Below are 51991 nucleotides of genomic sequence, written 5' to 3' on the forward strand. Positions count from 1 at the left end.
ATACGTGCTACCGTGTGATTACTATGACAGTGCACTTCGGTCTAAGTATCGTCTTCCTGCGTTCATCCGGACGGAATAGAACTCAATAATAGGGGTCAGTCATCACCAGTATCGGTAGTAATTCACATCAAGCTATTTGACCGAAACTCTTTCAATATTATTGATCTCCCATAGGTAGGACCGGTAGACTTCCCAGCAATCATTCGTATCGATACTATTATTCAGTTCTATGTATTTTCTCTTCGCAATGACAATACCTCCTGATTCGATTACTATTGAATTTGTGGGGAATCCGGCGTCGGGCAAATCAACAATTGCCTGTGAACTTGAGTCAAAACTCGCCTCACAATCCCTCTCAGTTAGAAACCGAACTTACGCTGTAACTCATCGGACTGGGTCAGATATCAAACGGTATCTAATCATGGTTGTGTTCGCAGCGATGGCGCTCGTTCGTCACCCAATTCAGTCGGTACGAATCGTACGACTGCTCCTTCAAACCGGTCAGCAATCGTGGTTCGACTTTTGCAAGCTAACCCTTTACTGCCTGTATATCCACACAATATCCGAGAAATCTGCGTCGGCGTCCGGTATTGACATTCTTGACCAAGGACAGTTTCAAGCACTGTGGTCAGTACTACTCACTGGAACCAGTGATCAAGATCGTAACCATATCAGACAGATTCTGGCGCAATTTCCAACGTTTTCACACCGAATCATCGTGTTTGTTGACGCAAGCGGCGAGGAGTCGCTTTCACGCCTTCAACAGAGAGACTCAAACCGAAGCCGTATCGAGCGGATTGCGGAGAAACAAAACCAAGACGCCGCAGAGCTGTGTGACAGACTTTACAGTCAAGTGGTTGACCTTGCGAACGAACACTCCCAAAAACACCGCTCGGTGACCCAAGTAACCGTCAACAGCCACGAACTTGATGTTGATGCGTCTGTTGAGGCCATCCTCAAGGAGCTACCACCCATAAATATCAAAAATAATTAACGATACATTTTTGGATGTATGTTTGAAACTAACCAATATGAAATGATTGCTGCAACCGCATTGTTAATTGCAATCCCTGTGGAGATTGTTGCCCTATCCAGATTTAAGAAAAATTGTTAAAATGATGATCGAAACTCGTGACAAAGCTGTTGTTATAATCCTGTCATTACTTTTTTCAGGGATGGTCCTTGGTACACACTTTGTTGAAAGACTTTTTCCTGTACTCCCCATCTCACTCATCGCCTCGATGGGTGTCATTGTTCTATTCTATTTGAAAGGCGGGAAATTAATTGTACCAATTCTACTTGTTGGGTTTGTTACAGCACTTCACCTTTCTTGGACAACGCAGTTTGGAGCTTCTGTAATGCGCACCGATCCTGACCGAATTGCTCTGTGGACGCAGTCAGTTATAGAAAGTGGAAGCTCAGATACAATTAATAATTACTCGTCTTTCTATGGTTCAGCTCCTATTATGTTTCTTTTAGGAGCTATAGTGGCTATCGTGCTCGATATCTCTGCTCCTGTAGCGAACATACTCTGGCCAATAGCTACGGCCTTTGCACTTCCGACTACTACTTCAGCAATTGTTTGGCGGCTATGGGATGATACTGATGCCTCTCTCGTAGCTGGTGTCTTTGCTGCGACTTTTACACATACTCATATGTATTCGTTTGGCGCGTTGCCACAGACGATCTCGGTCTATTTTTGGGCCGGGTTCCTATTGGTTGGTCTCTTACTCACCACGATGGCAATCGGTCGTCATACGGGTCTTCTTCTCCTCGGCCTGTTTTTCATCAGTAGTGTTTTTTCACACAAGATATCGGTGTTTATAATGATGTCTGCATTCGCTGCTGTGGTTCTTGCTATTACTATCCTACGACTAATCGGCAAGAGAAATAGAGATGCTTTGCCACTAACCCGGAGTTTTACCATGATCTCGGCTATATCGGCTCTATTACTCGCAGTTCAGTGGGAACATATCACTGGCTATACCGAGCGAGCTATCGCCAGAATTCTGGCAATAGGAGGGTCTCCATCGGGACTAGACACGGCGGAACCAACGGCTGCTGTCGCTCTCAATGGTGATCCGTACTCACTAATAGCATATTCAATGCAGATTGTCGTCGGATTGGCTATTGCAGGGATTTGTTGGCTGTATCTCTCCCTTACCGAATATGATAGGAACGGGGTCGTATACATCCTTGTGATCTGTGCAGTAGTTGTAGCTATGGCTATCGGTGCGATATTCGCGCCGGTTGCAAACGGACGGATTCACTTTTTCGCTGAACCACTTCTTGCGGTTATAATTGCTGGCACACTCATTGTTAAAATTGGTCCTCGGAAGTCGTTCGTCGCTATCGCTATTCTTGCTTTTATTTCGGTTCAACTGTTTGCTGCTCCAGCAACTCCAGATTACCCTAATACGTCACAGAGCTACCTTGAGCAAACGGATGTTGAGGCAAAGAGCTGGGGAGAAACCCACGCAGACACAGTTCATACCGATCACCGGTACAAACAGAAGATCTTGATAGAAAATATCGAAGCTCTCGACAATCCAGATGTGTATCAATCATATAATGAGAGTATATTCGACGGTGAGATTCACGATGATCATAGCTGCGCAGCGTACCGTGATAACGCAGACGATATCCATGCCGGACCGGCCGGAACATACCAGCTGACGTGGGATCTTGAGACCGAACTGCAATCCGAGTTCAGCCAGATTTATTCAAACACTGATGTTCGGCAGTACTGTCGCTAGTAGTCAACTGAGCTGACTAAAGTGAGTGCCCACCTGTCAGGATTTGACAACTGTTCGCCGGTTATTGCCTGCCCATCACGTAGCTATTCGACGACTATACGTCGTCTCGAATAACACGAGACTGAACCCCTTTCGCGAAGAGATAATCAGGTCGGGCTGCGACACGCTCCCATTGTGGAGCGATTTTGACTTGCCATTATTGATTTGAGTGTTGAGAGAACGACAGTGACGAGTTGAGACAGTTCGAGACGTGAGCGGATTATGGTATCTGTTGGACCACCTGCTCACAGCCCTAGTCAGCGGGAGCTACGACGGGGGCTCAGAAGCATTGTGGAAGAACGAACGGACGGCGAACGCCTATCGGGGCGTTACTCTCCGTCTCCGCTAGACCGGTTGTTCATTCATTTGGAAAACCATAGCAAAGCGTGAAATCAACAGAACTATTTTCGTCTTTGCTGATACCGTAGCCAATGGCACTCGTAGAGGATATCAAGTCCGGGTTCAAAGCAGACCTAGTATCACAGGTCGCTAAGAGCCTCTCTGGCGGGATATTGGTTATTGTGCTTGCCCGACTTTTATCTCCTGAAGAGTATGGCTTGGTATATCTCTCCCTCTCTATATTCACATTTGTTACATTATTGGGTAAACTTGGACTAGGAAAATCTGCTGCGCGATATATTACAGAGTATGAAGAGAACGGTCCAGGTCAGATTCCACATATCATTGAAACTGCGGCGGTTTCTCTTTTTATTACACTTAGTATAGCTACAGTTGGACTGGTACTACTTAGTGGGCAAATAGCGGCGATTATGGGGGATCCAGAACTCCAAGCTTTGTTATTGGTCGGTGCGGTATTCGTCGCTACCAGTGGGTTTCTCGATTCTAGCCGGAAGATATGTCAAGGGTTTAAAAAGATTGAGTGGGCAGCCTACATCAAACTCGTTGATTCCATACTTCGTCCGATTCTCGCGATCGGACTCGTTCTTGCGGGGTTCGGTGCAGTTGGTGCCATAACTGGCTACGTAGTCGGTTCACTCAGTGCAGCGTTGTTCGGAATGGGCTTTAGTTATTATCTGTATTCGGGCAGCATCAGAGAAGAGATAGAACCCGACCTTCGGCGTCGCGTCGCTGAGTATGCCGCCCCGATCGCTCTGACCCACAACAGTGATACATTGTTGAAGCGTGTAGACATTATTCTTGTAGGGGCCTTTCTGACACCACTTGCGGTAAGCCATTACGTTGTCGCCAAGCAGCTCATGACCTTCTTGAAAACTCCTGCAAACTCACTCGGATTCGCTGTCACTCCTCGATATAGCGAGCAGATCCATCGCGGAAATCTCGATGTTGCATCACGTCTCTACAATAAGGCACTGACGAGTATACTCACGTTTTATTTGCCTGCTGCGGTTGGACTAATTCTTGTCGCCGAGCCGACGCTTGAACTGGTGTTTGGCCCTGAATATGCAGGTGGCGCAATCGTGTTACAAATTCTAACCCTCTACTTAGTTGTACAGACAATCTCATACGTTACAGGTGGTGGTCTTGATTACCTCGGCAAGGCGAAGTACCGTGCATATGCGAAAGGTAGCGCAGCAATTATAAATTTGATATTGAATATCATTCTAATTCCCTCGATCGGGATTGTTGGTGCGGCGGTCTCTACAGCGGGTAGCTATACAATATATGTAGCGCTGAACGTGTACCTTCTTCATCTCGAACTTGATTTAGATTGGTTAGAAATTGGATTTAATTTTGCCAAGATTAGTATTGTCACAGCCGTCATGGCAATCTCAATCTTTCCCTTCGTGGCTTCAATCAATAGCCTTGTTTCACTTTTGACAGTAGTTGGGTTCGGAGGGCTAGTTTGGTTAGTAGCCACGGTTTCTGTTGGGCTAATTGAAAGGCAGCAGTTGCGAGCAGCAATCCCCGTATAGTCGTCTGTACCTCAAAGCGAGAAGACTATCTCTCATCTCTCGAATTAAATCCTAGCTGGCCCAACAGATAGTTCACAGACTGCTAGTAGTACTTGCCGTGAGTGAATCAAAAACAGATCGCGACGTCACCAGATATCGATACAAAATAGACTTTCGCGGGTTGTAAATTTAGTTGACCTCGTCGGCCCACTTCGAATGCCGGACCAAAATCACGACAGGAATCTCCTCGAGATCGAGAATCTTTGCGAGCGAGAGGCGGTGCTTGCCGTCGACAAATAATGGTTCTCCACTGCGACCGATATCGATACAGATTTCATCCCTTACTCGCGATTTGAACTTAGCATACGGCCGACCTTCGGCGGTTTTTTGGAGGTGCTTTTGTGTCTGATACCCGTTTAGTATGATTGATTGATGAACCTCGTCAACGCTCTCGAAAAATTGGTCGACCTCTGCAACCGTCGTACATGAGTGATACGGGTCATCTTCGCTAACGTTCTGTTTGATCGTTTGCACTAGCTCGGTTTCAGACCACGGCGATCCGTTCTGATAATGCTCCTCAAAAGATTGGTGAAAGACAGAATCTTCGAACCGGTCGGCAAAGAGCAGATCATTAAGCCACTCACTCCGGTCAGATGGCGTCTTTTGATCCCAGTCGCCGGATCTAACAGATCCAACGGACTCCCACCGTGTGTTGTGCATGCCCTTGCGTCCACTCCAGTGTACGATGTTGTCAGGATCGATCCAATGTACTTGATACGGATCCGCCACAGCTCTAGAAGTGTACCTATCATACAAGACTGGTGCAATCGACCAGTAAAGTTTTGAGAGCATCAAGCCGGTTGGGTGCCATCGTCTTAGTGGATATGTTGATATCTGATATCCTCGTGAAACGATATTACTCCTCCAGAACGGTCCGATCATAATCGATATTAGTCATTCTAAAGGTAATTGTTTCGGAGTGTTGATTAAGGGAACCGACTGAGAATCGCCTTTGCCGCTCGCTTTGGGAGTGTACGCAGCGGTTTTCGGGACAACTGAAACGTCCATTCGATGTCTTTGGATGGAAAGCCAAACGCCTGTGTTGTTGTTTCTCCTCCAGTGCCAGATTTTGCGACTGCGCGTGCGTAGTTGTAGATCTCCATCTTTCCGTAAGGTAGCGATCTTCCATGGTGAATAACGTCACCATTGCTGATCCACTCGATCGTCTCGTAGTCGTCGGCGTTGACAGTGATGACCTGCTCATCGCGATCAACGTCCACGAAGTTGATTGTCGGCGCTATTGCGCCAACTGGATCGTGACGGGCCGCGTGGAACCAGCCGTTTTGGAGTGACCTATGGACCGCTTCGGCACTACAATCACTTAGCAAGAGTTGGACATGCGCCATGTCAAAGTCGTTGCCCTCTTCCCAGCAGTGTCCGTCATCAACGCCGAGAGCATAGATCGGACGATCGGGCATCAAATTTGATAGGAGAACGTCCCAGAGTTTCTCATCATTTCGATCGTATCTCGAGAGCCCTTGGTTCCAAATTTCGAGTCCGATAACGTGTGACCCAGCGTTGAAGTGATCGAGGTATGACTCCCACTCATTTGCGTTGTGGTAGCGCCCTGGATGGGCTAGCCACGCAATCGGATCGTACTCCTTCCACGTATCCACGAATCTGCCGTCCTCCCATTCCTGTAACTCCTCGAAAACCTCGAGTTCGGATGTTGCATTGCTTGCGTCGAGCGACGAGCCATAATCTGTGAATAGTGTGATTACGTGATGGATCCCGTTTCCTTCTGAGTCGTTCTGATTTTCGCGGCCGAGTACAGGAATGAGTCCCACTTCTTCAGGACTGACGTTTTCGTAGCTCTCCGAGTTCGGTCCATCCATCGACTCAAAATCGCCCCAGGGGTAGGTCGGTTCTGGGGGATCCTGGATGTCGGAGAAGGCACGATCAGTGATCGCGAGAACGGTAGTATCTGTCTGGCGCTTGTATTCCTCGATATGCTCTTGAGGAGGGATTGCACTCTCGAAACGCTCTCCGTGCTGGCGGTCAGAGTGTCCATGCAAGTTCGCCCGGTGAACACTGATGGAACTCCAATCAACCCCTTCGTAGGGGTTAGACAACAACTCGACCATTGTGGAATATCTTCAGAGTGAAGATCTATATACGTTAGGCTACTAGACGACAATTCAGCGTCCGAGAGATCGCGCTTCTCACGAACCCATGCAGAACCACAGCCACCGGATCAGTGCCGTGCCGACCGCACAACGCGACGGCGACGCCCGTCAGAGCGCTCACCGTCCGCTCGTTCCCTTGTCGCTCTCGCCGGGCAGGTCTCCGAGCGGTTGAGCCATCTTGTTCAACGCCCCATCACTTCTCAAACAGGTACAGAGAGACAGTTCGTAATAGACACTATTTTCTAATTAGGACAGTTACAAACATTATGAACCAGATCGAAATCATTGGTCCTCCGGGGTCTGGCAAATCTACTATCAAAAGGGGACTTGGTAACAAACCTGTTATCCACTCATCTGATCAAGTAATTAGAGAGAATATCGAGCGAGATCTGCTGGGAAATTATAAATTAGCCATAGATCATATTTCCACTCCACTATACGATTATGTACTCGACAAAATATGGAAATACAAATACAGAGACCATTATGTTAGGGAATTCAAAAGAGAGTACAGTGATCTATACAGACTGATAATAAAGGAAGGGAACGAGGACAAACGGGAGAATTATCCACGGATGTACCTCAACTCGGCATCTAAATATATGTTTGTGGGAGAAAAGTCGGGAGGGGACGACATTCACATATTTGATGAGGGATTGTATCAAATGGCTTCTGAAATGCTAAGACAGAGTGAGGAGAATGGTTACAGGTATCTCCAAGAGCTGCCCGTTCCCAATTATCTACTATTCGTTGATGCGACACCTGAGACGTGTTTACAAAGGCAAAAAGATAGAGAAAAAAAGGTCGCATCTAGTTTGAGAAACTGTGACTATGAGACTGCAATAAATAGGTTGGAACGGTACAGATCATACTATAGAACTATTTGTGAAAAGTCAAAACTGAATAGTGAAAATATAATCAAAATTGACTCTGAGTCCCTGACGCCGGAGCAATGCATCAGAGAATCCGTGGAAAACATTTCATTTCCCACATAGGAAAAATCAGTTATATCTCTTTACGTAGTAGGCGAAAATTCTCTTTCGATCGATCGATTATTTCTCCTCGCCCGCTAGGCTGTTTGAAATCCAATGTCCCCGAATCTTGCGATGGGTAGCAGTACTCGATCTCTGCTCTTTCAGCCAGTTCTTCGACCTTCGGTGCGTACGCGATAGCTACTGAGGGAATGTTGCAGATGATAGAAAACACCAAGGAGTGATAGCGTGTGCAAATCATCTTTTTTACCTCTGCCACGTCTTTCAGTGCTTTCGATGCAGAATACTCATATCTTTTCACATCAATGTCCAGGTGTTCTCTTGCAAATCTCTCGTCTTCTATAGTAAAAGGTATGAAAACCGGATCTGCAACTTGATCAATTGTCTCTTGACAAATTTTTATATATTCTTCATCTAATTCGCCTAGTGTTATACTCGAACTCTCATTTAGATTCAGTCTATCTTTATGATACTCAGCATACTTTTCTCTAAAAAATCCCGGCCTGAAATTGATGCCGGTTTTGTATTTGATTTCCGCATCTGGGCGTTGGAGAGTGAGTGCAGGACAGGCAGTTGTTATGACCTCTGAGTCCGTATACCGCTGAAGTACATCTGTAGACCGTTGGTCTCTTGTCGTTATTAAATTTGCTTTATCTAATGCTTCAGAGAGCAGCTGCTGAGATTTCTCATTCGAGATTGGATTCGCACCGACACCAAGAAAAACACTATTCTCATTTAAAAAGGACAGTCTCCTTTCAAGATCGGAGGGGGGACTGTCATGGATAACTCCGCCTCCGCCCAGAATGGTAGTCGACGCACTAGTTGAACACATCCTCTTCGTATACAGTCTACTTGTTATATCTTCATCATTTAACCAGGCCCTTATTGCCGTTCCGATCGCAAGATCGCCGATATTTCCGGTACTGTATGAACCTTGTACGCCTACTTCATGCGGAAGTTTGGCTGCCAGATAATACTTGGATTGCTTCGCAAACCTATTTGATAGATGAAGTGCTCGTCTCAGATTTTGACTTTTCATTCTAGGATATCGTAACAGAACGAGTTTATAATATTTTCGTTTGTATTTTCTACTAATATCTATATATTTATTCTACACTGATAACGTTCGTAACTCTTCTGGTCTATTCAGCTACACTATTACAGCTGCCCTCTAGCATCCAATTCTTCATATATTACTTGACTCAATCCGGTAGACGGAAACTTGGTTTATTTTAATAATCTCTGAAATAGCTTGTCGTATTGGTTAGCCGAATTATCTACGCTGAAGTCACTAGCTCTTTTACTGAGTGTATCTGATTTAGAGGGGGATTTCAGTACCTGCTCAATTGCTTTGGCCATTTTTTGTTCATCATCTACGGGTACCAACTGTCCATATTTTCCATCAGCTAGGATCTCTGACGGACCGCTCTCACAATTTGTTGAAACAATAGGGCAGCCACATGCCAAAGCTTCAACTAATACAATGCCAAATCCTTCATGTCTTGAAGAAAGAACAAACACGTCTGATTCATTTATATATGCATACGGGTTATCAACATATCCCAAAAAATCCACTGAATCAGACACATCTAGCTCGGAGACTAGCTTTTTCAAGTTATCAGTCTCTGGTCCCTCTCCAAACAGGAGTAGTTTGTTTTTCTTTAGATTCGTCTGACTAAACGATCTAATCAGGGTATCAAAGCCTTTTTGCGTCTCATGTCGACCACCTGATATTATTATTCTGGTACTCGGATTATCTATCCACGGATGACCACTTCGCTCCTCACTGAGCCTCCTAATCCCATCCACATCAATAGGATTATATATTTTTGATATACTTTCTTGTCTAGCTAATGTGTTATTTCTAACACTCTCTGAGACCCCATCTGAGACTGTAACAATATGATCTGCTAATGGATACAATATTTTTGATAACTGAAAACATGCATTGGTTTTGTAATTTGTGACTTTGCTTTTCATCATATTATGCTCACTCACTACATTTTTAGTATCGCCCACTGAAAGAATGTTTGTCATGATAGCTATGATATTTAGCGGTGTGAGCATTGAGTACAGAAGATCAGGTTCCTTAGAGACTAGATACTCTCTCAATTCTATGGGTATTTTATAATCAGAGTCCACATTCAAATTCACTATATTAACACCTCTTTTGATGTCTTCTAATAATTCACCAGATTTATTAATTAAGACTATATCGACTTTATACCCATATTCTAATAGCTTGTTAGATAGATTTACCGCCACCTGTTCTATTCCACCAACCCCTAGCCTCGGCAAAAATATCCCCACATGCACTTGAGAGCCCATATTCAGGCTATATCAATTGCTTATTAATTATCTCTTCGGTGCAACTTTCTGAGAGTGTTTATTAGAGTTGCTTATTTACCTGTGGAAGCAGTCCCGTCTGATACAATCTCAGGGTATTTTGGCAACTCGATAGCATTGGCTTTTGATAAAATCACTTCTACCTCTCTACGAAAACACATACGCTACTGAAACGCTCTTGCAGATTCACGTGAACAATCAACCCACTGCATATCTCTGTCATCGCCAGCGGATCCGTTGGAAGAACGATGCTGAGAGGAACACCGCCGAGGACGGAACAGTCCTCGGGGTTGACCCCGGCATCGAAAACCTTGCTGTCACCAGTACCGCCTACTTCTTCAGCGGCCGGGAGTTAACCCACAACCTCCGCGAGTTCGAAAAAGTACGCACCGGACTCCAGCAGACCGGGACGCAAAGCGGCCACCGAACGCTCGAACAGTCGAGTGGGCGCGAACTCTGTTGTGTTCGCGACGTACTGCATAGAGTCTCGAACGCGATTGTAGATGTAGCACTCCGACATGAGTGCGACATAATCGCGTTCGAGGACCTGACCGATATCCGCGATCGCACAGGCGCGTCGTGGGGTCACAAGTGGGCGTTCCGAACGCTGTACGAACAAGTGGAGTACGAGGCCGAAGCGGAGAGCATTTTGGTGAAGCAAGTCGGTTTAGCGTACACGTCGAAACGGTGCTCCGAATGTGGATTCACGGCAGACGAGAATCGCCCGGCACGTAACGACTTCCACTGTGTGAACTGCGAGTCGGAGGCGAACGCGGATTACAACACGGCGAAAAACATCGGGATTCGGTATGTCCGTCGGGGCCAACAGTCGTCTCGTCTGACGGGCAACAGTCAGCTTGCCCTACAGTCTGGAACAGTGACGCCAAGTGGCGGATTTACCGCCTACCCGGAAGGATTTGAAGCCGAGTTCATGGACAAGCCCCACTCTCCACGAGCGAACCCGTCAGGGTGAGCGAAGTAGGGTGGGATAGTTGACACGCAGACGACAACATTGGTCTCACCGCACTCGCGGCCGCTGTCGAAGCAATAGGGAAGCGCTCGCTGAGAAATCCGAACGGTAGCTCGTCGTCATCAAGAGTACGGCGATGGCAATGAATATCGCGGACGTCCTCGAGTCAGCCGTCCACCACGGCGCGAACGACAACGAGAACGTCGGGGTCGGGATGAACTCCGAGTTCCTCCGCGAGGGGAGTACCGTCTCTGGCTTCATGCACCCCGACACGGTTATCTACGGACCGCACTCGGAGTGAGCGGCTTGAGCAGTGTGTAGTCCTCGGGCGTCGGTCACGGGACCTCACCGTAGACCATCGACGTGTAGCGAGTTCGTGAACACCGACTTCCTCCACCGTCTCGAGGAAGGTGTAGGTCGTCTGCCTGTTCGCCTCGGATTGCTCGCGCGGTCGCTTGCTGTTGATCGCCTTCGAGACTGCCAGCCGGCAGACGAGGTCGAACTCGTCAGTGAGCCAGTGCTCGGTTCTGACCAAGAAATCATCAACGACGGTGACGTCAGCACCCGCTGCAGTCAGATAGTCCGTAAGGTGTGTTCCAATAAATTTCGTTCCACAAGTCACCAGTATGTGGGGTTTGAATGGGTGAAAACGAGTATCTGCTATGTCGAAATATTCGACTTTTGTAGGAACTTGAAAACGGGGAGTAACGGTATCGGCGGTACGATCGATGCTCTCTCTGGATTGGGTATTCAAATATCAAACGAATACGTGTGATCAATAGCTATTTGTGATTGGTTTAGAGAGTACTGCCTGTTGTGAGTGAGGTCGTGTCGCATTGAACGCGACTCCAGAGACACGGGAAGATCCCAGCGCCAGCAGGCGCACAAATGATTACAGAGATGGAAACTAGCATTGACAGTTCAATCGGTGATCGGAACGAATGAAGGCCGTCGTACTTGCGGGTGGGTACGCCACTCGACTGTGGCCGATCACCAAGCATCGGCCGAAGATGTTTCTCCCGATCGGCGAGTCGACCGTAATCGATCGGATCTTCGAGGAACTCGAAGCCGACGAACGGGTCGACGAGGTGTACGTCAGTACGAACGAGCGGTTCGCGTCCGACTTCGAGACACACCTCGAGAACGCCTCGTTCGAAAAACCACGGGTCTCGGTCGAAGAGACAACGGCCGAGGACGAAAAGTTCGGCGTCGTCGGCGCACTTGCGCAACTGATCGAGCGCGAGGGAATCGACGACGACCTCCTCGTCATCGCGGGCGACAACCTGATCAGCTTCGATCTCTCGGATTTCATAGATGCGTTTGAAACGAACGAGGCACCGACGCTCGCCGCGTACGACGTCGGTTCCCATGAGCGGGCAACGTCGTACGGCATCGTCGAACTCGAGGACGATCGCGTCGTCGACTTCCAGGAGAAACCCGACGAGCCCAAGAGCACGCTCGTCTCGATCGCCTGCTATGCGCTTCCGAGAGAGTCCGTCTCGCTGTTTCCGACGTACCTGGAGGACGGGAACAACCCGGACGAGCCGGGCTGGTTCATCCAGTGGCTCCAGAATCGGACCCCGACGCACGCCTACACGTTCGACGAAGCCTGGTTCGATATCGGCACGCCCGAGAGCTATCTTGATGCCGTTGCCTGGCATCTTGACGGTGATTCACGTATCGCTGACGACGCCACAGTCGAAGAGACGTCTATTGGCGAAAACGTTCACGTCATGCCTGGAGCGACACTTGTGGAATCCAATCTCGAGCGATCGGTCGTCTTTCCTGGGGTGACGCTCGAGCAAACCTCCCTTCGACGGTCCGTAGTCGACCGCGATGTTGACATTTCTCAACTTGATCTAACTGGTGCTTTGATTGGAGCATACACCACAATCTAAGAGTTGCACTCTTGTTTCCTGCCATGTTCTACAGAGCTATCTCGTACCGGAGAAAGAAGCGCTGTTGGTAGTCTTCATCTTTCGATCAATTCATATCCCGAATGATCTATCAATCAATAATATGTAATTGTGGTCCGCGTTTTTAGGCCAATAGCTGTTTGTGACTTCCGTGAAAAGTACCTTTCATAGAACTGTCAGCAATGGTGGTTATAGGGCTTCGGACCACGTCTACCGACTGGCGCTCGCCACCGAGACGGACGCCGTCCTTGTGATCGACGTTGACGTCCCTCGGGTCCGTGACGAGGGTATCTAAAATACGTTTGGGGTCGACACCGACTGCTGTATTGCGTCCCGGACACCGGATTCGGGCGGCGACGCTGCCATCCGTAGCATTCGTCCGAGGAACTCAGGGCGGGATTCAATCTGTTGGAGTCGGTATCGGATGTGTTCGACGCGCAGTCGTCGCGGCATCCACAGTGGTCATGGGACTCAGTTGTCTCACCAAGGAACCTCGACCCAGAGCCGCCCAATCGCGTATTTGTTACGACTGGCGCAGCACAGGCTCGTACCAGTCTATGAACTTTTAAAACCAAATAGCTCCCACTCATTATATTGGAACGCTTGTGTTCTCAAAGGAGGCACTTCAGCAGATCGTTGTCTTCTACCTCGGTCTGAGTGGGACTCCCAAATCAGATGGCGAGCGACTTTTACACTACTTTCGATCTACTGGCTTGATGGCCCTTCCCGATATTGCTCTCTTGAACCGTTTCGGTAGTATTCAGGAAGAGCATACTTCTTAAAATTTTCTCACTCAATTAGATATATGGACCTATCTCAAGGTAGAAAAAATAATATATTAAGGAATGGAAAACAGAACCATGGCTCCACCTGTGCTTGCAGTCGACGATGTCTCGGTTCGTCGCGGGGACCAACCGATCCTCGAGGAACTGTCTCTGTCGATCCCGGCCGGCTCGCGGACGCTCGTCCAGGGACCGAGCGGCACCGGGAAGTCGACGCTGTTCTCGGTACTCGGGCTGCTCGAGTCGCCCGACAGCGGGCGAGTGCTGGTCGACGGAACGGACGCCAGTGGGCTCTCGGAACGGCAGCGTGCCCGGCTCCGCCGGGAGACGATCGGAGTCGTCTTTCAGGACTTCCAGCTGGTGCCGGATCTGACCGCTCGTGAGAACGCCCTGTTGCCCCAGCACCACGGCGGCGACCGCGACGAGGCGTGGGTCGACGAACTGCTCGAGGCGCTCGCTATTGGCGACCGGGCGGACCGGTATCCGGTGACGCTCAGCAACGGCGAGAAACAGCGGGTCGCGATCGCCCGCGCGCTCGCGAACCGACCCGACGTCGTCTTAGCCGACGAGCCGACCGGACAGCTCGATCCCGAGACGACCGATCGTCTCACTAACGTACTGTTTGACGTTCAACACCGTACGGAGACAGCGCTCGTGACCATTAGTCACGATCGGTCGCTTGAGGGCCTGTTCGACCGGACGCTTACGCTTCGAGCCGGGAACATGGTCACTCCTCGGTAGCCACCTCCGTTTCTTGCGTATCACGTAGGTCCTTGACTGGCTTGGCTGACAGCTGGAGAAGGCCCGCATCGTTAGGCGTGCGAGACATCACTCGGTTTCTCAGTATCGTCGTAAGTAGGTGGATGGCTCTTGGGTGGCCTCAGTATCCACTTTCACTACGGTCGGCTCAGACTTTTGGGGTACCAGCCCGGAGCTATCAATCGAGTTCGGCCCTGTCACACGCTCCGAACTCGGTTTCTCCCACGAGTCGACACACTCTGTGCAGAGTACGAGTTGTCTTTATAGCCAGAATCGACCCCACACTGTGGGTTATATGTTTTCTTGATCTCGGGCCGCTCGAGTCGCTGCTACCGTGAGCTGTCCGTAGGCAATGCCGCCGTCACCGGCTGGAACACGCTTGTTGACAATCAGTTCGAGGTCTGCACTGGTAACGCGTTCGCGAATCCGCGTCGCGATGTGATCGTTGTACGCCACCCCTCCAGTTAGCGCGACCGTCTTTCGGTTCCGAGCAGTCGCGACGCTGATCGCGAGGTCGGCGAGCCCGCGAGCGAGTACGTCCTGAGCCGTCGCCGCGACGGTGGATCGAGAGTGTCCCGCCTCACGCAGTTCAACGAGGGTGGCGAAGAGTGCCGGGGTGTCGACCACGGGCCGGCCATCAGCCCGCGCCGTCGGAACGTCGATTGCGATCGGCTTCCCGTCGGCTGCGAGTGCCTCGAGTTTCATCGCCGGCTCACCCTCATACCGGCGTTCGTCACAGACGTCGAGCAGGGCAGCGACCGCGTCGAGGACTCGGCCAGTGCTGCTCGTCAGCGGGATGTTCTCACCGCTCTCGAGCTGTCGGACGACGTCGTCGGGCTTTGTCTCATCACCAGGAAACGAGACGTCATGGCGCTCGAGGCGGTCGACGACACGATCCGACTCTCGGGCATAAAGCAGCGCTGCGGCCATCCGCCCCGGGTATCGTGTTGCCCGGTCGCCACCCAGCATCGGGACCGGCGCGAGGCCGCCGACGCGCTCGAAGTCGGCCAGGGAGGCGTCGAGCACCTCCCCGCCCCAGAGCGTGCCGTCGGGGCCGTACCCTAATCCGTCGAGTGTCAACGCAACGGCGCGCTCGAGGCCGTGTTCGGCGAGGACGCTTGCGGCGTGGGCGTGGTGGTGTTGGACGGCAACACTGCGCTCTGCCGGACCAGCCGCGACCAGTCGGCGGGCGTAGTCTGCGGTCTCGAACGCCGGGTGGGCGTCGTGGGCGACGATCGGCGGATGCTCGAGGCCGGTAACGTCGAGCAGGTGGTCGACAGCGCTCTCAAACGACGCGAGACTCTCGGGACCGTCGATATCGCCGAGATACTGAGTGAGATAGCAGTCCCCCTCATGCAGTACGCCGGCAGCCGCGTCGCGGTCAGCGCCCGTCCCGAGTATCGGCGTCGAGGGTGTGGAGTCGATCGACACCGGTGTCGGGGTGAACCCTCGTGACCGACGGAGCAGCCGTCGGTTCCCGTCAACGACGCGCACGAGAGAGTCGTCGCAGCGGGCAGCGATACGGCGGTCATGGAGTACAAAGCCGTCAGCGACGGCGCCCAGACTGGCAACGAGGGGTCCGTTGGCGGTCCGCATCGGGTTCCCGGGGCGGTTCGCCGACGTCAGTACCAGCGGTGTATCGACCGCCTCGAAGAGGAGATAGTGAACCCCCGAGTAGGGAAGCATCGTCCCAACGGTGTGGAGTCCGGGTGCGACACCGGTTGCGAGTCTCAAGCCATCGTCTTCCGCTTGGGATGGCTCGTGCTCGAGGAGGACGATCGGCCGTCGTGGCGACTCGAGTGCCTCCTGTTCTCGAGCGGCAAGGGAGGCAAACGCTCCGACGGCAGCGACGTCCGGCGCCATCACGGCGAACGGTTTTTCCGGCCGGCCGATCCGTTCGCGGAGGCGGGCAACCGCTGCGGCGTTGGTGGCATCGCAGGCGAGGTGTGCGCCGCCGATCCCCTTTAAGACGACTGTCTCGCCGCGATTGAGTGTGGTAGCAGCGCGTTCGATCGCCGCCGTGCCGTCGGCGGTGTTCTCGAGTGTCTCCGGAAACGGATCGCGTCCGTTCTCGGCGTCGCTCGTCGGGTGGGTGTCGTCGCTCGTCTCGCCGTAGCGCAAACGCGGTCCACAGTCCGGGCAGGCGATCGACTGGGCGTGATATCGACGGTCGGTCGGCTCCTCGTACTCCTCTCGGCAGGCCTCACACATGGGGAATGCGGCCATCGACGTCGCCGATCGGTCGTATGGCAGCGAGTCGATGACGGTAAAACGCGGCCCGCAGTTGAGACAGGCCGTTGCCCAGTACCCCTGGTATCGGGAGTCGGGATCACGAACGTCCTCGAGACAGGCCGCACAGATCGCCGTGTCCGGTGGAATCGTTCCGCTTCCGTCCCCGCTGGTACTGGAGTCGACGATTTCGAACCTGTCGTATACGGCCTCGGAGACCCGTTCGCGATCGGCACTGACGGAGTCCACGCTCGCGAGCGGTGGCGGCTCTTCTCGGAGGTCGTCGAGCATCGCGTCGATGCTATCGTTCGCCCCCTCGAGTTCGATCCGGACGCCGGCACCACCACGGTTGTGAACCGTTCCACGGAGTTCGTGTGCGAGTGCCCGCCGGTAGACGAACGGTCGAAATCCCACACTCTGGACGACGCCGGTCACACGAACGGTCGCGCGTTCCATACCCCGACGGATTCTCACCCCGGTCACATTAACCGTGGTACCGAACGTACGGGCGGGACCGAGTGCCGAGCTGTGAAGTATCTGCTACCCGCGGTGGCTTTCGCTGGTAGGGAGTTCGTTGTTGATCGTGTCGCCGTCCCTCGGATCCGGTGAAATCGCCGTCCGAAGCCCCTCCGGGCACTCTACTTGGATCCAGCTATAAAACTGGGTACCCCCTGTCCGTTTGCGATTGGAGTCACCCTCTGCCAGTTAAACTCTCGATAGTCCTTTTTGCTGAAGAGTGGTCTGTGACCGCGGCTTTCTATGGTCAGATACCGGTCAGAACCAATATATTATTATACTCAGTATACACACACAAACACGATGATACCAAACCAAGATCAACTCATGCGGATCGCCGGAGTGGCTGGAATTGGTCTGTCGCTACTCGTTATTCTCCAAGAGAACGGGATCATCTGAACCGGTTTGGTTTCGACGTTACCTCCCGGTATTGACTGAGCCGACTGCCTTCCGGCGTTCCTGGTCGGTGCAGCGTTTCGAGATGGTATCCACGGTTTAGTCGGTGTTAGTGACAGCCTCTCACAGCAGCCTCTGATTTACGTGTGAGTCCAGTATGTACCCCCCAAAGGTATGCTCCCACCAGGAGTGGACTGAGCTGTCGGTGGCAGGGCCCGGAAACCCGTACCATTGGTAGTGAGGTGCACCTCGTTGCGCTTCACCGGCCCACCGACCAACAGCCTTCGAAATACTCGAGCACTCATCGAGATTGCTTCCTGGACCATCCAGCCCGACCGAGAGTCGGCTGTCCTTCTCTCTACGGCCAGTCCGTCGAGTACGCGAGTCGTGAACCGAATGAGAGGGGGAGCGAGTCACCGTGAGAGCTCCAGGCACCGGTTTCACCTCTCTCAGGGAGGACGATCGGCAGGCTAGCGACGACTTGACTCTCTGTCGGGATGTTGTTGGCCAAAATAGTTTTCAGTTGAGGTGAACCACTGCTGTTCGAGGAGTGGGGTTGGTGTGTCCCCCACGGCCTCACCGCGTTGAGTGATCGTTACTACCCTTGGACGGCCGCATGGCCGCTGCTGAGTAGGTTTTCAGTTTCCGTATGAGTGTCGTCGCGCGTGAGAGGGTGGAAGAGCCACCAACTCCTCCCGGTCAGCGGGAGACCGTCCACCACCACCACTCGAGGCGAACCAGTCCTCGAGTGTGAGCACCGCCACTCCACGGGTGCTCTTTTGTTCCAAACCCGACGAAGTTATTAAATCTTCCTAAGGAGGTTAGTTTTGTTCACCGGTGACACGATCGTGTTTCGATGATCGGTTGGAGTCGCCGGTCGAGCCGACAGTGTCTCATCGCTCGGTCAACGCCTCAAAAGTAGCGGACAGAGTGTACGAAACTGCTGGCTACGCAGGATCACTTGGCGTGTCACAGACCTCTCGTGGCTGCGGTCGGCTGTCGGCGCCCGGCTCGAGTTCCGACCGTGGGGTGACCGAAACGGTGCCCGTCTGATCGACGGTGACCGTGTACTCACCGTAGGTAAAGGAAACGACACCGGTGAACTCCGTTCGGGAGTGTGGGCCGGTGTGAACCAGCCTCTCGAGTGCCGTCACGTCGATTACGGCCTGTACCGGCGGCTCGAGGGTCGCCGGCTCGACCCCTTTCTCGGCGGCAATCTTGCGGGCGATTTCGACACCCAGCTCCGGTGGTTGCATAGTTCCGGCCACCACAGCCGACTACTTGAAACTCAGTCAGACATGCCCTCGCTGAGAACGCCGGTTGGCTCACTAGGGTTTTCCCCTCCCTTTCATGCCTGATCGCCAGCCTTATGCCGATCTGCATCACCAGTCCAGCGTGCAACAGCCTGCCAATGGAACACGCTGACACGGACCCCCAGCTCACAGCTCTTGCCCATCGGCGCCGGCGAGCTGTCTTAGCTTGTGTCCGCGAACACAACGTCGTGGCACTTGCCGATCTCGCGGACGAACTCGTCGTCGAGGAGCACGGCACGACGATCGACGGCATCTCCGCTGAGGTCGTTACGGAGCTGTATCTCAGTCTGTATCATCAACACGTCCCAACACTCGAGGACGCGGGTCTCATCACGTACGACCAGGAACGGGACCTCGTAACGATCACCGAGGCAGGGACCGTTGCACACACCTACCTCGAGGAACGGCTGTATCAGTTCAATGCACACGAGCCTCGGCCGTCACCCGACTGTCCGGACGAAGGGTCGTGTTGAATCCGCCGCGCTCGAGCCATCACGCGTGGTCTCACGGTGAGCGCCTCGACTCGCGGTCGCTTCCGGACTAGGAAGGTGGCCACCGCTTCGTCCTTTCATCACGAGTCGGCACTCGCTGCTCGAACCGATCGGGGATCGCGGCGAGTTGGGCCTCGACCACACGTCGAAGACGGATAGACTGTTCCCGCGAGCGGATCAGGAGTGACTGTACTCGAGCAGCAGACTCACCAGTCCGAAGTAGCCGAGTAGCGCGAGAGAGACGGTCAGAACTGCCAGAAACAGGAGCGGAACCGATCGCCGGACCATCATCGAACTCCCGTAACTCACTGTGGCCCCCCGTGTCGGTGGGCGAACACGCGTCGTGGCGTGGTGTCGGTTATCGCTCCCAGTAGCGGTCCAGCAGGCGTACCCCTGAGGCTTGTTATGTCCATATTCCATAGTATGTGCTGGCACTCAAAAACACCAGTCAGACGGATGTCAGACAGGTGGGTTCGTGTCGTGTGACTCGGCCACATCAATTGTAGTTCGGTAGGAATATTAACGCGGTGTGCTCGCGGCCGTCAGGCAGGAACCGGGTATGCACCCACTTGCAACTCCCGGACCGAGTGTACATGGTCTAATCAGCAGCGTTGGCAGCCGGTGTCTCTCCTCACTTCTGGTCCGAGCTCGCCCTACGGCGTCGGGGCAGTCCTCGAGCGCTCCGACCGACCGCTCTCCACACCGTCTGACTCGTCGACCCACAGCTGTCGATCTCGCGATCAGTAACTCTCCGAGTGTATCACAATTGTTGTCTGCTTGGGAATTAAATCTATGATACCAAGGCTATTATTTACCCCCAGATTTCTTCACTAGTATGGCTAATTCACACGGGCAGACGAGTACTCCGTCCGCTGTCGTTTCCGCGTCGGACGTGAGGAAAGTCTACACGCAGGGGTCCAATCCAGGGCGGATCGCCCGGGCCCTTGGGCGATCACCCCCACCTACTATTAGCGCGGTCGATACGGTGTCGCTTGCGGTCTCGCAGGAAGAAATCGTCGGCCTCGCGGGTCCGAGCGGGAGCGGCAAATCGACACTGCTGCATATCCTTGCGGGATTAGAACACCCAACCGAAGGGACGGTGACGTTCCAAGGGACGGAGCTTGCGGCGCTGTCACGACGCGGCCGAACGCGACACCGACTCGAGCACATCGGAATCGTGTTCCAACATTTTCATCTCCTCAACTCGCTCTCGGCTCGCGCAAACGTCGCGCTTCCGCTGGTCGAACTCGGTGTTGGCAAGCGACAGCGTCGACAGCGGGCAACCGACCTGCTCGAGCGTGTCGGGCTCGGAGATCGAATCACGCACCGACCGGGAGAACTCAGCGGGGGCGAGCGACAACGCGTTGCGATCGCCCGTGCACTCGTTACAGATCCGGCACTCGTCGTCGCTGATGAACCGACCGGGGAACTCGATACGGACACTGGCCGAACGATACTCCAAGAGTTCCAGCGCGTCGCAGAAAACCGGGCGGTCGTCCTCGCCTCACACGATCGCGAAACGCTCGATATCTGCGATCGACTACTCCGACTCCGCGATGGGTCTATCGCTGATCGTACGAGCCGCGGTGAGATCACCGGATGAGGCTTCGGCGACTCCTTGCACGGTGGGTCGGCCTGATCGCCGTCGGTACCCGGCAAACAGCCTCGCGTGCGACCGCGACCGCAAAACAGCGGGTCTGGTTCAGCGTTCTCGGTGTCGCTGTTGTCATCGCGTTGCTGATTACGGTCACCGGACTTGGTATCGGCCTCGCGACAGGCGCGACAGTCGCCGATGACGATCTCGATTACTGGATCGTACCCGAAACGGAGAGTCCGGACTCGCCGTTAGTGGCGACTGACGATCCACAGTTTGGTTCGGTCCACGAGACGAACACCCAAATCCGTCAGAAAGAGGGGGTCGAGGGTTCGACACCGGTGCTGTCTCAGGTCCACCAGATCGAGGCAAACGGAACGACTGAGTTCGTTCTCATCAACGGGGTGATCAACTCCCCCGAGCTTGATCGTGTTAGCGGTCTCGACACCGACCTGCTCGCCTCGAACGACCCCTACTACACGGCCGACGACTGGACCGGTGAACTCGTCCTCTCCCAGAGTGCCGCCGAGACGCTGTCGGTTTCGGCCGGTGATTCGGTGACGGTCGCCGGCAACAGCTCGTTTACGGTGACGGCTATCGACGATCACTCACGTGCGAGTGGCGGTGTCCCCTCAGCACTCCTACAGCTGAGCGAGTTTCAGGCCGTCACTGGTGCCGGGGCAGACGATCAGGCGGATCAGTTCGTCGTTCGGGCTGACTCACCAGGCGTCGACGAGGAGCTGGCAGAGATCTATCCACAGTCCTCGGTGAACACCCGTGGCGAGATGATGGCGAGTGACACGGAGGACTCGGAGCTCTCCCTTTCACTCGCCCTTACCGCGTTCGTCGTTTCGCTCTCGATCGGCACGCTCTTCGTCGTTACGACGTCCGGGCTCAAGATCGTCACGGATCGCCAGCAGCTGACGGTTCTCTCGGCGATGGGCGTGTCAGTCCGCAGCCAGCTCCAGCTCGTGGGCACACAGACACTCGTTATGACGGCAATTGGGGGCGTTATCGGGTCCATCGGTGGCTTGCTCGGCATTCGAGCAGTGAACGCCGTTGCCGTCCGAACACTCACCGCCGAGCCGATCGCGGTCTCGCATCCGCTGTTCGTTGGCTATGGCGTCGGTGTTGCACTTCTCATGGGACTGCTTTCGCTCCCGATCCTCTTGGCAGTCGCCCGGCGGGTTTCAGGAGGTGTGCCGCAGTGATCGACCGAAGTCGCCGCTGGGCGAACAGGAGCCTTGCACGACTTCAGACCGCCGGACGACTCACCATCGCCCAGTTCCGACAACAGAAGCTCCAGTTGCTCCTGGCCGTTATCGGCGTTGCGCTTGCCGTGCTCGCGATCACGCTGCTCGTCAGTACCGGACTCGGTGTCCTCGAGACGGGCCAGGAACAGTTCGACACGGCAGACCGTGACCTGTGGGTGACCTCGAGTGAAACCCGGATGACGGCCGATGGCGGCGGTGGGTTCGAGAACACGCTCTACGATTCACGAACCCTCTCGACCGAGATGGAATCGCACGACGGCATTTCAGACGCGGTTCCATTGGCGTTCGATATGGCATATCTAGACAACGGGGAGACGGACGAGCCACAGTCGGTTGTTGCAACGGGCGTGTCAGGCGGTGGCCCAGCCGTCGAGGTGACGGAGGGCGGGGAGCTACCGACCGATCCTCATTTTGTGGACGACCCAGAGGAGGTGGAGACGACTCGTGAGGTGCTCATCGATCAAGAAACAGCACGAACACACAATATCTCGGTCGGAGACACAGTTAGCGTCGGTGGCTCGCTTACCGCTGCACAGGACACCCAGTTCACCGTCGTTGGAATCTCCTCGACGTTTGAGGAGATGAGCGGGGCACCAACGGTGACGCTGCCACTCAACGAATTCCATCGGATTACGGGAACGACCGAGACCGAGCCGGCGACGTTCATTACGATCACTGTTGAGGACGATGCCGACGTCGAGGCCGTCCAGCAGGACCTCGAGTCGGCGTACCCCGAGTACGAGATCCGCTCGAACCAGGAGCAGCTGTCAGCCGTGCTCCAGGAGCAGGTGATCCACCTCGCTGCCGCAGGCGCACTCATCGTGCTTGCGCTCAGCGCCGGCGTTGCACTCACGGTGTCGCTGCTGTCACTCGTGGTCTACCAGCAGCGCCAAACGTTTGCAGCGCTCACCGCCCAGGGTGTGTCGTCGTCACTGCTCATTTGTACGGTGATCGGACAGGGGCTCGTCATCGGCGTCCTCGGCGGAACGATCGGGGTCGCGCTTACGCCTCCCGCTGTGATCGGTCTCAACCGTCTCTCGGAACTCGTCGTCGGCTTCGAGGGTCTCGTCCAAACGGCACCCTGGGTGTACGGTGTCGCAGTCGGAATTGCGGTGGGTATTGGGACGAGCGCCGCGATGATCGCCGGTTGGCGAGTGAGCCGGTCGGCTCCACTTGATCATCTCTGACTGTTCCTCCCTTACTCGAGAACGCCGAGGTCCGTGAACGGGGAGGACTGCCGCTAAATACATGTCGCGAGCAAAGGGGCGGCGTCCACTGATCGGCGTTAAAAACGTAGTGTGAAACGATCGCCAAGTGACTCAAGGCGTGACCTACGCCTGTTCGATCTCGCTGCGGGCCATGTCGGCCAGCTCCTCGTTCGACAGATCGCCGTCGATGAACTCGCGGAGCCGGGCGGCGTTGAGATGGACGGAAACCAGGGTCTCTCTGGATTTGTTCTCGAGCGTGAATTCGATCTCCTCGATTTCGGAAAAGAACCCCTCAGCGTCGGTGATTCCACGCTCGAGACCGGGTGCGAGTTCGTCGAACTCCCTCCGGAGTTCGGCAAGATCGTCGGTCATCACGACGAGACACACGGTGAGCTTCCGACCGCGACGCTCGAACTTCTCAATACGGAGAAGATCGCTGTCGAATTCAGACTCATCAGGCATGAACCCAGGGATCTCCTCCGGTCGTCCGCGGTCTTCTCCGTTCCCTCGGTCCTCACCGTTCCCTTGATCGTCTCCGTTTCCAGGGTGGTCGTCTCCGTTTCCGTTGCCGTTCCCTCGGTCGCCGCCGTTCCCTTGACCGTCTCCGTTTCCGGGGTGGTCGTCGTCGGCGCCGTTCCCCGCACTGCTCTCTGATTCGCTATTGCCAGCACAGCCAGCAACGAGTGTTGTGAACGCACCAGCACTACCGAGGAGGATTTTTCGTCTATCCATTTACAGGTACTTATCACACAGACCAGCTAATAAGTTTTTATACTTATATAACTAGCAGTATATTCTCTACTACCATTTATAAACACCCATTCAGTTCGATCGCTTAACATATAGTCCTTCATCCGGCATACTAATGTGGCCCAGATTCGTTCGCTGGAGCACATCCTCACACATCGTAGGTAGATGGTGCGGACTACTTTCGGAGAAAGCTACTCCGGTACTCTCTGCCGCTCCCACATCGGAAACGCTACCGACGATGTTACAGGGGAAGCCGGGTTCAGGCCAATCGACGACGAACCGTGGCTTCGGGCGATACCGTCTCGAGCGTCGCAGCGATCGGTGCCGTTCGAACGACTCACGCTCGCGCTACGTATCCGACTACGAGCGGATAGACCGTGCTTGAGCGGGTGATCGTCTGTTGACGGACTTCGACTCATGAGGACGACCGTAACCAGCGCTCCAGTGTGTAAAATACCGGTCAGTTTGATGCAGGATCATCGCAACTTACATGTGAGTGTCTACTTGCGTTATTATAATGGATGGATGGATACGGAAGCAAGCTACTGCACTCTACGAAGAGCTTCTTTCTGAGGAAGTGTCGGGTGCCCCGTCTCATGTCGCTGTTATTCAGGATGGAAACCGGCGGTACGCTCGAGAGCAGGGGGACGATACCCACGAGGGGCACCGTTCGGGCGCGAAAACGACGGAACAGGTCCTCGAGTGGTGTCAGGAGATCGGCGTCGAGGAACTGACACTCTATGCGTTTTCGACGGAGAACTTCGAGCGATCGGACGAGGAGAACGAACCGTTGTTCGACCTGCTCTGTGAGAAGCTCTATGAGTTCGCTGATGCCGAGCGCGTCCACGACAACGAGGTGCGGATCAACGTGATCGGGACCGTCGACCGTCTCCCGACACGCGTCCAGGAGGCGGTTACGTACGCGACGGCCCAGACAGAGCAATACGACGACTTCGTGCTCAACATCGCCCTCGCATACGGTGGCCGGTCCCAGCTCCTCGAGGCTGCGCGAAGCGTTGCCGACGACGTCGACGCCGGCACCCTTGAGCCCGACGAGGTCGATATTCACGCCGTCGAGGAGCGACTTTATGCGACCCCGCTGCGCGACGTCGATCTCATCATCAGAACCGGCGGCGGTGAACGGACCTCGAACTTCCTGCCGTGGCATGCAAACGGGACTGAGGCCGCGGTCTTCTTCTGTACACCGTACTGGCCGGAGTTCTCGAAAACCGACTTCCTGCGCGGGATCCGGACGTACGAACACCGCCAGCAGTCCTGGCAGCGGACGCGTGCTCGCCGCGCGCTTACACTCCTGCGGTCGATGAGCGACCAGGACCTTCCCGAAGCACGCTCGACTGTCGCTCGCTTTCGGGATTCGCTCCCGGTTTCAGAACAGCCATCTGAAGACACCATGGAGCTGACTGATTCGAACGAAGGGGTCCCCGATTGATTCTCCTCTTTTCGCAGGTAGTGTCTTGTGAATACTCGATGGCTGTTCGGGCGACGGTTTCAGGATAGCGCCCACCACGACGGCACGGAGACAAGCGAAGCGTGCCGCTGAGCGGGTCGTACTTCTGGAGCGGTGTACTCAACTTTCGCTCGAGCGAACTCCTTGCTGACGGGACGAACTGGAAGCCCGTTAAGCGTTCCTGTCTTTCACAGTGACTATATTCAGCTAGTGTTTTTACAAAGCAGACAGGTGAGAAACACATCATATGCCACACACTGTCGTGGTCAACGGGGCGGAAATAACGGTCGGAGAGCAGACGACCGTCGCAACTCTCCAGGAGATTGCCGATGTTCCACAGGAGGCGACTGCGTTCTTCCGAGCGAACGACGTCATTTACCTCCTCCACGACACTGAGACCATTGCTGAACGCGTCCCAGACGAGGCCACAATCGGGTTCTACCGCGGGCAGATCGGCCCTGAAACGGACCTCGAGGCCGACAACGGAGGGCGCTCCGGTACCGACGACAGCGGGGAGTGATCGCTTACGCGAGGGGGTATCTGGTCGGTTGGGCCCGTGACGGGTACGCGACCGGCTGCCGGTAGGCGGTTGGTGTCTGGCGACCGCCAGGATGGATATAACTCAGTCCGATATTGAGATAACGGAGGAAAGTACAATCGACAATAATATTGGGCTTGGAAATTGATTCCTTTTCGACGCAGCAGCGTTCAGACGTTCGGGCCCGGTCCTGTGTCACAGCAGGGGCCCCACTCCCCCTTTGAGGGGACTCCAGAGATTATCATGGTAGAGACGACACGACGGAAGGCGGTTGCTAGTATCGGCGGACTGATGTTGATCAGCGGCTGTTCGGACATCCTCGGTTCTGATGACGACGGCGATGAGAACGGAGCGAACGGTGCAAACGGGCTCGACGAGAGTGATGCCGACGATGAGAACGGGGTATCGGACGACGAACCGGACCCCGACGAAGTGGCTGCAGACGATGCGGAGAACGAGACGGCCGAAGACGACACCGAGAACGAGACGGCTGCAAACGACACTGAGGACGAAACCGACGCCGAGCTGTCGACCGAGGAGTTCGTCACGCAGCTCGAGACGGTTTACAGTGGCGAGGTGGGTGACTACGACGAGGACGATACGCACGGCTTCCTAACGTTGATCGCCGAGGAGGACACCTCGACCCTCGAACTCGCGAGTGATATGGACGGCATTCTGGCCGTCTATAGCTCGTATGTGGAGAGCAACAATGCCCCATCCCAGCAGCTCGAGGGCGAGGTCGAAACCACCGACGGCAGCCAGGAGGTCAGTGAGTTTGCGGTCGAGACCGAGTGGGTCGAAGCGTACAACCGCGGCGAGCTGTCAGAGGAGGAACTCCAGGACCGCGTCCTCGAGACGGTCGAGGCCTGAGACCGTTAGTTCCGTCATTTTGATTGGCGTATGCCCTGTCCGCGCCAGCCCCAGCATTCCCTCCGAGCTTGAGGGTGCTCTCGAGCGAGACGGTGACTCTGAAAGGTGAAACGGCAGAGTTCCGAGCGCGGCGTTCGGTTAGCGGAGGCGTTTCTCTCCTCGGAGTTGCTCTGTGCGGGAGTCAGCCGTGTCGTCGGCGGCGCTACCGTTGTTGAGTTCCCGGTAGGTCGTACAGTCAGGACAGCCCGTGACCCTTCCGTCGACACCGAACACTCGAATGAAATCCCGGGTGACGTACGTTCCACAGTCGCTACAGTGTGGCATACTCGGGTCGTTCGCGGCCAGTTACTAATAACTATGGTGATATAAGGAAGATTAATATTTCGGATCTTGCATCGTGGTAAATTCGAGTCCCGCTTGGAGGGTGAAGGCTGCGTTGCCGAGTCGTTCTCGACTCGACCGCTGTTCGGCCGGCTACCGTCTCCCTCCGATTGCCTCGAGCAACTGTGGTCGGATCTGGAACCTCGCTTTCGGTCTCATAGCTGGCACTGACACCGAGAGCGCCGAACCCACGACGCTCGAGCCTCGTGGCGCCATGCAGTTTCGATCGGGTTAGTGTCGCCTGGTCAACTCCCCCACCCTACTTCGCTCACCCTGACGGGTTCGCTCGTGGAGGGTGGGGCTTGTCCATGAACTCGGCCTCGAACCCTTCCGGGTGGGCGGTAAATCCGCCACTTGGTGTTCACGAGAGCAAGCTCTCGTGCAGCCCATCAGGTTTCTCCGAAACCTGAGGACATCACTGTTCCAGACTGTAGGGCAAGTTGACTGTTGCCCGTCCGCCGAGACGACTGTTGGCCCCGACGGACATACCGCATCCCGATGTTCTTCGCTGCGTTGTAATCCGCGTTCGCTTCCGACTCGCACTTCACGCACCGGAAGTCGTTTCGGATCGGGCGATTCTCGTCTGCTGTGAAACCACACTCGGCGCACCGCTTCGAGGTGTACGCCGAACCCACCTGCTTCACCGAGATTCCTTCGGCTTCGGCCTTGTACTCCACTTGCTCGGAGAGTGATCGGAACGCCCACTTGTGACCCCACGACGCTCCGGTTCGGTCGCGGATGTGAGTCAAGTCCTCGAACACAATTACGTCACAGTCGTACCGGAGTGCTTCGTCTACGATGGCGTTCGACGCCCGGTGTAGTACGTCACGGACGTAGCGAAGTTCGCGGTCACTCGACTGTTCGAGCGTTCGGTGGGCGCTTCGCGTCCCGGTCTGTTGGAGTCCGGCACGTACCTTCTCGAACTCGCGGAGGTTGTGGGTCAACTTCCGCCCGCTGAAGAAGTAGGCGGTGCTTGTGACGGCGAGGTTTTCGATACCGAGGTCAACCCCGAGAACCGTTCCGTCCTCGGCGGTGTTCCGCTCGGTGTCATTCTTGTGTCGGCGGAAGCCGATATGTAAGTGGTAGTCGCCATCACGGGCGGTAAGCGTACTTTCCGTGACGCTCCACTCGTCTGAATCGAGGTACTGCCGTTGGTAGCCATCGTCGGCGTCGGGTAGAGCAAGGTCACACCGGACGCGACTCTCCGTGGTGGAAAGCGACACCGTATCGTCATCAAACAGCGTCATAGTCCGAGTATCGTACCTCACCGTGGGTGCGGTGAAGGTCGGTTTGCTCACCTTCTTGCCTTTCGACCGACGTTCGATACAGCCGGTGATGGCTTGTGCAGCTTGGTGGGTGGCGAGAATCGCGTGCTGACTACCGAGGTCGGTGTGTTCGCGTACGTCGTCGTAGGCGAGGGGCTGTACGTCGCTTTTCGCGCTACACTTTCCCCACGCCATATCCGTGGCGATTTGGCAACCACGCTTCCACCCGGAGATAGTATCTTCGAGGAGGTCGCGTTGCTCGTCCGTAACCTCAAGACGAGTGATTGCCGTCCGACGCACGTAGTCGTCTGCCACAATTTCAATGTGAGTAGATGGCTACTTACAGATTGGTGCTTGTGACCGATGCGAACGCGCTCCTCCTCTCCCTACTCGCTCCCTCCGGTCGCTCCTTGAGGATAGCGCGGAACCGAAGGTTCCGCTGACCATGCGAACGGCGAAGCCGTGAGCAGAAGGGGACTCCGCGCGACCTCGAAGTTGACAATCTCCTCGGCCGTCAGTGCTGGAGCCACGCCGCCCGCACCTCGTCGTCTGGGCTCACTCGGGAGTCGGTGTCCGCCAGCGGACCTGATCGACGTCGCTCGCGAGGTGGTAGTACTTCGTTGTCTCCGGCAGGTCCTCGCGAGAGCTCGGCTCCGCGCGGACACACCGGAGCCACCTCCCGTTCTCTCGATCTAGGACGACGACCTCGTCGAACGTGAGGCGGCGGCCGTTCTGTAACTCGACGATGATGGTTCCCACTATAGTCCTCCGTCTGAGTCTAATTCTTTTATTTTGTTGTATGTATTTATAATTACTGTATGGTGGGTTGTAGTAGGAGGCTGAGTCGGGGAGAAATTGCCCGGCGGGAGCAGTCCGGCAGGGAAGGGGCGCCTGCTCATGGCCTCAGAGAAGCGGCTATGACACGCGTCGAGCGAACCGCAGTGATGGTGCTTTCCGATGGCGGTGTGGACCAGTACAAGGTCGTCGAGGTGCTGCCGTACGACCGGCCGATGACATCGATTTGCCCATGTGTCCGACCGGTCGGGAGGCGTACGGGGAGCCGACCGACTGCCGGGACTTCGCCCAAGCGATCGCCTGTCTGTTCCCGCGGCCCAACGTACTTTATCCGGTGTTGTTCGGCGGCCGTCTCGAGGCCCTCATCGAGCGTGTCGGCGGGCTTTCTCGGGTGGCTCCGAGCGGACGAGCCGGCCGACATCCCTGACTATGGGCGGCGCTGTGTGTGGTCCGTCGTTCCGACCGGTATCTCACGGGCGAGTGGTTCGGGTGGACGGTTCTGAGCTACCCACCACGGGCCGACGGCGGAGTCATCGCCTCGGTGGGCATCCAGCTCGATGGCTGCTCACAGATCGGTCGGTCACGCCCCAGCGGGACACGAGTCCCGTTCAGTCGGCCGTCGCCGGCAGCTCGGCCTCCTGCAGCCGTTCTTCGGCTTCGTCACGATCTTCGGGATACCCAACGTCGATGCGCCAGCCCTCGAGGCCGATCGCGTCGATCGTCCGACCGCTCTGGATCAGCAGGTCGACGGCGTCGCTGATCTCGTACTCGTCCCGATTGGAAGGCTGGACGAGATGGCAGGCATGGAAGATCGCGGGCGTAAAGGTGTAAAAGCCAGTCATCACGAGGTTCGAGGGTGGGTCGTCGGGTTTCTCGACGACGTCGGTGATCTCGCCGTACGCATTGGTGTCACAGACGCCGTAGCGGGAGGCTTCCTCCCACGGCACCTCCTCGACGAGAAAGGCCGCGTCCGCGCGGTCCTCGCGCTGGCGGCGGACGACGTCCTCGAGGTTCGCCTCGAAGACGTTGTCGCCCAGAATCAGCATGAAGTCGTCGTCGATATGCTCTTCGACACAGAGCAGGGCGTGGGCGAGGCCCTTCTGCTCGCGCTGGTGGGTGTAGGTGATCGGGACGCCACGGTACTCGTCGCCGTAGTGCTCGACGATCTTCTCTTTGAGGTAGCCGACGACGACGATCAGTTCATCCGCACCCAGATCGACGAGCTGGTCGAAGCAGTGGGTCAGAATCGGCTCCTCGTCGATCTCGACCATCCCCTTCGGTTTGTCCTCCGTGAGTGGTCGGAGCCGCGTGCCTTCGCCGGCGGCGAGTACGACAGCTTGCATAGTACTGACAGATGGGGTCATCGTATAATAGATTTTTCCATGTATAAAAAATCTTTAAACAGGAAACGTTACCTCCGTTTCTCGTCTCGAGGCTCATAGCTGACTCGAGCGGATAGCCGTTCGGGTGAACGCACGTTCTCGGGTCGCCGGTCGAATGGAGGACGGAAGTCCCGGAGACCGGTCGTCGAGTACTAGGACTGGCGCACCAGCGGCTCGTACCACTCCCGATTCGTCTGAGTAGATGAGCTCCCGGACACCCTCGCGGATATCCCGCGTGGGCTCGTCGCCAAGCAGGGCGGTGGCCGTCGCGATGTCGGCGTGGGTGTGGGCGGCGTCCGCTTCGCCGGCTGCGGTGAACTTGAGGGCGAGGCGGGCGCGAGTTCGTCGCGGATGACCCCCGCGAGGGTCTGGGTGTCGATGGTGTCGGTGCGACCGGCGTACTGATCGGACGGGCGCAGTAGACGACCGCGGGGCGGACCAATCCACTGGTGTTGTGTCGAGGACGGTCACTGCTCGAGGAGATCCTCGAGCGGTACAGGTGAGCTGTCCACTGTCGTGCGTCCGAGCGCCCGGCACTCGCTGTGCCAAGCCAGGGGGGAGCAGGCCGAGTATCCTCAGGCTTAGCTTCGAGACGGTTCACGATGACCACAGTTCTTCGATTCGCTTTTCGACTGCAGCAAGGACCGTCGAGTAGACTTCAAGTGGGTGCAGAGAAGGCACGGAGAGATCGGTTACCGCTTCAGCAGTTGGTGGTTGGTGAAAGTGCAAGCGAGTGTTGTGCGAATTTGGATGGCGATCCCATCGACACTCCCACCGAGTCCCTTCGAGCGGTTCTTCGACATAGTGCACCGAGAAATCACCGGTTGTGAACCACCAGATATCGAGTCGGACGGTGGTAATCGACTCCGGATACTGGCTTTCGTCGAGTACTGCACGGAGGAGTCGCGGTTCGTGGCTGTTTGGATCGAACGTTGTCTCTGTCACTAACGAATCTGACCCGAGCTGTCGCTCGAGCAGTTGGAGGGTCTGTCGGTCGGGTGGTCCAACAGAGTCCCGTGGCTCGTCATCCGGTGGGGAACTCATTACGCTGGAATGAGGTGACCGTCGTTCTGCGAGAGCTGGCGAGCAAGCTCGTAGAGCCGGATATCCCGACGCACACCCTGCCAGTTGCCCACTGCGGCCATCCGTTCATGGTAGGTCTCGTGATCGCCTCGATCGAACACGGCCACGTCCGTCGGATGTGTGACTCCGAACTGCTCTTGGAACGTCGCGTGCCGTTCCTCGAGCGCTTGGACCCGACTGATGATCTCATCGGTGGTTAGGTCCTCTGCGATTCGGCTTGCATCCTGCCATTCGAGGTATGCGTCGTTCCGTTCGTACTGTGGGGGACGACTGTCGGTGTTCGCTCGAACGATCCCCATCTTGGACAACCGATCCAGGTGCTTTTTCGCGGCGTTTGGAGAACAGTCCGCCAACTCTGCAATCTCCGTGTGTGGGGTGGGTGAGGTAACGCCAAGCGCGACCTCGTAGACTCGGCCGAACGTATCAGTTCCCGCTTGCCACCGCTGCTGATCGGGTTCTGGTGCCGGGTCGAACTCGGTCATGGGTGTCTATACGCGGCTGCGTTCAATATATTTTCGCATATTTCAAATATTTGGTGGCGGTTGTGAGTTCGGAGCGCTCCCGTGCGAGGCTCACGCTGGTGTCGTCCTCCTCTCCGATGCCGGCGTACCGCGTTGCGTCCGCGCTCATCAGGACGGTGAGACGTATCCAAGCCGAACTGTGTTCGCAGGCTGCGAAGTACTCGACGCGTGGGCGTCAACTACCCCACCCTACTTTGCTTACCCTCGAGCGGGACAGCTGCGCCGTCCACTGCCGTGCGTCCGAGCGACCGGTACTTGCGCGAGGAGCCGACCGATAGCTAGCGACGTCGACTCCCCACGGTCCGCATAGCTGGCTCCGTTATGGGTTTGGTGCTACACAGCTACGATTGGCGCACCAGCGGCTCGTACCACTCGCGGTTGGTCCGGTACCAGTCGATGAACTCCCGGACGCCCTCGCGGATATCCCGCGTGGGTTCGTAGCCCAGCAGCTCGTTGGCTTTCGAGATGTCGGCGTGGGTGTGGGTGGCGTCGGCCTCCCGGGCCTCGGTGTACTCGAGTTCGAGTTCGGGCGCGAGTTCGTCGCGGATCACCTCGGCGAGCGTCTCGATGTCGATGTTATCGGTGCTGCCGACGTTCAGAATCTCGCCGTCGGCCGAGTCGTCGCGGAGGAGCTGTTGGTTCACGTCGACGACGTCGTCGATATACGTGAAGTCCCGGGTCTGTTGGCCGTCGCCGTAGATGACCGGTGGTTCGCCGTTGAGACAGCGCGAGACGAAGTTGCTGATCGCCATATTGGGGCGCATCCGCGGGCCGTAGACGGTGAAGTAGCGCAGTGAGACCGTCGGCAGGCCGTACACCTCACTGTAGACGCGGGCGTACTGCTCGCCGGCGAGTTTGGAGACGCCGTAGGGACTAACCGGCGTCGTCGGGTGGGCCTCGTCGTAGGGGAGGTACTCGGGTTTGCCGTACACCGAGGAGGAACTCGCGAGGACGACGCGGTCGGTCTCGGAGTCGCGGGCGGCGTCGAGGACGTTCAGCGTCCCGTCGATGTTGATCGAGTTGGGCTTGCGCGGGTTGTCGACGCTGGTTCGGACGCCCGCCTGGGCGGCCTGGTGGTAGATCACGTCCGCGTCGCCGACGAGATCGGCGGTGAGGTCGTCGTCGCGGACGTCGCCGTTGACGAACTCGTACGTGCCGTCGGCGTCGGCCGCAGCCTCTTCGCAGATCTCGATGGTGTGTTGCTTGATCCCCGTATCGTAGTACGGATCGAGGTTATCTAAGACCGTGACGTCGTGGCCATCGTGTGCGAAGGCCTCCGCGAGGTTGCCGCCGATGAATCCGGCGCCACCAGTCACTAATACATTCATTATCCGAGTGATGATATCCCACTCACAAAAGCATACCGTTCTGTCTGATTTCGACTCGTGGCAGTGCTGTTGTTCTCGTTTCGCCTGTGCTGAAGCGGGTGAGCGTGACTGCTCACCAGTGGTGGTGGCACGATTTACAGCGTCGCCTCGATACACCCGTGGTCGGAATAGCTGCGGTCCATGCAACCGAGCCAGCGGGTGGGCACCTGGTTGACGTTGCAGGGTAGTACGACTCCAGATCAATAAGCCGCCCTCGAGGTCTCCAGTGGTCCATCAGTTCGCAGGGGCCCACGCGCAGACGGTCAGTTTGGGTTCGTCTGCTGGTGTGCGACGGGCTGTTCTGTCGCCTGACCCTCTCTGTCGACGACCTCTCGGTAGACGTTCGTCGTCTGGCAGACGGTGTCCCGCCAGGAGTACGTCTCGAGGATCGTCTCGCAGCCGGCGTGTCCATCTGGGCCGGCTGTTCGGCGTTCATCACGAAGAGGTCGTCGAGTGCATCGGCGAGTTTCCCCGAATTCCAAGGGGACGAGTCACGCCTCTTTCCACCTCTCTACGAAGCAGGCATCGCTGGACCGTCGATATGTACGTTCCCAAGAATGGCAACAGATTGCGTCTAGGAGTACTCGTCACCACTACCCGTGTTCAGCTGATTGTGGCAGTCCCTCATATTCAATTAAACTAGTCTACAAACAGAGGGGTACTACTATATATTAGAACGAAGAACACCAGAGACAACTAATGAATTGTCAGCTGAGAGTCTCTAGTCTGACGGGTAGGTGGCGAGACGCCACATGGGATCACGGAGGCGATCGTTCGTGAGCGGCGATCGCACGGCGTGTCTCACGCTCGATCTCGAGAACGACTGGTACTTCGACGACCCCGAGTACGACCATCTCACGTTCGAGTACATCGACGACTACATCGCCCAAATGAACCGGCTCGACGTCCCCGTGACGTTTTTCGTCGTCGGGAAGACGATCGAGCGCTACCCCGAGGTCATCGACAAGCTCGATACCGAACTGGACAGCGAGTTCCACCTCCACTCCTACCAACACGACACGTCGAAATCCTACGATTTCCGGACCGAGATCCGGAAGGGGAAGGAAGCCTTTGAATCTCACTTCGGCTACGAGCCCGAGGGGTATCGGGCTCCGCAGGGCAACATCGATCCCGCAGAGTTCGCGATTCTCGAAGCGGAGGGCTTCGACTTCGACTCGAGTATCTTTCCGTCGTTCCGACCCGGCATCTACAGCAACCTCGACAAACCGCTGGCACCGTACTGTCCGGAGGGAACCGACGACCTCGTCGAAGTCCCGATCGCGGCGACGCCCGGCACGCGGATCCCGGTCTGCCAGAGCTACCTCAAGCTGCTGGGTCGCCCCTATCTCTCCTATCTCAAGTACGGACCGTTGCCGGACCCGCTGGTGTTCAACACGCATCTGCAGGACTTCTACCAGACTGACTCCCATGATCAGCTTGGACAGCCCAAGCAGTCGATCATGAAACGGAATCTGGACGGGTCGCTCGAGCTGTTCGCCGAGGCGGTCGAGCGGATTCGGGCTCGTGGGTATGAGTTTGGGACGATGACGGACGTCATCGAGGCGCACGCGCCGTCTTGTACCGAACTGACGTACGATTCCACCGAGGTCGCGTCTCGACGGAGTCCCAAACCGGCTTGCCAACAGCACGAGCAGCCGGAGACAACGAACGGTGACTGACGGTCACCTATACAGTACTGCGTCTGAGCGTTCTGCTGCGAGACTCAAATACAACGACAGTCCGAACTAGGACTGTCGAACCAACGGTTCGTACCACTCGCGGTTGGCCTGGTACCAGTCGATAAACTCCCGGACGCCCTCGCGGATGTCCCGTGTGGGTTCGTAGCCCAGCAGCTCGTTCGCTTTTTCGATGTCGGCGTGGGTGTGTGCAGCGTCGGCCTCCCGTACCTCGGTGTACTCGAGTTCGAGCTCTGGGGCGAGTTCGTCGCGGATCACTTCGGCGAGCGTCTCGATATCGATGGTGTCGGTGCTGCCGACGTTCATGATCTCACCATCCGCCGCGTCGTCGGTGAGGAGCGTGCGGTTCACGTCGACGACGTCGTCGATGTAGGTGAACTCACGCGTCTGCTGGCCGTCGCCGTAGATCACTGGTGGCTCGCCGTTCAGGCACCGCGAGACGAAGTTCGAGATTGCCATGTTCGGGCGCATCCGCGGACCATAGACGGTAAAGTAGCGTAATGAGACCGTCGGGAGGCCGTACATCTCGCTGTAGACGCGCGCGTACTGTTCGCGGAGACAATCGAACTGATCCAGGGTCATGGCAACTCGTTCGAGACAATGACGGCTACCCTGGAGGCGAACGTGTTACTCGGTCTAGACGCGAAACAACTGAGCCGCCATCCGTACAAAAGACCGAACGTATTTCGTCAAAAGTATATCCTACTGACTCAACTGATGATTGGTAATGCGCGGACAGTTTCGAACTGGGAAGATCGACCAATCTCAGGTACTTTCCCTTTTGAACGAATCGTTCGGAGATTGGGGCGACGAGGAACTCTTCCAGTGGAAGTACGACGACTACCCCGGATACGACCCTGACGAGCACGCGTTCTCGATTACTGTCGGCGACGAATTGGCTGCATTTCGTCGCCTCTTTCGGCGAGAGTTCGTCGTTGATGGGGAAACGATCCCGATCCACATCTACGGCGACACAGCAGTCGCGCCGAAGTACCGGAGTCAAGGACTGTACTCCGAGCTCTATGAACGCACGAGAGCGTACAGCGAACAAAGCGACGCACAATACATTGGTGCGTTCAATCGCAAGGGAAATCTCACGTTCGACGCGAACCTCGAGCGAGGCTGGTCATATCGGACGCTTCCGCTGCAGCTACGGATTCTCTCTCCGAAAGCCGTCCTCGAGACCTATGCTTCGCTCATTACTGACGGTCTCCCCCTGATCGATTCGGTTGCAGAGGCAGTCGGTCACCGATTTCACGTTGGGACCAGCGACGGTCCGCTAACGCTTGACCAGATCGTCGCAACCGGGAACGATTTCAACGGGCGGTCTGTAGGACCTGCTCTTTCCAATACAGCAGTAACTGACTACGTCGAAGCTGTGAGTACAGACGGAAGTACAATCCGAGACCTTCTTACTACGTCTGCTCGGCTTGCTGCTAACGGCGATATTTCGATAGGCCGATCATCCAGTTCAACCACACTCACCTACGAGGATACTCCTGGCGAGGTCGACGTTACGGTGAGAGAGGCAGTCTCCAAAGCCGACCTCGAGCCGTTAACAACACTTTCTGGGGATGCTCCTTCGTTTCGACGAACGCGTGAAGACATCGAGCATCTCACTCGGTATCCGAACTCGGATCTTGTTCTTGCCCGTCGGAATGGGGCACTCGTTGGCTACGCCATCGTGGTTCCGTACGAGAACGATGGCGTCATAGAAGGTCGTGTTCTCGAAATGCAGACAAGAGACGAGGATCGAGCGGTATTCAACGCACTGATTAGACAGATCGAGAGTCGTGCACTCGAGCGCGAATTCGATTTACTTTTAATTCTCTCCGAAAAGGAAATTGACAATCAATGGGCAGCAGTCGATCAACAGGTCCTCGTCTGGGACGAATTAGAGCAAGCGGACAAAAAACCATTACAGCGCGGAAATATCCACGTCAGTTTCTATGACATTGTTTAATCGGACAACGGGTACCCCTCCGGAAGATCGTCCGTTGAAAGTGATCTTCAGTATTCAGCATCCGGCTCACGTTCACCTCTTTCGAAACGCGATCACCGATCTCAGGGAGCAAGGTGAGAAGGTGGAAGTGTACGCTCGGGAGAAAGAGATCGTCAGCGACCTTCTGGAACAGTACGATATCGATCACGAGATTCTTGCTCCAAAGACCGAGTCCGTCCTCGATCTGGCGAAGGTCGAACTGTTATACGAGTATCGACTGACGAAACGAGCTCGAGCGTTCGATCCCGACGTCATGGTCGCAATGGGTGGCGTCGCGATATCTCGACCGGGACTGCTGACGAGAGCCAAACGACTCGTCTTCACGGATACTGAGCACGCTACCTTGCAGAATGCACTTGCGTTTCCGTTCGCGACGAAGATCTGTACCCCGGAGTGCTATCAGGATACGATCGGAAAGAAGCAGGTGTACTACCGCGGCTACCACGAACTGGCATACCTTCACCCTAACCGATTCGAGCCGGACCCATCGGTTCTAGCAGAGGCTGATCTCGACCATGACGAACCGTTCGTCATTTTGCGGTTAGTCTCGTGGGATGCCTTGCACGACGTTGGTGACAGTGGTTTCGAGGATATCGTCGACGTCGTCCACGCGCTCGAGGAGACCGGCACAACGGTACGAATCACATCCGAAGCGGATCTCCCAACCGAGATCGAGGATCGGCAGGTCTCGATCCCTCCGAATCGAATTCACGACCTGATGGCGTTTGCGGATCTCTACGTGGGTGAGAGTGCGACGATGGCAACCGAAAGTGCAGTGCTTGGAACTCCGGCAGTGTTCGTCTCTTCGAGTCGACGGGGGTACACTGACGAACTTGAGGAAAAGTACGGTCTGGTCTTCAACTACTCGGGGCAGGACCGACACGAACGCGGGCTGCAACGCGCTCTGAGTATCCTCGAATCAACCGATCCGGAGCGTTGGAAGCACCGTCGGGAAGAGATGCTCAGCGAGAAGGTCGATACGACGGACGTGATTACGGGGATGGTTCGAAAGATGGCTCAGTAACGTCGAACGAGAGCTCCAGATTCGGAAGTCGTGTTGCTTCATACAAGCGTGCAGTCAACGTTTCTGGGTCCGGATTGTTTCGGCTAAGCCGGTTGGTTGCTGGGTCGTAGGTACGCTCGAGCTGTCTCTTGAGCCAGATCTTCTGTTGCTCTCGACTTTGATCTCCATAGAACGTCTCGAGTGCAAATGGGACCTCGAATCCAGGAGGATTGTACGCGTACCCGAATTTGTTGTTCTGGAGTCGCTGGACGTATGCTCGTGTTTCGGCATACTTGAGAATACGCTCGAAGGTATCAGTAGACCAAAACCCATGGTCAGGGTAGCTTTCGTAGAGTAGTGCTAATGCATACAAATTAAATGAATGATACCCGGCCGACTTGTGGATGTGCTCTTCTCCAGAGAGTGGAGCTCTTCGAACCGGTGCGAACTGGCTGTTGAAGAACGCATCAAGAACGCGGTTCCCAGTGAGATTAGTCCACTCGAGAGTTGATAGTACAAATAGCTTTTTGTCCTCTCTTGCTAAATTGTTCGTGGTCTTAATGCCGAACTCTGGAACGGATCGATGATAAATGAGACCGGGCGGAGCTGTGCTAATGAGGCTGCTAAGGTTATCAAGGAAAGTCAAGACCTGCTCTTCAACCTCTTTAGAGACGTTTTCATTACGCGCGAGGAGACCACCAGCGGCTGCAAACCAGAGCTGATGATTAAAAGTCGTGTCGAACCCGAGAACAGTCCCATCGATCTCGACCTGTTTCCAGAGGCCAACTGTTTCATTGAACGGATGTAGAAGAAATACCTCCTCAGCAACTTCGATCAAATCGTTTCGATCAAGTGCCTTTGCAGCAATAGTAAGTGCTTCAATTGTCCAGGCCTGCCCCATTACACCGTTACAGCTATCTTTTTCATCGCTATCACGATGGTGAAAAGTTGTGTCTCCTGGACGAGCATCTTCGCTCAAAAGGTAGGTGGCTGCGTCTTGTACGGCGTTAATGAATCTCTCATCACCAGTTGATTCATACACATTTGCAAAGGTGATAAGCCAGTGTCCCGTGTTTCGAACAGGGGTTTCTTGATCAGCGTACGGACCATTGTGGCCCGCTGGCATTGATCCATCGTTATTCTGGTTATTTATAAATTCTTCCGAAACAGAACACAAAAGCTGTTGTATATTATCCATGGTCGATCAACCAATAACGAACCCAGTTGTACACGTCCACTATTACAAGAAAGATTCAAAAGTCTTTACTTCTGGGAACGGCATTTCTATTTCAAATGTATAATGCTGTTGTGTCGGCACGCTCTCACCCTGATTCAGTTCGTCCAGTTCGAGCTCTTTACAACAAACGGTCCTTACAGAACCTCAGTTCGGTATGCAATGTAGACCTTGACGTAGTGTCTCCTCGCCCCCACGCTCCCCCGGTCGGGCCGTATTCGGAATATCGGAAGATACCCCAACAGTATGAATGGAGCGAGTACACTACTCACCACCCTAAATTCGTTTACTTCTTTCCCAGAAATATTGCTCTCTCTACACTAACACCAATCTCATTTCGACGAACTGTTGGCAAATATGCGGAGGAAAATTTTGAAGTTCCAGATGTTGTCCACGCAGGTCATATATTTCTTGACGGATACGGTATGATACCCTACTGCAAAGACCACGATCTGCCACTTTTTGTAATGGGTAGAGGTGCCACTCTGAATGATTACCCAGATATGTCCAATAAAAGGCAAGAAATGGTTGCTGAAACCCTTCAATTCTCTTCTGGAATCATTTGTGTAAGTGAGGCACTTGCAAAACGAGCACAACGGATTGTGTCTGACCCGACAAAGGTACATGTTGTTGCAAACGGCGAAAACCCAGACTTTTACCCGGAATCCCAGAGGGAAGAGATACGCAAAGAACTCAATATCCCCAGGGAAGATAACCTTGTTCTATTCGTTGGAGAGTTTGTAGAAAGGAAGGGGTTGAAGGAAATGATGAAGGTTTTGAATATGGTTGATCTACCAAACACTCACTTCATCTTCGTCGGTCAAACCGGTGGACTGCGGAGTGAGCTTCGAGATACTATTCTTTCTGCAAACATTGGGCATGAGTCTAAAATCCTCTGGCGCATGTCTCCATTAGCACTTCGCCGCCTATATACTGCCGCTGATCTTGTATGGCTTCCCAGTCGTGCAGAAGGTCGACCTAATGTAATTTACGAAGCAATGGCGAGTAAAACACCTGTCTTAGCTACCAGTATTGGAGGGGTGACTGAGCAGGTTGAACACGAGAGAACAGGGGTTCTCGTTCCTCCTAAAAGTCCAGATAGTCTCAAAAAACAACTTGAGTATTTGTTAAGTGATGATATGGACTTGGAATCTATGGGGGAGAAGGGATATGAGAGGCTACTCGATAAGGGTTGGACTTGGGAAAACCATGCTAAAAAGATAGCAAGTATTCATAGGGAGTCACTGCAGTGAAAAGATATAAGTGAAAGCACTAAATCTATGAATATATATTCATGAGTTCCGTCCGATCACTTTGGGGGAATGCCCGGACTATTCCTCTAACCATTCTAAATGATCTAGAATTACTAGAGAACATCTCACGATATGCAGATCCATTTCAAGTTGGATGGGTTAATACTAGTGAAATAGAATATATTACGGGTAGAGAAGGACCTAATAAATTCGCATGGGCAGATGCTGGTTTAGTTTTAGAAGGAGACTGGGATCAGACAACTGTGAGATTTGAAGAGAATTCAGAGTGGTATGAGGCCTTAGTCGATCGGTTTGTCCATGGTAAAGAGTGGGAAAATATAAGCGCTATACAGAAGCGTATCGAGATGGTGGAAAAGGGAGAGACAGTTATGGATGGTAGAGAATCTATTCAGGGTGTTTATGACCGGTGTCGTTTATTAGATAAGATATTTAAATATATGTCTAACAAGGGGTATAAAGAACAACCGATACTGGAAAAAGAAGGCCGTGGAAACCCGTATAATAAGATATTGCCATATAAAAATAGATATCATGAGATAGCTGTAGATGTCGGTCGGAATGGCGAACTACTTTTTGTAGACGGTAAACACCGTCTCTCTATGGCTAAAATATTAGATATTGATCGTGTGCCTGTAAGGATAGTTGTGAGGCATAAGGAATTTATGAAAAAGGATATAGATCTCAATATGGATCCTCCTGTGACTAATTATGGCCATCCCTTATTCCCAACACGGTGAATAGTACAAATATTCGAAGTTATGAACCCGCTCTCCAATATGATTGTAGTTCTATATTTCATTAACTAATTAGTCTAAATAGGGCAAGGCTAGACTGATACCCGGATTGAGCAAGCAGGAACTCAGTGGCTGAGAATCGTGTTTCTCATAGATCTTACGCAGAAATGCAGATCAGTAAAAAATTGATTTCAGCTCAGAATTATTATATTCACTAAGACAATACACTGTTAATTTTGACAGCGACTTCGTCGATAGTGATTCGCGACAACGTTCGCTCGTTCTCTAAGGTTCTGCTAAATTTACGTCGTAACTCTCGCTGAGCAGGTTGGTGTGTATCAGTCCAAATCAACTCAACAACCTGCTTACTTCTCAAACTGGCTGTATTAGACAGGTCTCTCTTTGGAACAAATTAAATACCGAACTTATAAATAAACTCAGTCAAGATTAATTTCTGATGGAGATAACACATAAAGCACAAAAGGCTTATAGAAAAGGTGGGGTACGACATTTATTCAACGAGATCTGGGAAAGGACAGTATTTCGAAGTAAAATCTCATATATCTTGAAACAAGCCATAGGAAAAGAACAACATGAGAGACTGGGGATGGCACCCCTAGTTGGCTATTGGCCTGATTTTGAAAATCCTAGATCTTTTAATGAAAAAATAGCTTATAGGAAGTTAAAAACGAATAAGTCTTGCTTTTCTACCCTTTCCGATAAATACCTTGTTCGAGAATATGTAAAAGAAAGAGTAGGCGAAGAATATCTCACTGATTTATATCATGTAACAGACAATCCAGAAACAATACCTTTTGAGGAATTGCCTGACAAGTTTGTAATAAAAGCAAATCACAGCTCGGGTAGGAACAGGATCGTAACTAATAAATCCGACATAGATACTACTGAGATAAAATATGAATGTCGGCAATGGTTATCTGAAGATTTTGATGGATTAAGAGAATATTGGTATACTGAGATAAAACCGAGAATCACCATCGAAGAATTTCTTGATGATGATCTTTATGAAGTACCACTAGATTACAAATTTTTTGTATTCGACGGAGAAGTGGAGTATGTCCAGGTTGATTATGGTCGGTTTGGTGCACATACAAGAAGTATATATGATAATAATTGGGAAGAGCAACCATTCGAGTATATCTATCCGAAAGCACCTCCGATTGATAAGCCAGATTCATTAGAGGAAATGATTGAGGTTGCTGAGTCTTTAGCAGACAATCTTAATTTTGTGCGTGTTGATCTATTTGATGTCGAAGGTGGTGGAATTTATTTTGGCGAGATGACGTTTGCTCCCGAAGGCGGAACCGGTCGGTTCCAGACCAAAGAGTATGATTTCGCAGTAGGATCTCACTGGAGTATTTAAATTCATTGGCTATTGGTTTAAAACACCCCCCGACGAACCGCGAGGGTGAAGTCCTCGAGATCGTCGAGTTTGACATGGGGACACACTAGGTGAACTTTGAAACCGAACTGCTGGGCGACGAGGCATACGAGTTTGTCGCCGACCGACCCAGCCAGCGATTCGACCGCGGTCGGTTAACCGACTCTGACTACCCGATCAACGGCAGGTCGGTGGGGGACCGGCGGCACTGCGGTGCCTACAACGACGGTTATCGGTCTGCTTTGAGCAGATCATCGTCGTCCAGAGCCTTGTTTACGGAACGTCCTGCGGGCGGACTATTTGGACCTGCCGAATCACGGGACTCGAGGGGTTGATCTCCGACTGCGATCCCGCAGAGACGATCGACGTTGCCAACTCCGCCGCGATCGATCACGAGGATAACGCCAGTGCCGAGATTAAGACTACCTCGATTGCTGTGTGAAGCGCTGTGTTGAATAGCGCCTCGCAACCCACAGTGAAACCAAGTCGGTTTTGAGATCACTTCCGTTAGCGTCGAGTACGTCGGCCCAGATTATGACGATCCGCGACGACACCGCTATTCAACAGAGCAATGTGAAGATTGACCATAAGATCATTCTACCCGACGAGCGGATCACTTGGAACACGATGCCCAAGTTCCACGAAGCCGAATACATTGTGATCCGCGGGGCGACAGCACTATCCCTGATACGGCCGACCAGTTGCTTTGCTGTAGCGTCTTCTTCAGGATTGTGATAGCAGCCGGCACATCAAGCATGTTAAGCGTGAGGGACTAACACTCGTTCTTTTAAATTCCCCTCGTAGTTCTCGCTGAGAAGGTCTGTGAGCATTAGTCCAATTCAATCCCACGACCCACTCATTTCTTAAACCATTTGAGTAGACACAAACCATTAATTATCAATACCATTTAGATCTGGGTGCTCAATTGAAAGATTTCCTTCTAGAGCTTCTTCACGCTTTTTTTGCCATCCACTATGGCGGATTATAACATGAACTGGGATCTTATCAATATTAAGAACATTAGCTATTGCAAGACGGTGCCACCCTCCTCCGCCAAAAACAAACTGGCCATTACGGCCAACATTTAAACAAACTTCGTCTAATGCGGCTCGCCGTGGATCGTTATTTGTGAGTTCCCGTTGGGAGTAGTAGCCATTTTGCTTTATTGACTTGTATAATTCATCGATGTGTCTATATCGTTCTTTGAGGTCCCTTTCAGTATAACACCCATCAATACTTCCATATTCTTCAATATAATCCGCGAGTTCGTCATATATCCCTGTTTCTTCCCATGACTTATCTTCCTTATATCGCTCAAGAACAGCACGATACTTTGGGGACGTTTTGATGTGTGGACAATTTTTTTCTAAGTCCCAATCTCCACCCACTATCTTTCCAGTATCTGTATATTTACTAACGGATAGGATCCCGTTTGAATGGTATGATAGACCACACAATCTAACGTTGGCTGGATCAACCATTATTGGTGTATAAGGGTCTGGAATTTCGTCAAATCCTTTGACAAATTTATTGTATAATAAATTGTATCTAATATGGTGTCTATATAAATAGTGCCTTTGAAGTGATTTATTCACGGCCTTAATTATATAAGAAGGGTCATGTGTAGCTAACAGGTTTTTGATTAATTTTTTTCTAGCCATAAAATCTAAATCACGCTTTGCTGTTCTGAGGATTGTACGAAATATAGGTCGTGGCCAGCATTTGAATGGATTCTTTGAATATAAGGTGTATTGTCTAGATAGTTAAAGTCGTTGTGATCGAATCTTAAACCATTATACACAACAGGATCTCGTATTCGGTCTGCTTCAGTAATTGCTAAATATGTACTTTCATTATAGTGGTTCTCTAGATCGTGGTGGGCAAAATGATTCGGAACGCCACCTGGGTCAACATCAGAATGATAATAATCGCTGCTATCTCTACCGCTTGATCCAAGGATCGCATCACCATACCGATCAACACTTGAACGAACATGATCGAAATTAGCATCATCAGTATACTCAAATGATATTTCAAAACCAGCTAATTGGGATTCCGTCACATGCTCCGAATCTTGGAAAACATAAGGGGAAGGATGAATGACTAGAACACTCATTAACATAAATATCACAATGAGAATAGATAGAGTGCTTTTAAGAGATTTGCTTGACGTGTAGTGGAGAACATCTCCTATCGCAACAGAACCGATAATCGAGACTATAACAAGAAGGAAACCGACATACCGAACCGCTTGATTTGCATCATTGATGATTAGATATGCAACAGTCACCAAAAAGACTGGCACACCGCCAATAAGGAGCCCTGTTCCAATAGAAATTCCAAGCGGGTTGTGGCTTTTCTTCTTATTGGAGTGATTTGTATAGGTACCCCAAAGAAGGTATAGCACAGAAGAGACCCCAAATACAGCCCCGGCCAAAAACAGTTTTATGAATATCTCTTCTACACTTCCCCCCACTGCTGCTAACGAGGCGCCCCGCTCGGCAGCTCCACCGGATCCGGCGGAGGCAGTTCCCGAGAATATATAATATGCAATCCTTCCTAATGAGCTTTCAAACTGGTCACTATATCCAATCCAAACCCAGGCAACTGTCGCTAAAAAGAAGGAGAAAATAAGAGGACTAGGCTTATTTTCAATCATTGGGTTTCGCACATAGCTATTGTCTAGTATATACAGCGATATAGCCAATAACAGACTAGTCATAGCCAGCATAGCAGCCATTTGTGGATGAAATAACAAGAGGGACAGACAAACGAGGGAAAACAACAAGAAGTTCTTCTTATTTCCGCCTTTTATTGCTTTTAAGAGAAAAAAGAGAGCAGCAGGAGATAAAAACAACGCAATGTTTCGAGGTGCTGGTTGTAGATGGGTAGATATGTGGTCAATCGGGATATATAAAAGCCCGGATAGAAATCCAACCGCTAACACGCTATAATTATCGCTAATAGTTCTAGCACAAAGGCCAATAAACAATGGAAATAGTGTCGCTATGACTAATGAGAGGATAGAGTAAGAATGGAAAAGATCCAACGAACCAATTACACTGATGGTGATAGACAGAACATGAGACAAAGGATAGAACAGATCGAGAGGCGCGGTTAGACCGTCTTTTATGTCCATTGCGATTCCTACATGGCTCAACATATCGCCCTCTCCAACATGCCTATATCCGCGAATTAATGGCAAGGCAACAACAGTGACCACTGTGAAAAAACTAGTGAATAATAGCAAGGATTCGTGGTTGCGACCTATGGAAAAAACACTGCTAAGTGAAGCGAGTAACATTGATAAAGAGGTTAGTAGTGGAAGTAAAATTAAAGCCCAGACGACGGTTGGGGTTTTCGAATAAATTGACACTTCATATCCTTGTGCAGGTGCATTGTATGCAACTAGAACTCCGACAAAAATAGACAAATAACAAAATGAGAGAATGAGATGAAGATACCGTTTGGTGACTATAGAAGTTGAACTCATTCTTTTCAAGGTTGTATCTCCATCACATATATGGTTTTTCATCCAAGTTATCCAGATCACTCCGGTCCTGACGCTGTCCACTCGTTTTCCTAAGATATTTCTGAATCTCCATGTTTTACTAGAATCTTCTATTAACTTATCTAAAACCGACTGCTCTTCAGAATTAGTTCAATCATTAGTGTGAAATCTCTGATATGGGGACGATTCGAAGAATATATAGATTTAAAGCATAGTTATGATGTATGAGTGAAATCAAGACACAATATAAAAAGGGAGGACTACCCTTGGTAGCTGTAAAAGCGGCAGAGGGGTTCTTTTCTCAGGTGGGAAGCATAAGCTCCGTAATGAAACTGATAGGGAAAGAAATAAAATATCGAGATCGATATCCGCTTTCGATGACGGATCGCGTGGCAGCCTGGAGAAATGGATTTTCGTCTAAAACATATGCTTCCCTCTCACTAATGGACAGAGACCCTAATGATTATTTGTCGGATATTGAACAGAGAAATCTTGTCCGCCCAGGTGTAAATGAAGAATATGTTGACATAATAGAAAACAAAGCTGCCTTTCATAAATCAACATCTCCTTACTCAAATAATTTACCTGTCGTATATGGATCTATTAATAATGGTGATTACTTATCGGTTGAGGATAAGTCTCAGAATATGTTTTCCACTCTTCACAAAGAAGGCAATTTAATAATAAAACCTGCAGCTGGGAAGGCGGGTAGGCGTGTGCACCGTTTGTCATATGATGGCTCAAGCTACTATGTGAACGGTGATAAAAAAAGAAAAGAAGCAATCGAGAAGTGGATAAGTAGCATTGACAACTATGTTGTAGTCGAATTCATTGACCAGGACCAATACTCTGATAATATATTCCCCGACTCTGTTAATACGATTAGAATATTAACTATTAGAGACCCCGATACAAAAAACTTCTTTATAGGCCGGGCAATACACCGTTTTGGCAGTCAGTCATCTATCCCAACGGATAACTGGTCAAGGGGAGGGTATGCTGCAGCAGTTGAAATCGAAACTGGTGAAATAGGGCGTCTTTGGAAGTATTCTAGAGAGAAAGGATTAGAATCATATAAAAAGCATCCAGAAACAGACCAGCCAGTTACGGGTACGAAAGTGCCTGATTGGGAGAAAATCAAGGAATCTGTATTAGAAATGGCGGAAATACATAGAGAAAACCCATATGTTGGATGGGACGTGGTTTTGTCACGAAATGGTCCTAAGATCATTGAGGGTAATTGTGCACCAGGAACAATCACCCTTCAGATTGAGAATGGACTTTTGTCTGAAAATAGAATACACCGGTTCTTTAATAGTGTTAGTGGACAGGAATGACCGCTGTCGGTACAGATAGTTCCCGCAGCGCTCTTCGGAAGCAAACCGTTGGTCGGACAGAACTGGCGCTGTGAAAACGTAGCGGGCAAGAGTGATGCGTCAGCATCACCCGACTACGTTCCCAGTTGAAGTAATTCGCTCAGAGGCAAGCGCTGCGATGGCCTCTATTGCCCGCGCTGCCAGTCTGAATCGGTGATCAAGTATGGTAGCTATCGGGAGTATCAGCGGTATCGCTGTAAGGATTATCGACGCACCTTCAATGACAAGACTGGCACGATCTTCGCGCACGCGAAGATCGGCCTCAATAAGTTGTTGTTCGTGTTCTACTCGTTGCTTTGGTCCAACACGAGCGTCCGCCAGTTAGACGCTGAACTTGATGTCTTTTACCGGTCGGTTCACTGGTGCGTCAAGCGTTCTGGCGAACTGCTTGACGCGCCTACCATCGATCTCGTTGGCCCAGTCGAAATGCATGAGTGTTACGTCTCTGCCGAGAAGAAAAGCCGCGAGCGCGACCAAGAGTCACGCTCGTGTGGCCTTTCGAAACGTGGGCGAGGAAGCTACGACGATGACAAGCCACCATTGTTTTTCCTTGTTGATCATGGCTGCGATATATTGTGCCTTCGAAATCCGCCGACGCATCCACATGAACATCTGCGAGAGCCACCGTCGCGCCAGCGACGCGTGACTCTCGCCGCACCGAGGCGTCTAAGGACAAACTGACCGCGTATCTCAGAGCGTTCCAGTCCGGTAAAGGATCCTCCGCAAATTCAGTCAAGAAGCCCTCAAAGAAATCGTTCGAACCGTTCTTTGACTCACTAACAACGTACTTCACAAGAGCGTCCCGCAGTATAGGTCAGTCACTATATTAACTTTGAAGCTATGTACTTTATATCTAATACACCTATGATAGATGAAAGGGCTGCCCAAACCAAGGTCCCAGTTGCAACAACTAGTAAGAGCGTAACCCAGCCGTGAATAAACTCGAGTAGCAGAAAGACTACCACAGACATGACTGCAGTAGTAAAAGCTATCGACAGTACATTTTTTAGCAAGTATCTGTACCTTATATTGAATTCACTAGTTATTATATAGAAATTGAAAGCGACATAAATAGAATGGGTAATAACCGTAGCGATTGCAGCACCAACAACACCAATAGTGGGAATAAGGACGATATTGAGGAGAACATTGCTTCCTGAAGAGATTCCCTTAGCAACTGCACGTGATCTTGCCCTTCCCAGAAAGTCCAATCCGTTACCTGTGATTTTCGAAATTGCCTCTAATACGATATAGATACTTAATACTTGAATGACCGGTACTGCACCGGTATAGTCTGCCCCAAAAATGAGTCCAATAAGTGGTTCCGCAACAAGTGCTAATCCTGCCGCTGCAGGTATATAGAGTAGTAACGTGTGAGTCAAGGCGGTTTCATAGATCTTAGATGCACGGGAAATATTCCCCGACGATTTCTCCGCTCCAAATGTAGGAGAAAGGGTAAAACCAAGAGCAGAGACAGGAGTTTCAACGAATTCAACAGCTTGCTTTCCGATGACATAGTATCCTACGTGTACTGGACTAAGGAAAAATCCAACAAGAAGTGTATCAACTCTCTTATCTAATACTGTCGCTGTATGAGTTGCGGTTATAGGAATAGAATATTCCATAATTCGCCGTCGAAGACCTGGTTCAGTTTCTCCAGAATCATCTGATCTATAATAATTCACATAAATCACATAAAGACCAAACAAAAACGCTAGTATGGCTGAAAGAATATAGCCAACGAGAGCACCTATTACACCATATCCAAGAACCAGAATAGCGATTACTATGAACAACCTGGATACTTTATGTAGAGCATGTATAGATGATGCGTTCTTTATGTCTTCAAGTCCTTGGAAAAACTTCCGGAAATCATAAACAAGAACAGAAAAAATAACATAAGGAGTTCCAAGTAAGAGTAATAGAGCTATTTCTGGTTCTCCAAGTAAGTCTGCAATTATCTCACGGGCGAATATCAGAGCCCCAATTATAATAAATAATGTTGCCAGATTTAGTGTAATTGCTATTCTGATAATAGCGGGGATTTGATCTGGCTGGCTTTCCTTATATTCAGAAAGGTATCGGGCTGCGGACTTCGCAATCCCTAATTTCGCACCAATTTTCAATACTGCAAAAACTGAGAGAGTAAGGAAAAATAAACCATAGCTATTTGGATCAAGAAAACGAGCGAGAAGAACTGATATGAGCCCACCAGAAATCGTTGTGAGTATTTGACCTAAAAATTCAACTTTGAATCGTGAACTTATACGTGAAGATATACCCATTATGTGTTAATGAATTCTGAGACAGTCATATATTTTATACTATTTTAAGAATTTTATATTACTTGTGCTGCGAAAGGATATCCTTATTTCCACTCTCAGATTGGGTAGTCTCTCGTTAAAAACGTATCGACTCAATTGTATATCTCCATTATCAGCAGCGGTTATGTTGGAACGGCGGTTGCAGCCTGTTTCGCAGAGTTCAGTCACGGCGATCGATGTCGTCGAAAACGTCTTCAACACGCTCAATGAAGGGAAAGCGCCGATCGACTCGAGGTAACCACTTCCTATGACGCGGTGCCCCAGTGGACGTCACGTTCCTCGCGACCGGCATACCCCCGAACGAAGTCGGCAGCATCAACCTCACCGCACCCGAGGCAGCCGTCGAGGCGACAGGCGATCCCCTCGCTGACAAGTCTGAACGACACCTCGTCGCCACCAAGAGTACCGTGACGCCAATGAGTCTCGGGGGCGTCCTCGAGCCGGCAGTCAAACGAGGCGTACCGGTAACGAGAACGTCGAAGTCGGCATGAATCCCGAGTTCTTCTGCGAGGGGAGTGCGGTCTCGGACTTCGTGCACCCGAGTAAGGTCGTCTACGGGACTCGCTCCTAGTGGGCAACCGAACGGCTACACGAGGTGTTCGAACCGCTGCTCGAGCAACACGACGCCGACGTCGTCGAGACCGATCCGCGGCGGCATCGATGACCGAGTACGCCAACAACGCCTTCCTTGCCTCAAAGATTAATCTCGTCAACGACCTCGGGAACATCTTTCGAGCCGGAACGGCTCGAACAAGTCGTCAACACGCTCGTTCACCGGGGTATTGCCGAGCTGCTTTCTGAGCAGGTGGAAATTTACGCAGACCTTTACCTGCGGCTCTACTATGGTAACGAAGACGACACAGAGCCTCTACCATTCGGAAGCGAAGCATGGAAACTATACACTGGCGGTGTCGCCGTCTTCGAAACGGCACACCGCCAGCAGTGTCTTCGCTGAGTTTTTGATGTTCTCGACGGTCTCGATACCGAGGCCAGGCCGTCTCCCTTGACTGCGAATTCTACGATAGCAAGTACTCACGCTGCTTCTGGCGTACAACTACGCTTATATCAGCCTGATTACCCGTTGGTGCAAGGCGATTGAGCAGGACTCTCTGAAGACTGGAGTCGCGTCAGTTAGGAAAACTCAGCGGTCACAGCTGAACCATCAAGTTTCCCGTCTACATCGACTGCCCGTACCTGAATGGTCAATACGACCACACGAGGTGACGCGTCACGGCTACGCCGCTGACGCGCCGTTCATCGAGACTCTACACGATGCGCGATACCACTACAGCAAATATTTCAGTATCGAGTCGAGCTCTCGCTTGTCCGAACAAGCGATAGCGACGATAACGACACGAGACTTGACGGTAAGA

Annotated in this window: 41 protein-coding genes and 4 pseudogenes; 27 read left to right on the top strand and 18 right to left on the bottom strand. The window is 52.7% G+C overall.

Annotation, left to right across the window (positions count from 1 at the left end; genetic code table 11):
• The first annotated feature begins 247 nt into the window (after positions 1 to 247).
• From QA609_RS21075 to QA609_RS21085, 3 genes are all read left to right on the top strand, one after another.
• A complete protein-coding gene (locus QA609_RS21075; protein ID WP_278304597.1) occupies positions 248 to 994 on the top strand; it encodes an AAA family ATPase in 747 nt (248 codons plus the stop codon).
• Positions 995 to 1082: 88 nt separating this feature from the next.
• Entirely contained in the window at positions 1083 to 2756 is a 1674-nt protein-coding gene (locus QA609_RS21080; protein WP_278304598.1) for a hypothetical protein, read from the top strand.
• 470 nt (positions 2757 to 3226) lie between these two features.
• Positions 3227 to 4690 (top strand): flippase, encoded by a 1464-nt coding sequence (locus QA609_RS21085; protein ID WP_278304599.1) that lies wholly within the window; start codon positions 3227 to 3229, stop codon positions 4688 to 4690.
• A 168-nt stretch (positions 4691 to 4858) separates the two neighbouring features.
• Here the strand turns inward: QA609_RS21085 and QA609_RS21090 are convergent, their stop codons facing one another.
• A complete protein-coding gene (locus QA609_RS21090; protein ID WP_278304600.1) occupies positions 4859 to 5389 on the bottom strand; it encodes a hypothetical protein in 531 nt (176 codons plus the stop codon).
• A gap of 266 nt (positions 5390 to 5655) precedes the next feature.
• Complete coding sequence (locus QA609_RS21095) at positions 5656 to 6813, bottom strand: hypothetical protein (protein ID WP_278304601.1); 1158 nt, start codon at positions 6811 to 6813, stop codon at positions 5656 to 5658.
• Positions 6814 to 7121: 308 nt separating this feature from the next.
• Here QA609_RS21095 and QA609_RS21100 point away from each other — a divergent pair, with 308 nt between their 5' ends.
• Positions 7122 to 7850 (top strand): AAA family ATPase, encoded by a 729-nt coding sequence (locus QA609_RS21100; RefSeq protein WP_278304602.1) that lies wholly within the window; start codon positions 7122 to 7124, stop codon positions 7848 to 7850.
• A gap of 10 nt (positions 7851 to 7860) precedes the next feature.
• Here QA609_RS21100 and QA609_RS21105 read toward each other — a convergent pair whose 3' ends face one another.
• Both QA609_RS21105 and QA609_RS21110 read right to left on the bottom strand, forming a co-directional pair.
• Entirely contained in the window at positions 7861 to 8886 is a 1026-nt protein-coding gene (locus QA609_RS21105; protein WP_278304603.1) for a polysaccharide pyruvyl transferase family protein, read from the bottom strand.
• Between the two features lie 188 nt (positions 8887 to 9074).
• On the bottom strand, positions 9075 to 10175 hold the full coding sequence (locus QA609_RS21110) for a glycosyltransferase (protein WP_278304604.1): 1101 nt from the start codon (positions 10173 to 10175) through the stop codon (positions 9075 to 9077).
• Positions 10176 to 10440: 265 nt separating this feature from the next.
• Between QA609_RS21110 and QA609_RS21115 the strand changes: the two are divergent.
• From QA609_RS21115 to QA609_RS21130, 4 genes and pseudogenes are all read left to right on the top strand, one after another.
• Positions 10441 to 11166 (top strand): annotated as a pseudogene (locus QA609_RS21115) (transposase); the annotation flags it as partial.
• A gap of 133 nt (positions 11167 to 11299) precedes the next feature.
• Positions 11300 to 11464 (top strand): hypothetical protein, encoded by a 165-nt coding sequence (locus QA609_RS21120; RefSeq protein WP_278304606.1) that lies wholly within the window; start codon positions 11300 to 11302, stop codon positions 11462 to 11464.
• 640 nt (positions 11465 to 12104) lie between these two features.
• A complete protein-coding gene (locus QA609_RS21125) occupies positions 12105 to 13061 on the top strand; it encodes an NDP-sugar synthase (protein WP_278304607.1) in 957 nt (318 codons plus the stop codon).
• Positions 13062 to 13939: 878 nt separating this feature from the next.
• A complete protein-coding gene (locus tag QA609_RS21130) occupies positions 13940 to 14602 on the top strand; it encodes an ABC transporter ATP-binding protein (RefSeq protein ID WP_278304608.1) in 663 nt (220 codons plus the stop codon).
• A 309-nt stretch (positions 14603 to 14911) separates the two neighbouring features.
• On the opposite strand, the gene hypF is transcribed toward QA609_RS21130, so the two are convergent.
• Both hypF and QA609_RS21140 read right to left on the bottom strand, forming a co-directional pair.
• Positions 14912 to 17305, bottom strand: a complete 2394-nt coding sequence (gene hypF / locus QA609_RS21135; protein WP_278304609.1) for a carbamoyltransferase HypF — start codon at positions 17303 to 17305, stop codon at positions 14912 to 14914.
• Positions 17306 to 18708: 1403 nt separating this feature from the next.
• Positions 18709 to 19017 (bottom strand): HalOD1 output domain-containing protein, encoded by a 309-nt coding sequence (locus QA609_RS21140; protein ID WP_278304610.1) that lies wholly within the window; start codon positions 19015 to 19017, stop codon positions 18709 to 18711.
• A gap of 245 nt (positions 19018 to 19262) precedes the next feature.
• Between QA609_RS21140 and QA609_RS21145 the strand changes: the two genes are divergently transcribed.
• The 8 genes from QA609_RS21145 (at position 19263) to QA609_RS21180 (ending at position 27267) form a co-directional block, all read left to right on the top strand.
• The gene (locus tag QA609_RS21145) at positions 19263 to 19547 is read left to right on the top strand and encodes a hypothetical protein (RefSeq protein WP_278304611.1); all 285 of its coding nucleotides are present in this window, start codon (positions 19263 to 19265) and stop codon (positions 19545 to 19547) included.
• A gap of 853 nt (positions 19548 to 20400) precedes the next feature.
• Positions 20401 to 21168: an ABC transporter ATP-binding protein gene (locus QA609_RS21150; RefSeq protein ID WP_278304612.1), complete on the top strand. Its 768-nt coding sequence runs from the start codon at positions 20401 to 20403 to the stop codon at positions 21166 to 21168.
• Positions 21165 to 22370: an ABC transporter permease gene (locus QA609_RS21155; RefSeq protein ID WP_278304613.1), complete on the top strand. Its 1206-nt coding sequence runs from the start codon at positions 21165 to 21167 to the stop codon at positions 22368 to 22370. Before QA609_RS21150 ends, QA609_RS21155 begins: the two co-directional genes overlap by 4 nt.
• On the top strand, positions 22367 to 23620 hold the full coding sequence (locus QA609_RS21160; protein WP_278304614.1) for an ABC transporter permease: 1254 nt from the start codon (positions 22367 to 22369) through the stop codon (positions 23618 to 23620). Before QA609_RS21155 ends, QA609_RS21160 begins: the two co-directional genes overlap by 4 nt.
• Positions 23621 to 23731: 111 nt before the next feature.
• The gene (locus QA609_RS21165) at positions 23732 to 24295 is read left to right on the top strand and encodes a hypothetical protein (protein WP_278304615.1); all 564 of its coding nucleotides are present in this window, start codon (positions 23732 to 23734) and stop codon (positions 24293 to 24295) included.
• 613 nt (positions 24296 to 24908) lie between these two features.
• Positions 24909 to 25841, top strand: a complete 933-nt coding sequence (gene uppS, locus QA609_RS21170) for a polyprenyl diphosphate synthase (protein ID WP_278304616.1) — start codon at positions 24909 to 24911, stop codon at positions 25839 to 25841.
• A 265-nt stretch (positions 25842 to 26106) separates the two neighbouring features.
• Positions 26107 to 26379 (top strand): hypothetical protein, encoded by a 273-nt coding sequence (locus tag QA609_RS21175; RefSeq protein WP_278304617.1) that lies wholly within the window; start codon positions 26107 to 26109, stop codon positions 26377 to 26379.
• Positions 26380 to 26640: 261 nt separating this feature from the next.
• Complete coding sequence (locus tag QA609_RS21180) at positions 26641 to 27267, top strand: hypothetical protein (protein ID WP_278304618.1); 627 nt, start codon at positions 26641 to 26643, stop codon at positions 27265 to 27267.
• Between the two features lie 138 nt (positions 27268 to 27405).
• Here the strand turns inward: QA609_RS21180 and QA609_RS21185 are convergent, their stop codons facing one another.
• The 7 genes from QA609_RS21185 to QA609_RS21215 all read right to left on the bottom strand — a co-directional run bounded on the left by QA609_RS21185 (position 27406) and on the right by QA609_RS21215 (position 34022).
• Complete coding sequence (locus QA609_RS21185; protein ID WP_278304619.1) at positions 27406 to 27591, bottom strand: hypothetical protein; 186 nt, start codon at positions 27589 to 27591, stop codon at positions 27406 to 27408.
• 446 nt (positions 27592 to 28037) lie between these two features.
• Positions 28038 to 29228, bottom strand: a complete 1191-nt coding sequence (locus QA609_RS21190) for a transposase (protein ID WP_278304620.1) — start codon at positions 29226 to 29228, stop codon at positions 28038 to 28040.
• Between the two features lie 240 nt (positions 29229 to 29468).
• A complete protein-coding gene (locus QA609_RS21195; RefSeq protein ID WP_278304621.1) occupies positions 29469 to 29672 on the bottom strand; it encodes a hypothetical protein in 204 nt (67 codons plus the stop codon).
• Positions 29673 to 30316: 644 nt separating this feature from the next.
• On the bottom strand, positions 30317 to 31051 hold the full coding sequence (gene aglF / locus QA609_RS21200; RefSeq protein WP_278304622.1) for a UTP--glucose-1-phosphate uridylyltransferase AglF: 735 nt from the start codon (positions 31049 to 31051) through the stop codon (positions 30317 to 30319).
• A gap of 1082 nt (positions 31052 to 32133) precedes the next feature.
• Positions 32134 to 32655 carry a sugar-specific transcriptional regulator TrmB gene (locus QA609_RS21205; protein ID WP_278304623.1) on the bottom strand — a complete coding sequence of 174 codons (522 nt, stop codon included), beginning with the start codon at positions 32653 to 32655 and terminating at the stop codon, positions 32134 to 32136.
• 22 nt (positions 32656 to 32677) lie between these two features.
• Positions 32678 to 32803 carry a hypothetical protein gene (locus tag QA609_RS21210; RefSeq protein ID WP_278304624.1) on the bottom strand — a complete coding sequence of 42 codons (126 nt, stop codon included), beginning with the start codon at positions 32801 to 32803 and terminating at the stop codon, positions 32678 to 32680.
• A gap of 232 nt (positions 32804 to 33035) precedes the next feature.
• Positions 33036 to 34022 carry an SDR family oxidoreductase gene (locus QA609_RS21215; RefSeq protein ID WP_278304625.1) on the bottom strand — a complete coding sequence of 329 codons (987 nt, stop codon included), beginning with the start codon at positions 34020 to 34022 and terminating at the stop codon, positions 33036 to 33038.
• An 815-nt stretch (positions 34023 to 34837) separates the two neighbouring features.
• On the opposite strand from QA609_RS21215, the gene QA609_RS21220 reads away from it, so the two are divergent.
• The gene (locus QA609_RS21220) at positions 34838 to 35740 is read left to right on the top strand and encodes a polysaccharide deacetylase family protein (RefSeq protein WP_278304626.1); all 903 of its coding nucleotides are present in this window, start codon (positions 34838 to 34840) and stop codon (positions 35738 to 35740) included.
• Between the two features lie 66 nt (positions 35741 to 35806).
• Here the strand turns inward: QA609_RS21220 and QA609_RS21225 are convergent.
• Positions 35807 to 36310 (bottom strand): annotated as a pseudogene (locus QA609_RS21225) (NAD-dependent epimerase/dehydratase family protein); the annotation flags it as partial.
• Positions 36311 to 36485: 175 nt separating this feature from the next.
• Here QA609_RS21225 and QA609_RS21230 point away from each other — a divergent pair.
• Together QA609_RS21230 and QA609_RS21235 are read left to right on the top strand one after the other, a co-directional pair.
• Positions 36486 to 37721 (top strand): GNAT family N-acetyltransferase, encoded by a 1236-nt coding sequence (locus QA609_RS21230; protein ID WP_278304627.1) that lies wholly within the window; start codon positions 36486 to 36488, stop codon positions 37719 to 37721.
• Positions 37708 to 38784 (top strand): DUF354 domain-containing protein, encoded by a 1077-nt coding sequence (locus QA609_RS21235; protein WP_278304628.1) that lies wholly within the window; start codon positions 37708 to 37710, stop codon positions 38782 to 38784. Before QA609_RS21230 ends, QA609_RS21235 begins: the two co-directional genes overlap by 14 nt.
• Here the strand turns inward: QA609_RS21235 and QA609_RS21240 are convergent.
• Entirely contained in the window at positions 38753 to 39889 is a 1137-nt protein-coding gene (locus QA609_RS21240; protein WP_278304629.1) for an agl cluster protein AglQ, read from the bottom strand. The two genes, QA609_RS21235 and QA609_RS21240, sit on opposite strands and share 32 nt — an antisense overlap.
• A gap of 287 nt (positions 39890 to 40176) precedes the next feature.
• On the opposite strand from QA609_RS21240, the gene QA609_RS21245 reads away from it, so the two are divergent.
• From QA609_RS21245 to QA609_RS21255, 3 genes are all read left to right on the top strand, one after another.
• Entirely contained in the window at positions 40177 to 41250 is a 1074-nt protein-coding gene (locus tag QA609_RS21245; RefSeq protein WP_278304630.1) for a glycosyltransferase family 4 protein, read from the top strand.
• 41 nt (positions 41251 to 41291) lie between these two features.
• Positions 41292 to 42008: a hypothetical protein gene (locus QA609_RS21250; protein WP_278304631.1), complete on the top strand. Its 717-nt coding sequence runs from the start codon at positions 41292 to 41294 to the stop codon at positions 42006 to 42008.
• A gap of 454 nt (positions 42009 to 42462) precedes the next feature.
• Positions 42463 to 43389 (top strand): ATP-grasp fold amidoligase family protein, encoded by a 927-nt coding sequence (locus QA609_RS21255; RefSeq protein ID WP_278304632.1) that lies wholly within the window; start codon positions 42463 to 42465, stop codon positions 43387 to 43389.
• A 908-nt stretch (positions 43390 to 44297) separates the two neighbouring features.
• On the opposite strand, the gene QA609_RS21260 is transcribed toward QA609_RS21255, so the two are convergent.
• Entirely contained in the window at positions 44298 to 45068 is a 771-nt protein-coding gene (locus QA609_RS21260; protein WP_278304633.1) for a hypothetical protein, read from the bottom strand.
• A 5-nt stretch (positions 45069 to 45073) separates the two neighbouring features.
• Complete coding sequence (locus tag QA609_RS21265; RefSeq protein ID WP_278304634.1) at positions 45074 to 46900, bottom strand: hypothetical protein; 1827 nt, start codon at positions 46898 to 46900, stop codon at positions 45074 to 45076.
• A 242-nt stretch (positions 46901 to 47142) separates the two neighbouring features.
• Here QA609_RS21265 and QA609_RS21270 point away from each other — a divergent pair, with 242 nt between their 5' ends.
• The gene (locus QA609_RS21270; RefSeq protein WP_278304635.1) at positions 47143 to 48255 is read left to right on the top strand and encodes a sugar-transfer associated ATP-grasp domain-containing protein; all 1113 of its coding nucleotides are present in this window, start codon (positions 47143 to 47145) and stop codon (positions 48253 to 48255) included.
• A gap of 94 nt (positions 48256 to 48349) precedes the next feature.
• Positions 48350 to 49006 (top strand): annotated as a pseudogene (locus QA609_RS21275) (IS1595 family transposase).
• A gap of 109 nt (positions 49007 to 49115) precedes the next feature.
• On the opposite strand, the gene QA609_RS21280 reads toward QA609_RS21275, so the two are convergent.
• Positions 49116 to 50579, bottom strand: coding sequence for a flippase (locus QA609_RS21280; RefSeq protein ID WP_278304636.1), 1464 nt, complete (start codon positions 50577 to 50579; stop codon positions 49116 to 49118).
• Between the two features lie 302 nt (positions 50580 to 50881).
• On the opposite strand from QA609_RS21280, the gene QA609_RS21285 reads away from it, so the two are divergent.
• The 3 genes and pseudogenes from QA609_RS21285 to QA609_RS21295 form a co-directional block, all read left to right on the top strand.
• Complete coding sequence (locus QA609_RS21285; protein WP_278304637.1) at positions 50882 to 51109, top strand: hypothetical protein; 228 nt, start codon at positions 50882 to 50884, stop codon at positions 51107 to 51109.
• On the top strand, positions 51106 to 51189 hold the full coding sequence (locus tag QA609_RS21290; protein WP_278304638.1) for a hypothetical protein: 84 nt from the start codon (positions 51106 to 51108) through the stop codon (positions 51187 to 51189). The genes QA609_RS21285 and QA609_RS21290 overlap by 4 nt, the downstream gene beginning before the upstream one ends.
• Positions 51190 to 51342: 153 nt before the next feature.
• A pseudogene (locus QA609_RS21295) lies at positions 51343 to 51991 on the top strand (ISH3 family transposase); the annotation flags it as partial.

Origin of the sequence: Natronococcus sp. A-GB7, from assembly GCF_029688865.1 — an archaeon.
In the GTDB taxonomy this organism is placed as follows: Archaea; Halobacteriota; Halobacteria; order Halobacteriales; family Natrialbaceae; genus Natronococcus.

Excerpts from the sequence above, each read along its gene's own strand:
- QA609_RS21155 (WP_278304613.1), top strand. The coding sequence starts at position 21,165 with ATGAGGCTTCGGCGACTCCTTGCACGGTGGGTCGGCCTGATCGCCGTC.
- QA609_RS21095 (WP_278304601.1), bottom strand. The coding sequence starts at position 6,813 with ATGGTCGAGTTGTTGTCTAACCCCTACGAAGGGGTTGATTGGAGTTCC.
- QA609_RS21255 (WP_278304632.1), top strand. The coding sequence starts at position 42,463 with ATGGAGATAACACATAAAGCACAAAAGGCTTATAGAAAAGGTGGGGTA.
- QA609_RS21120 (WP_278304606.1), top strand. The coding sequence starts at position 11,300 with ATGGCAATGAATATCGCGGACGTCCTCGAGTCAGCCGTCCACCACGGC.
- QA609_RS21105 (WP_278304603.1), bottom strand. The coding sequence starts at position 8,886 with ATGAAAAGTCAAAATCTGAGACGAGCACTTCATCTATCAAATAGGTTT.
- QA609_RS21290 (WP_278304638.1), top strand. The coding sequence starts at position 51,106 with ATGAATCCCGAGTTCTTCTGCGAGGGGAGTGCGGTCTCGGACTTCGTG.
- QA609_RS21260 (WP_278304633.1), bottom strand. The coding sequence starts at position 45,068 with ATGGCTAGAAAAAAATTAATCAAAAACCTGTTAGCTACACATGACCCT.
- QA609_RS21240 (WP_278304629.1), bottom strand. The coding sequence starts at position 39,889 with ATGCCAGCGGGCCACAATGGTCCGTACGCTGATCAAGAAACCCCTGTT.
- QA609_RS21110 (WP_278304604.1), bottom strand. The coding sequence starts at position 10,175 with ATGGGCTCTCAAGTGCATGTGGGGATATTTTTGCCGAGGCTAGGGGTT.
- hypF (WP_278304609.1), bottom strand. The coding sequence starts at position 17,305 with ATGGAACGCGCGACCGTTCGTGTGACCGGCGTCGTCCAGAGTGTGGGA.
- QA609_RS21130 (WP_278304608.1), top strand. The coding sequence starts at position 13,940 with ATGGCTCCACCTGTGCTTGCAGTCGACGATGTCTCGGTTCGTCGCGGG.
- uppS (WP_278304616.1), top strand. The coding sequence starts at position 24,909 with ATGGATGGATGGATACGGAAGCAAGCTACTGCACTCTACGAAGAGCTT.
- QA609_RS21215 (WP_278304625.1), bottom strand. The coding sequence starts at position 34,022 with ATGAATGTATTAGTGACTGGTGGCGCCGGATTCATCGGCGGCAACCTC.
- QA609_RS21090 (WP_278304600.1), bottom strand. The coding sequence starts at position 5,389 with ATGCACAACACACGGTGGGAGTCCGTTGGATCTGTTAGATCCGGCGAC.
- QA609_RS21280 (WP_278304636.1), bottom strand. The coding sequence starts at position 50,579 with ATGGGTATATCTTCACGTATAAGTTCACGATTCAAAGTTGAATTTTTA.
- QA609_RS21205 (WP_278304623.1), bottom strand. The coding sequence starts at position 32,655 with ATGACCGAGTTCGACCCGGCACCAGAACCCGATCAGCAGCGGTGGCAA.
- QA609_RS21175 (WP_278304617.1), top strand. The coding sequence starts at position 26,107 with ATGCCACACACTGTCGTGGTCAACGGGGCGGAAATAACGGTCGGAGAG.
- QA609_RS21085 (WP_278304599.1), top strand. The coding sequence starts at position 3,227 with ATGGCACTCGTAGAGGATATCAAGTCCGGGTTCAAAGCAGACCTAGTA.
- QA609_RS21265 (WP_278304634.1), bottom strand. The coding sequence starts at position 46,900 with ATGAGTTCAACTTCTATAGTCACCAAACGGTATCTTCATCTCATTCTC.
- QA609_RS21075 (WP_278304597.1), top strand. The coding sequence starts at position 248 with ATGACAATACCTCCTGATTCGATTACTATTGAATTTGTGGGGAATCCG.
- QA609_RS21180 (WP_278304618.1), top strand. The coding sequence starts at position 26,641 with ATGGTAGAGACGACACGACGGAAGGCGGTTGCTAGTATCGGCGGACTG.
- QA609_RS21270 (WP_278304635.1), top strand. The coding sequence starts at position 47,143 with ATGAGTGAAATCAAGACACAATATAAAAAGGGAGGACTACCCTTGGTA.
- QA609_RS21100 (WP_278304602.1), top strand. The coding sequence starts at position 7,122 with ATGAACCAGATCGAAATCATTGGTCCTCCGGGGTCTGGCAAATCTACT.
- QA609_RS21235 (WP_278304628.1), top strand. The coding sequence starts at position 37,708 with ATGACATTGTTTAATCGGACAACGGGTACCCCTCCGGAAGATCGTCCG.
- QA609_RS21250 (WP_278304631.1), top strand. The coding sequence starts at position 41,292 with ATGAGTTCCGTCCGATCACTTTGGGGGAATGCCCGGACTATTCCTCTA.
- aglF (WP_278304622.1), bottom strand. The coding sequence starts at position 31,051 with ATGCAAGCTGTCGTACTCGCCGCCGGCGAAGGCACGCGGCTCCGACCA.
- QA609_RS21125 (WP_278304607.1), top strand. The coding sequence starts at position 12,105 with ATGAAGGCCGTCGTACTTGCGGGTGGGTACGCCACTCGACTGTGGCCG.
- QA609_RS21210 (WP_278304624.1), bottom strand. The coding sequence starts at position 32,803 with ATGAGCGCGGACGCAACGCGGTACGCCGGCATCGGAGAGGAGGACGAC.
- QA609_RS21150 (WP_278304612.1), top strand. The coding sequence starts at position 20,401 with ATGGCTAATTCACACGGGCAGACGAGTACTCCGTCCGCTGTCGTTTCC.
- QA609_RS21140 (WP_278304610.1), bottom strand. The coding sequence starts at position 19,017 with ATGCAACCACCGGAGCTGGGTGTCGAAATCGCCCGCAAGATTGCCGCC.
- QA609_RS21230 (WP_278304627.1), top strand. The coding sequence starts at position 36,486 with ATGCGCGGACAGTTTCGAACTGGGAAGATCGACCAATCTCAGGTACTT.
- QA609_RS21185 (WP_278304619.1), bottom strand. The coding sequence starts at position 27,591 with ATGCCACACTGTAGCGACTGTGGAACGTACGTCACCCGGGATTTCATT.